This is a genomic window from Hymenobacter polaris (genome assembly GCF_012927305.1).
Classification (GTDB): Bacteria; Bacteroidota; Bacteroidia; order Cytophagales; family Hymenobacteraceae; genus Hymenobacter; species Hymenobacter polaris.
On sequence record NZ_JABBGH010000003.1, the window covers coordinates 679,370 to 735,243 of the forward strand.

The 55,874-nt window shown below is 62.8% G+C and carries 52 protein-coding genes and 2 pseudogenes (1 of these 54 cut by a window edge); 26 read left to right on the forward strand and 28 right to left on the reverse strand.

Translation table 11 applies throughout. The features are described from left to right. The 7 genes from HHL22_RS19435 to queG form a co-directional block, all read left to right on the forward strand. On the forward strand, positions 1–1,201 hold the 3' portion of the coding sequence (locus tag HHL22_RS19435) for an acyl-CoA dehydrogenase family protein (protein WP_169533050.1). It extends 35 nt beyond the left edge of the window; the window shows 1,201 of its 1,236 coding nt (coding positions 36–1,236); the start codon falls outside the window, past its left edge; the stop codon is at positions 1,199–1,201. A gap of 5 nt (positions 1,202–1,206) precedes the next feature. Then, the gene (locus tag HHL22_RS19440; RefSeq protein WP_169533051.1) at positions 1,207–1,560 is read left to right on the forward strand and encodes a hypothetical protein; all 354 of its coding nucleotides are present in this window, start codon (positions 1,207–1,209) and stop codon (positions 1,558–1,560) included. A gap of 124 nt (positions 1,561–1,684) precedes the next feature. Then, on the forward strand, positions 1,685–2,281 hold the full coding sequence (locus tag HHL22_RS19445; RefSeq protein WP_169533052.1) for an acyl carrier protein: 597 nt from the start codon (positions 1,685–1,687) through the stop codon (positions 2,279–2,281). A gap of 70 nt (positions 2,282–2,351) precedes the next feature. Beyond that, positions 2,352–2,675 carry a hypothetical protein gene (locus HHL22_RS19450; protein WP_169533053.1) on the forward strand — a complete coding sequence of 108 codons (324 nt, stop codon included), beginning with the start codon at positions 2,352–2,354 and terminating at the stop codon, positions 2,673–2,675. 173 nt (positions 2,676–2,848) lie between these two features. After that, entirely contained in the window at positions 2,849–3,190 is a 342-nt protein-coding gene (locus tag HHL22_RS19455; RefSeq protein WP_169533054.1) for an HIRAN domain-containing protein, read from the forward strand. Between the two features lie 100 nt (positions 3,191–3,290). After that, positions 3,291–4,343, forward strand: coding sequence for a Holliday junction branch migration DNA helicase RuvB (gene ruvB / locus HHL22_RS19460; protein WP_169533055.1), 1,053 nt, complete (start codon positions 3,291–3,293; stop codon positions 4,341–4,343). A gap of 101 nt (positions 4,344–4,444) precedes the next feature. Continuing rightward, positions 4,445–5,395 carry a tRNA epoxyqueuosine(34) reductase QueG gene (queG, locus tag HHL22_RS19465; protein ID WP_169533056.1) on the forward strand — a complete coding sequence of 317 codons (951 nt, stop codon included), beginning with the start codon at positions 4,445–4,447 and terminating at the stop codon, positions 5,393–5,395. Between the two features lie 5 nt (positions 5,396–5,400). Here the strand turns inward: queG and HHL22_RS19470 are convergent, their stop codons facing one another. From HHL22_RS19470 to HHL22_RS19490, 5 genes are all read right to left on the reverse strand, one after another. Next, positions 5,401–5,613: a hypothetical protein gene (locus tag HHL22_RS19470; RefSeq protein ID WP_169533057.1), complete on the reverse strand. Its 213-nt coding sequence runs from the start codon at positions 5,611–5,613 to the stop codon at positions 5,401–5,403. A 174-nt stretch (positions 5,614–5,787) separates the two neighbouring features. Further along, complete coding sequence (locus tag HHL22_RS19475) at positions 5,788–6,807, reverse strand: ferritin-like domain-containing protein (RefSeq protein ID WP_169533058.1); 1,020 nt, start codon at positions 6,805–6,807, stop codon at positions 5,788–5,790. A gap of 44 nt (positions 6,808–6,851) precedes the next feature. Next, positions 6,852–7,574, reverse strand: a complete 723-nt coding sequence (locus HHL22_RS19480) for a ferritin-like domain-containing protein (RefSeq protein ID WP_169533059.1) — start codon at positions 7,572–7,574, stop codon at positions 6,852–6,854. Between the two features lie 345 nt (positions 7,575–7,919). Beyond that, on the reverse strand, positions 7,920–8,915 hold the full coding sequence (locus HHL22_RS19485; RefSeq protein ID WP_169533060.1) for a ferritin-like domain-containing protein: 996 nt from the start codon (positions 8,913–8,915) through the stop codon (positions 7,920–7,922). Between the two features lie 44 nt (positions 8,916–8,959). After that, complete coding sequence (locus HHL22_RS19490) at positions 8,960–9,763, reverse strand: ferritin-like domain-containing protein (protein WP_169533061.1); 804 nt, start codon at positions 9,761–9,763, stop codon at positions 8,960–8,962. A gap of 304 nt (positions 9,764–10,067) precedes the next feature. On the opposite strand from HHL22_RS19490, the gene HHL22_RS19495 reads away from it, so the two are divergent. The 3 genes from HHL22_RS19495 (at position 10,068) to HHL22_RS19505 (ending at position 13,842) form a co-directional block, all read left to right on the forward strand. Then, complete coding sequence (locus tag HHL22_RS19495; RefSeq protein ID WP_169533062.1) at positions 10,068–11,621, forward strand: BatD family protein; 1,554 nt, start codon at positions 10,068–10,070, stop codon at positions 11,619–11,621. A gap of 169 nt (positions 11,622–11,790) precedes the next feature. Next, a complete protein-coding gene (aroC, locus tag HHL22_RS19500) occupies positions 11,791–12,870 on the forward strand; it encodes a chorismate synthase (RefSeq protein ID WP_169533063.1) in 1,080 nt (359 codons plus the stop codon). Positions 12,871–13,239: 369 nt separating this feature from the next. After that, positions 13,240–13,842 carry a NifU family protein gene (locus HHL22_RS19505; protein WP_169533064.1) on the forward strand — a complete coding sequence of 201 codons (603 nt, stop codon included), beginning with the start codon at positions 13,240–13,242 and terminating at the stop codon, positions 13,840–13,842. A gap of 82 nt (positions 13,843–13,924) precedes the next feature. On the opposite strand, the gene HHL22_RS19510 is transcribed toward HHL22_RS19505, so the two are convergent. From HHL22_RS19510 to HHL22_RS19530, 5 genes are all read right to left on the reverse strand, one after another. After that, positions 13,925–14,842 carry a DUF5777 family beta-barrel protein gene (locus HHL22_RS19510; RefSeq protein ID WP_169533065.1) on the reverse strand — a complete coding sequence of 306 codons (918 nt, stop codon included), beginning with the start codon at positions 14,840–14,842 and terminating at the stop codon, positions 13,925–13,927. A gap of 37 nt (positions 14,843–14,879) precedes the next feature. Further along, entirely contained in the window at positions 14,880–15,497 is a 618-nt protein-coding gene (locus HHL22_RS19515; protein ID WP_169533066.1) for a YceI family protein, read from the reverse strand. A 40-nt stretch (positions 15,498–15,537) separates the two neighbouring features. After that, positions 15,538–15,840: a hypothetical protein gene (locus HHL22_RS19520; RefSeq protein ID WP_169533067.1), complete on the reverse strand. Its 303-nt coding sequence runs from the start codon at positions 15,838–15,840 to the stop codon at positions 15,538–15,540. Between the two features lie 489 nt (positions 15,841–16,329). Then, entirely contained in the window at positions 16,330–19,320 is a 2,991-nt protein-coding gene (gene secDF, locus HHL22_RS19525; protein ID WP_169533068.1) for a protein translocase subunit SecDF, read from the reverse strand. Positions 19,321–19,456: 136 nt separating this feature from the next. Next, the gene (locus HHL22_RS19530) at positions 19,457–19,834 is read right to left on the reverse strand and encodes a hypothetical protein (RefSeq protein ID WP_169533069.1); all 378 of its coding nucleotides are present in this window, start codon (positions 19,832–19,834) and stop codon (positions 19,457–19,459) included. Positions 19,835–19,953: 119 nt separating this feature from the next. Between HHL22_RS19530 and HHL22_RS19535 the strand changes: the two genes are divergently transcribed. Continuing rightward, positions 19,954–21,372 carry a hypothetical protein gene (locus HHL22_RS19535; protein ID WP_169533070.1) on the forward strand — a complete coding sequence of 473 codons (1,419 nt, stop codon included), beginning with the start codon at positions 19,954–19,956 and terminating at the stop codon, positions 21,370–21,372. Positions 21,373–21,390: 18 nt separating this feature from the next. Here the strand turns inward: HHL22_RS19535 and HHL22_RS19540 are convergent, their stop codons facing one another. The 5 genes from HHL22_RS19540 to HHL22_RS19560 all read right to left on the reverse strand — a co-directional run bounded on the left by HHL22_RS19540 (position 21,391) and on the right by HHL22_RS19560 (position 24,319). After that, the gene (locus HHL22_RS19540) at positions 21,391–21,858 is read right to left on the reverse strand and encodes a DUF4268 domain-containing protein (protein WP_169533071.1); all 468 of its coding nucleotides are present in this window, start codon (positions 21,856–21,858) and stop codon (positions 21,391–21,393) included. Between the two features lie 2 nt (positions 21,859–21,860). Further along, on the reverse strand, positions 21,861–22,484 hold the full coding sequence (locus HHL22_RS19545; RefSeq protein WP_169533072.1) for a Uma2 family endonuclease: 624 nt from the start codon (positions 22,482–22,484) through the stop codon (positions 21,861–21,863). Between the two features lie 62 nt (positions 22,485–22,546). After that, entirely contained in the window at positions 22,547–23,173 is a 627-nt protein-coding gene (locus tag HHL22_RS19550) for a uridine kinase family protein (protein ID WP_169533073.1), read from the reverse strand. Positions 23,174–23,210: 37 nt separating this feature from the next. Continuing rightward, positions 23,211–23,795 (reverse strand): RdgB/HAM1 family non-canonical purine NTP pyrophosphatase, encoded by a 585-nt coding sequence (gene rdgB / locus HHL22_RS19555; RefSeq protein WP_169533074.1) that lies wholly within the window; start codon positions 23,793–23,795, stop codon positions 23,211–23,213. A gap of 107 nt (positions 23,796–23,902) precedes the next feature. Next, positions 23,903–24,319 carry a hypothetical protein gene (locus HHL22_RS19560; RefSeq protein WP_169533075.1) on the reverse strand — a complete coding sequence of 139 codons (417 nt, stop codon included), beginning with the start codon at positions 24,317–24,319 and terminating at the stop codon, positions 23,903–23,905. 216 nt (positions 24,320–24,535) lie between these two features. Between HHL22_RS19560 and HHL22_RS19565 the strand changes: the two genes are divergently transcribed. From HHL22_RS19565 to HHL22_RS19605, 9 genes are all read left to right on the forward strand, one after another. Beyond that, positions 24,536–24,805 carry a type B 50S ribosomal protein L31 gene (locus HHL22_RS19565; RefSeq protein ID WP_169533076.1) on the forward strand — a complete coding sequence of 90 codons (270 nt, stop codon included), beginning with the start codon at positions 24,536–24,538 and terminating at the stop codon, positions 24,803–24,805. A gap of 169 nt (positions 24,806–24,974) precedes the next feature. Then, complete coding sequence (locus tag HHL22_RS19570) at positions 24,975–26,195, forward strand: GlmU family protein (RefSeq protein ID WP_169533077.1); 1,221 nt, start codon at positions 24,975–24,977, stop codon at positions 26,193–26,195. Between the two features lie 37 nt (positions 26,196–26,232). Beyond that, on the forward strand, positions 26,233–26,466 hold the full coding sequence (locus HHL22_RS19575; protein ID WP_169533078.1) for a hypothetical protein: 234 nt from the start codon (positions 26,233–26,235) through the stop codon (positions 26,464–26,466). A gap of 137 nt (positions 26,467–26,603) precedes the next feature. Further along, a complete protein-coding gene (locus HHL22_RS19580; RefSeq protein ID WP_169533079.1) occupies positions 26,604–26,903 on the forward strand; it encodes a hypothetical protein in 300 nt (99 codons plus the stop codon). Between the two features lie 3 nt (positions 26,904–26,906). Further along, positions 26,907–28,040, forward strand: coding sequence for a DNA polymerase III subunit (locus HHL22_RS19585; protein ID WP_169533080.1), 1,134 nt, complete (start codon positions 26,907–26,909; stop codon positions 28,038–28,040). An 84-nt stretch (positions 28,041–28,124) separates the two neighbouring features. Further along, positions 28,125–29,051 carry a DUF2279 domain-containing protein gene (locus HHL22_RS19590; RefSeq protein WP_169533081.1) on the forward strand — a complete coding sequence of 309 codons (927 nt, stop codon included), beginning with the start codon at positions 28,125–28,127 and terminating at the stop codon, positions 29,049–29,051. Positions 29,052–29,141: 90 nt separating this feature from the next. Then, on the forward strand, positions 29,142–30,077 hold the full coding sequence (gene hemC, locus HHL22_RS19595) for a hydroxymethylbilane synthase (protein WP_169533082.1): 936 nt from the start codon (positions 29,142–29,144) through the stop codon (positions 30,075–30,077). Positions 30,078–30,134: 57 nt separating this feature from the next. Beyond that, entirely contained in the window at positions 30,135–30,776 is a 642-nt protein-coding gene (locus tag HHL22_RS19600; protein WP_169533083.1) for a peptidylprolyl isomerase, read from the forward strand. A gap of 14 nt (positions 30,777–30,790) precedes the next feature. Then, positions 30,791–31,696 carry an SDR family oxidoreductase gene (locus HHL22_RS19605; protein WP_169533084.1) on the forward strand — a complete coding sequence of 302 codons (906 nt, stop codon included), beginning with the start codon at positions 30,791–30,793 and terminating at the stop codon, positions 31,694–31,696. A gap of 154 nt (positions 31,697–31,850) precedes the next feature. Here HHL22_RS19605 and HHL22_RS19610 read toward each other — a convergent pair whose 3' ends face one another. The 5 genes from HHL22_RS19610 to HHL22_RS19630 all read right to left on the reverse strand — a co-directional run bounded on the left by HHL22_RS19610 (position 31,851) and on the right by HHL22_RS19630 (position 36,451). Next, entirely contained in the window at positions 31,851–32,054 is a 204-nt protein-coding gene (locus HHL22_RS19610; protein ID WP_169533085.1) for a hypothetical protein, read from the reverse strand. Positions 32,055–32,389: 335 nt separating this feature from the next. Continuing rightward, the gene (locus HHL22_RS19615) at positions 32,390–33,355 is read right to left on the reverse strand and encodes an ABC transporter permease (RefSeq protein WP_169533086.1); all 966 of its coding nucleotides are present in this window, start codon (positions 33,353–33,355) and stop codon (positions 32,390–32,392) included. Next, positions 33,352–34,416, reverse strand: a complete 1,065-nt coding sequence (locus tag HHL22_RS19620; protein ID WP_169533087.1) for an ABC transporter permease — start codon at positions 34,414–34,416, stop codon at positions 33,352–33,354. Before HHL22_RS19620 ends, HHL22_RS19615 begins: the two co-directional genes overlap by 4 nt. A gap of 1 nt (position 34,417) precedes the next feature. Continuing rightward, positions 34,418–35,926: an ABC transporter substrate-binding protein gene (locus tag HHL22_RS19625; protein WP_169533088.1), complete on the reverse strand. Its 1,509-nt coding sequence runs from the start codon at positions 35,924–35,926 to the stop codon at positions 34,418–34,420. A 288-nt stretch (positions 35,927–36,214) separates the two neighbouring features. Further along, positions 36,215–36,451 (reverse strand): hypothetical protein, encoded by a 237-nt coding sequence (locus HHL22_RS19630; RefSeq protein ID WP_169533089.1) that lies wholly within the window; start codon positions 36,449–36,451, stop codon positions 36,215–36,217. Positions 36,452–37,312: 861 nt separating this feature from the next. On the opposite strand from HHL22_RS19630, the gene HHL22_RS19635 reads away from it, so the two are divergent. Next, positions 37,313–38,329 (forward strand): hypothetical protein, encoded by a 1,017-nt coding sequence (locus HHL22_RS19635; protein WP_169533090.1) that lies wholly within the window; start codon positions 37,313–37,315, stop codon positions 38,327–38,329. Between the two features lie 15 nt (positions 38,330–38,344). Here HHL22_RS19635 and HHL22_RS19640 read toward each other — a convergent pair whose 3' ends face one another. The 4 genes from HHL22_RS19640 to HHL22_RS19655 form a co-directional block, all read right to left on the reverse strand. Further along, positions 38,345–38,959 (reverse strand): PKD domain-containing protein, encoded by a 615-nt coding sequence (locus tag HHL22_RS19640; RefSeq protein WP_169533091.1) that lies wholly within the window; start codon positions 38,957–38,959, stop codon positions 38,345–38,347. A gap of 53 nt (positions 38,960–39,012) precedes the next feature. Further along, positions 39,013–39,771: a LytR/AlgR family response regulator transcription factor gene (locus tag HHL22_RS19645; protein ID WP_169533092.1), complete on the reverse strand. Its 759-nt coding sequence runs from the start codon at positions 39,769–39,771 to the stop codon at positions 39,013–39,015. 133 nt (positions 39,772–39,904) lie between these two features. Continuing rightward, positions 39,905–43,477 carry a hybrid sensor histidine kinase/response regulator gene (locus HHL22_RS19650; protein ID WP_169533093.1) on the reverse strand — a complete coding sequence of 1,191 codons (3,573 nt, stop codon included), beginning with the start codon at positions 43,475–43,477 and terminating at the stop codon, positions 39,905–39,907. A 294-nt stretch (positions 43,478–43,771) separates the two neighbouring features. Further along, a complete protein-coding gene (locus HHL22_RS19655; protein WP_169533094.1) occupies positions 43,772–47,578 on the reverse strand; it encodes a PKD domain-containing protein in 3,807 nt (1,268 codons plus the stop codon). A gap of 321 nt (positions 47,579–47,899) precedes the next feature. Here HHL22_RS19655 and HHL22_RS19660 point away from each other — a divergent pair, with 321 nt between their 5' ends. After that, on the forward strand, positions 47,900–48,322 hold the full coding sequence (locus HHL22_RS19660; RefSeq protein ID WP_169533095.1) for a BrxA/BrxB family bacilliredoxin: 423 nt from the start codon (positions 47,900–47,902) through the stop codon (positions 48,320–48,322). Between the two features lie 110 nt (positions 48,323–48,432). Here the strand turns inward: HHL22_RS19660 and HHL22_RS19665 are convergent. Further along, positions 48,433–48,705: pseudogene (locus HHL22_RS19665) on the reverse strand (GxxExxY protein); the annotation flags it as partial. Positions 48,706–48,741: 36 nt separating this feature from the next. Between HHL22_RS19665 and HHL22_RS24515 the strand changes: the two are divergent. Beyond that, positions 48,742–49,134, forward strand: coding sequence for an IS5 family transposase (locus tag HHL22_RS24515; protein WP_394354465.1), 393 nt, complete (start codon positions 48,742–48,744; stop codon positions 49,132–49,134). 14 nt (positions 49,135–49,148) lie between these two features. Further along, positions 49,149–49,574, forward strand: a pseudogene (locus HHL22_RS24520) (IS5 family transposase). On the opposite strand, the gene HHL22_RS24285 reads toward HHL22_RS24520, so the two are convergent. Then, complete coding sequence (locus tag HHL22_RS24285) at positions 49,560–49,685, reverse strand: GxxExxY protein (RefSeq protein ID WP_169533096.1); 126 nt, start codon at positions 49,683–49,685, stop codon at positions 49,560–49,562. The pseudogene HHL22_RS24520 and the gene HHL22_RS24285 overlap by 15 nt on opposite strands. A gap of 89 nt (positions 49,686–49,774) precedes the next feature. Then, a complete protein-coding gene (gene recQ / locus HHL22_RS19680; protein WP_169533097.1) occupies positions 49,775–51,985 on the reverse strand; it encodes a DNA helicase RecQ in 2,211 nt (736 codons plus the stop codon). A 228-nt stretch (positions 51,986–52,213) separates the two neighbouring features. On the opposite strand from recQ, the gene HHL22_RS19685 reads away from it, so the two are divergent. Beyond that, complete coding sequence (locus tag HHL22_RS19685; RefSeq protein WP_317172707.1) at positions 52,214–53,206, forward strand: KpsF/GutQ family sugar-phosphate isomerase; 993 nt, start codon at positions 52,214–52,216, stop codon at positions 53,204–53,206. An 11-nt stretch (positions 53,207–53,217) separates the two neighbouring features. Here the strand turns inward: HHL22_RS19685 and HHL22_RS19690 are convergent, their stop codons facing one another. Further along, positions 53,218–54,858, reverse strand: coding sequence for a hypothetical protein (locus HHL22_RS19690; RefSeq protein WP_169533098.1), 1,641 nt, complete (start codon positions 54,856–54,858; stop codon positions 53,218–53,220). Positions 54,859–55,060: 202 nt separating this feature from the next. On the opposite strand from HHL22_RS19690, the gene HHL22_RS19695 reads away from it, so the two are divergent. Continuing rightward, the gene (locus HHL22_RS19695) at positions 55,061–55,855 is read left to right on the forward strand and encodes a dolichyl-phosphate beta-glucosyltransferase (RefSeq protein ID WP_169533099.1); all 795 of its coding nucleotides are present in this window, start codon (positions 55,061–55,063) and stop codon (positions 55,853–55,855) included. The last annotated feature ends 19 nt before the right edge of the window (positions 55,856–55,874 follow it).

Below are 55,874 nucleotides of genomic sequence, written 5' to 3' on the forward strand. Positions count from 1 at the left end.
CAAAGCCCACACGCCCCAAAAAGGCAGCACTAACGCCAACGGCTTCACTGATTATTTCGACCTCGATGGGCTGCTGACCGAGGAGCACCTGCTCATCCGGCAGACCATGCGCGACTTCGTGAAGCGCGAGATTTCGCCCTACGTGGAGCAGTGGGCGCAGGCGGCGCACTTCCCAAGCGAAATCGTGCGCAAGTTTGGCGAGGTCGGCGCCTTCGGGCCCACCATCCCCACCGAGTATGGCGGGGGCGGACTCGACTACCTCAGTTACGGGCTGATAATGCAGGAGATTGAGCGCGGCGACTCGGGCATGCGCTCCACGGCCTCGGTGCAGGGCTCGCTGGTGATGTTTCCCATCTACCAGTACGGCTCGGAGGCGCAGCGCCGCAAGTTTCTGCCCAGGCTGGCTAGCGGCGAATGGCTGGGCTGCTTCGGCCTCACCGAGCCCGACCACGGCAGCAACCCCGGCGGCATGACGACGCGGCTGACCGACGCCGGCGACCACTACGTGCTCGACGGCGCTAAACTCTGGATAAGCAACTCGCCCGAGGCCCAGGTGGCCGTGGTGTGGGCCAAAAACGAAGCCGGCCGCATCAAGGGCGTCATCGTGGAGCGCGGTATGGATGGCTTTACCACCCCCGAAATCCACAACAAATGGAGCCTGCGCGCCAGCACCACCGGCGAGCTGGTATTCGACGGTGTGAAGATTCCGAAGGAGAACGTGCTGCCCAACATCGACGGGCTAAAGGGCCCCCTGTCCTGCCTCGACTCGGCCCGCTACGGCATCGCCTGGGGTGCCATCGGCGCGGCCATCGACTGCTACGAGTCGGCCCTAAAGTACTCGTTGCAGCGCGAGCAGTTCGGCAAGCCCATCGCCAGCTTCCAGCTGCAGCAGCGCAAGCTGGCCGAGATGATTACTGAGATTACCAAAGCCCAGCTCATGGCCTGGCGCCTAGGGGTGCTCAAGAACGAGGGCCGCGCCACTAGCGCCCAAATCAGCATGGCCAAGCGCAACTCGGTGCACATGGCCCTAGGGGTAGCCCGCGAGGCCCGCCAGATTCACGGCGGCATGGGCATCACCGGCGAGTACCCCATCATGCGCCACATGATGAACCTGGAGTCGGTAATTACCTACGAGGGTACCCACGACATCCACCTGCTGATAACGGGCGCGGATATTACGGGTATCCAGGCATTTAAGTAGATAGAATGGATGCCGAATTAGTTAGTTATCTGCTAAAAGAGCACGTCCACCGATTATCGCGTCTTGATAAGTTTGGCTTTCATATTGCGCTGGGTGATATAGAGCCGGATAGCAATCAGTTGCAAGAGTGGAGTAATCGGATGTGGCCAAAATTGGTGGCCCACGGATGGCAGCTAGACGATGAGGCTAAGCAATATTTTCTGGCAGGTAATAGAGAGGCATTTCGGGAGTGGCTTGCTGAAAAGTTATATCAAGAACACGGCGGTGGAGCGCTGCTTAACAACTGCCCCAATTGCCATCGCCTAGCCCGTACTTTCCGCGCCCGGCAATGTAGGTACTGCGGCCACGACTGGCATTAATTCCACACAGTTTAGAGCGGGAGTAGGGGCGAGGCTCGCCCCCGCTCGTCGTTGAACAAGTACTGGCAGGCGGCGGGGGCGAGCCCCGCCCCTACTCCCGCTCTAAATTTATAGCCCCCTATCTATGGGCCTCGACACGGTAGAGTTAGTCTACAGCTTTGAGCAGTATTTCAACCTCGACGTACCCGACCCAGTAGCTGAAACTCTCTACATCGTAGGCGATGTAGCCGCCTATTTCAGCCAGCGCCTAGGGGTGGCCGGGCAGCGCCACTCGGCCGCCCGCGAGGCGGTGCAGCAGCAGTTGAGCGAGCTGCTAGCGCTACCGCTTGCTGCCTTCGACGAGGGCAATACCACCACGCTAGGGCAGTTGCTGCCCGATGCGGCGGCGGTAGCCAGCTTCCGGCGCCGCGCCAGTAGCTGCGGCCTGGCGGTGCCCGACCTGGCCGACGACCGCCGAACAGGGTCGGCGGGCCCGTCGTTCTTTGAGAAGCTACTGGGCCTTACGCCGCTCCCGCCGCCCGTGCCCTGGCCCGCTCTTCCCCTGGCGGCGCTGGCCGACTGGACGGTGGTGGCCAACTACGAAGCGCTGCTGCCTAGGCCCCCCACCAGCGAATATGAGGTAGAGCGCGCCGTAGTGGGCCTGACGAGTGATAAGTCGGGCGTGCCGGTAGAGGACATCGCGTTGAGTAGCAGTTTTACCAATGAGTTGGGAATGGATTAAAACGGGAGAGCCATAAACGCCCGACGCCCTAGGGCCGTATAGTCTGCCATACCATTTCCTTTTCCCACACATGGCAACCGACCACGAAAACGCCGAAAGCCGCCGCCAAGAGCGCCGCGACGAAGCTAACAAAGACTATCGCGAGCAAGGCGACGACATGCGTCAGGGCGGCCCCGACCCCGACCTGCCCCACCGCATGCGCTCGCGCCCCGGCGACGGTAACTACGACCCCAACGTGCAAGCCGAAGATGGTACCAGCGATGGCGTAGCCGCCAAAGTGGGTAGCAGCGGCCAGAACGCCACCAAGCGCGCCGGTGAGCACATCGACGACGGCAATAAGGCCCCCGACCGCCTCGACGAGCGCAATGTGGCCGGCGGCGACATCAAAGACTAAGCAGCAGGTTATATAAAGGACGTCCTGCTGAGCTTGCCGAAGTATCGCTGCCGAAAATCCTAGGGGGGCGGTAGCGATGCTTCGGCAAGCTCAGCAGGACGTCCTTTTACAAAGCGGCTAACCATTAAAAAGCCTTACTTTTAGCCCCCGAACGACCCTCAAAACCCGCTCTCATGGCCGATTCCTCGCCCCTCGTGCTGCTCGAATGCCTCGTGGCCGGTACCTCGCACCGCCCCGAGCTACCCGCCTTTGAAAAAAAGCTCAAAGTAGGCCAGACCCTACGCCTCGTGCGCGAGCCCGACAGCAAGTACGATGACTGGGCCGTGCAGGTGCACGCCGGTGCCGCCGACGATAAGAATAGCTACTGGCTGGGCTACCTGCCCGAAACCCGCAACGAAACTGTGGCTCGCCTGCTCGACGCCGGCTACCCCCTCGGCGCCCGCCTGGCCCACAAAGCCTGGGAAGACGAGTGGCTGCACCTAGAGATTGAGGTGCTGTGGGCCGATAAAAAGTAGCTTTGCTATCCCTATCGGGGAGCTTTTTGCTAACTAATGTGGTTAGCTTACTGGCCCGCCCGGCGGTGGGCGCTACTTTTTCATTTCAATAGCTACTCCGATGCGTGAAGCCTATCTAAGCGGCGGCAACGAACACTTCGATGCCACCGACAAGGACATCGACAAGGCCCTGCGCCCGCTGAGCTTCAGCGACTTTACCGGCCAGGATAAGATACTTGAGAACCTCAAGGTGTTCGTGGCCGCCGCTAAGCAGCGCGGCGATGCTCTCGACCACGTGTTGCTGCACGGCCCCCCCGGCCTAGGCAAAACCACACTCTCGCACATCATCGCCAACGAGCTGGGCGCGGGCATCAAAATGACCAGCGGCCCGGTGCTCGATAAGCCCAGCGACCTCGCCGGTCTGCTCACCAACCTGGAGCCGCACGACGTGCTCTTCATCGACGAGATTCACCGCCTCAACCCGGTGGTGGAGGAGTACCTGTACTCGGCCATGGAGGACTACCGTATCGACATCATGCTCGATTCGGGCCCCAATGCCCGCTCGGTGCAGATTTCGCTCTCGCCCTTCACCCTCATCGGCGCCACTACGCGCTCGGGCATGCTCACGGCGCCGTTGCGCGCTCGCTTCGGCATCTCGGCCCGCCTGGAGTACTACGACTCGAAGCTGCTGACGACCATTGTAGAGCGCTCGGCCGATATCTTGGGCACGCCCATCCACGAAGACGCGGCTTTCGAGATTGCCCGGCGCTCGCGCGGCACGCCCCGCATTGCCAATAACCTGCTGCGCCGCACCCGCGACTTTGCGCAGATAAAGGGTACTGGCACTATTACGCAGGAGATTGCGCAGTTTGCCCTGAATGCGCTCGACGTGGATGCCCGCGGCCTCGACGACATGGATAAGCGCATCCTCACCACCATCATCGACAAGTTTAAGGGTGGCCCGGTGGGCATCAGCACCATCGCCACGGCGGTGGGCGAGGAGGGCGAAACCATCGAGGAAGTATACGAGCCCTTCCTCATCCAGGAAGGCTACATCAAGCGCACAGCGCGCGGCCGCGAGGCTACCGAAGCTGCCTACCAGCACCTGGGCCGCCTGCTGCCCAACCACTTGCGCGGCAACTCGGGCGACTTGTTTGGGGAAATCACGAAGTAGCCCGGCCCTAGGGCTTTCAGCTCATCAAACCCTTATGCTGAACGCGCTGCCCCCAGCGGCGCGTTCTTTGTGTTTTCAAGTTACATTCTACTTAGCCTCTCATGCTGCTGCACGCCGAATGGACGCCCTACGTGAAGCGCCGCGCCGCCGAGCTGGGCTTTATGGCTTGTGGTATTTCCAAAGCTGAGTTTTTGGAAGAGGAGGCCCCTAGGCTCGAAAACTGGCTGAAGCGCGGCATGCACGGGAAAATGGCCTGGATGGAAAACCACTTCGACAAGCGCCTCGACCCGCGCCTGCTCGTGGATGGGGCCAAGTCGGTTATCTCGTTGCTGCTCAATTACTACCCGCCGCAGGAGGCGCAGCAGCCCGACGATACCCTGAAAATCAGCAAATACGCCTACGGGCGCGACTACCACTTCGTCATCAAGGACAAGCTCAAAACCCTGCTGGCCGATATGCAAGCCAACATCGGCGAGGTGGGTGGGCGGTGCTTCGTGGACTCGGCGCCGGTGCTCGACAAGGCGTGGGCGCGCAAAAGCGGCCTGGGGTGGGTGGGCAAGAACAGCAATCTGATTACGCCCGGCGCAGGCTCGTTCTACTTCATCGCCGAGCTGATTGTGGACGTGGAGCTGGAGCCCGATGGCGCCATCCGCGACTACTGCGGCACCTGCACCAAGTGCCTCGACGCCTGCCCCACCCAGGCCATTACCGAGCCCTACGTGGTGGATGGCAGCAAGTGCATCAGCTACTTCACCATCGAGCTGAAAGACCAGCTCATTCCACAAGATGTGGCCGGTAAGTTCGGCAATTGGGTGTTTGGCTGCGACATCTGCCAGGATGTGTGCCCCTGGAACCGCTTCAGCCAGCCCACGCAGGAATCGCAATTCCAGGCGCATCCGCAACTAAAGAACTTGACTGCCAGCGACTGGAAGGATATTACCCACGAAGTTTTCCAAGCCTTGTTCAAGCAATCGGCCCTCAAGCGCACCGGCTACGAGGGGCTGAAGCGCAACATCCAGTTTGTGACTGGGCAGAGCCAACTGGAGGCCTAGGGCCGCTAGGCAGCCCCTAGGCGCGGCAGCCGGCTAAAGCGGGCAAACGCCACCTTGAGCACCCGGCGGTAGATGCGCCCGAACTGAGCATAGCACCAGACCTTAAGCTCGGCAAACTCAGAAGGCTGAATCTGCCGCAAGGCTTTGCGAAGCTCCTTCTCGAATAGACTTTTGCTGAAGCTGACCTTGAGCAAAATAAGTTTGATATACTCTAACATAGCCGGGTGGGAAGAGATAAGGGCAGGCGGGCAAACGTATACGTGAAGCAGCTGCTAAAGGCTGCCGTTTAGATTGGGCGCCAAGCTTAGGGTTTCATTGTCACGAAGATAAAATAAAAAAGGGCAGCCTTGGAGGGCTGCCCTTTTATCATTATGCTAAATCGCGAAGCCGGCTTAGCCGAACATCGTGTTGCCAGTTACCACGAACGTTCTGGCGATGGCCGAAACCGTACCTACGTCCAGACCTTCGTCGAAGGCTTCCGAGAAAGAAGCCGTGGGAAAGTTGGCAAAATTGGCGCTGGTCGAAGTTGAGAGCGGTACGCCACCCTGGGTTACGTTGTCCTCGGCCGGGAAGGTGACACCTACACCCGTGGCGGTACCTACGCCCGAACCGGTGCCATTGCCGTAAACGGCCGTGCCCGTGTTGTTGCCCGCCCCGTAGATGGGGGCAGTGTAAGTTGGCGCGGCGCCGCCGTTGTCGGTACCCGAAATCCAGCTTTTTGGCTGCGCACCGTAGGGCGCTACCGGTACGCCCTGCGAAGGCGTGCTGCTGTTGACGCCGGCGCGGCGCATAGAGCGGATGTGCGAAGCGTGGCGCGCTTCTACCGAGTGGATGTTAAGCGCGGCCGTGAGCACGGTCTTGTTGGCCATTACCGAGGCTAGGGGGGCAGCGCCCTTGTAAGCGCGCACACCCGTGTCCTCAAATGATTGGGCTAGGGCCAGGTACGTGGCGGGGTTGGTGCGCCAGTCAGCGAAGGGGCCGGTGCCGGTGCCTTTGCCACCCGAGAAGTCGTAAGCTGCAACGGTTGGGTCGGCGAAAACCACAGCCCCTGAAATAGCTCCGATGGCCGACTTCAAGAAAGTAACGTGGTTAGCCTCATCGGTAGCGATGGTTTGCAGCGCCGTCATGTTGGTGGCGCTGATGCCAGTGAGGGCCGTGCGCTGCTGGTAGAAGTACATTTCCAGGTACTCTAGCTTGAGGGCGAAGTTGAGCACGTCCTGCACAGCTAGACCCGCGTTGGTTTGGGCGTAAGCTTTGTTGAACACCGCGCCCACAAATAGGGGGAGGGCGGCGGCAGTCAGCTTCTGGCCCACGCCGCTCATGTGCTTGAACACTTGGCGGCGCGAATCGAGACGCTCGTAAACCTCGGGGTCTACTTTTTCGATGTCGGAGAGAATTTGAAAGAAATTCATGGCTAATTGCGATATAAGAATGTTAGGAACAGCGAAAAGCCGAATTACATGATGCTCGAAACATCGATTTTCGAGCCGTCAGCTAGGTACATGTTGGCCGTGGCGGCTACCGTGCTTGGCGTTTTCGAGGCTTCCATGCTGTTGCTGCTGAATATATCGCTACCTACGAAGGAGTTTTCGGCCGTCAAGTCGCGAATGATGGCGGCGTGGCGAGCTTCTACCGATACGATTTTGCCGGCGATGAACAGGTAGCCGGGGTTGGTGATGTACTGGCCAGCACCGTTATAGGCGGCCACGCCGAGGTCCTCAAATGCCTTGGCCGTGTTCAGCACCGAGAGGCGGTCGCCAAAGTTGATGCTCGAAAAGTTGGGCGTCAGGGCCTGAATGGGCGTAGCGCCGGCAGCCGTGATGGCAGCTTTCAGGAAGTCGCGGTGAATTACCTCGTGGTAGTAGAGGTCATCCAAAATCAGCTTTTCGGCCGAGCCTGAGCCTAGGCCGGTGTAGTACGCGCCCGAGCGCACCATGGTGTAGAAGCCAGCTTCGAGCTGCTCGAGGGCGTAGGCGTAGTTGAGCACGCCGGCATCACCGGTACCTACGTTCACCATGCCGGGGGTAGAATCATTCTTGCTGCAACCAGCCAGCACCAGGGCGGTAGCGCCGGCCGTAGCACCAGCATACATGAAGAAAGAGCGGCGCTTGATGGGCGCGTATAACGGCCGGTCGAGGTCGGCGACGGGCTGCGAGCCGGGGATAAGGTTGGTTGACATGTAAAGAAAAAAAGTGATTTTTTAAATTCGCCGATTAATCGTAACCAATGGTCGAGCTTGTACGCCGACACCTAGGGTTAAGGTTGTGCTTAATTGTTTTTTCTTAAAAATTTCGCCTCGACCCTTGGAGTAGCTTTAGACTGGTATTGCTTTCGGCTGATAAGCAAAAGAGCCACCTTTCTATACGAAAGGCGGCTCTTAGCCGGATTTATACCCGAATGACATTTGCGCAAATAAGGCCGTAGCCCCAGTTGCTAACTGACTATCAATAGCACTTCCCGCTTAAAAAGCAGCGTGACTGCTAACTACATAGCTAATCTATTGCAGACCTAGGGCCCGCGTCCATTAAAAAGTCTGCTGAAACAGGCCTTTAGCTTTACCAGCCGTAGAAGTGAAGTTCAGAGCAATGGTTTGCACCGTATTTGGGTCGAGTGGCTCGTCGAAAGCTTCCGATACGGCTGAGGCAGTGTAAGTGCTATTGATAGTCGTTAGGTCTACGCCGGCTTGCGTGGTATTGCTGTCAGCTGGGTAGCTAGCAGCTGGGCTGCCTGCGTTGTAGGCTGCGCTGGCGGGCTTGCTGCCATTGGGGGCAGTTGGGCCGCCGTTGTCCACCAAATTAATCCAGCTCTTGGGGGCGGCATCGTAAGGCGATACGGCCGGGGCCATAGCCGAGCCCAGGCTGTTGGCCACGATGGCGCGCCGCACGGTGCGGAAGTGCGAATTGTGGCGCGCCTCTACCGAGTGAATGTTGAGGGCGGCTTCCAGAATGTCTTTGGTAGACGAGGTATTCAGCGTGGGAGCCCCGCCTTTATAGGCGCGCTGGCCCACATCGGAGAAGGCTTGGCCTGCCGCGAAGAACAACGCGCCATTGGTGTTGCCAGCGCCGTTGGGAACGAGGGCCGAGGCTGTGGGGCCGGTACCCGTGCCGCCGCCACCCGAGTAGTCGTAGTCGGTAACGAGGTAAGCGGCAGGGGCGGCCGAGCCCAGCACGCCCCGCAGGGCGCTGATGTGGCCCGCTTCATCGTTGCGAATGGTGGTGACGCCCGTGGTTTCCGACGAGGGAATCAAGCCGCTGATGCCTAGCGCCGTGTTGTAAAAATGGTACTCCAGGTACTCGAGTTGCAGCGCCAGCGTCAATACTTTTTGCACGGCAGTGGGCAGGGTGCTCGACTGGCCATAGGCGCGGTTGAAGAATGAGGCTAGCACGGCTGGCACAGCAGCGGCGGTAATTTTCTGACCAGCGTGGCCCAGGTATTGAAACGCCCGGCGACGCGGGTTGATGCGGTCCAGAAATTCCGGGTCGGCCTGCTCCAGGTCGGAGATTAGTTTAAAGAGATTCATGATGCTAGTAAAGACAAATTGAGGGGAAAAGGAAGCCGCTGGACCTAGCTGTAGCTATTGGCCGACAGCTTGGAGCCATCCGCCAGGTAGTTATTGACGGCCGATAGTACGTCCTGCGGTTTCCGCGACCGCTCGCCGCCAGCTACCGGGTTGCCATTGCCGGGGGTTAGGCTAGGGGTGCCCGTGCCGGGGTCGCCGGAGGCCGGCGTGAAGGTGTTTACCACATCGCTGCTAACGAAGCTGTTGTAGGTAATCATGTCGCGGATGAGGGCCGCGTGGCGAGCTTCTACCGACACAATCTTACCAGCCAGGCCGAGGAAAGTATTATTAGTCAGGTAGCGACCGGCACCGTTGTAGGCCGCCACGCCAGTGTCCTCAAACGTGCGGGCCGCCGACAGAATACCGTTGAGAGTGGTGAAGTCGATGGATGAGAAATTAGGGGTCAAATCCTTGAGCGGCGTGATGCTGTTAGCCGTCAGGGCCGCCTTCAAAAAATCGCGGTGAATGGCCTCGTGCAGGGCCAAGTCATCAAACACCTGCTTCACGGCGGCGGGTGTGCCCGAAGCCATGTAGTAGCTGCTCGTTCTGACTTGCGCGTAGAAGGCTGCCTCAAGCTGCTCGAGGGCGTAGGCGTAGTTAAGGATGCCACCATCGCCGGTGCCCACATCGAGCATGCCGGGGGTGGTGTTGTTGTCGTCTTTGCTGCAGCCAGCCAGCACCAGGGCCGTAGCGCCGGCCGTAGCGCCAGCATACATAAAGAAAGAGCGACGCTTGATGGGCGCGTACAGCGGCCGGTCGAGGTCGGCTTTAGCTGGCTGCTGCTCGTGAAGCAAGTGTTGGTTAGCCATAAAGGGTAGAAAAGGAGAAATAGAAAAAGAGGGTTGGCTACTGCCCATTGGCAGGTGGCTAGGCTGCTCTACGGTAAGCCCACAAGATGTGGCTCATCTAAGCGATGGTTACGCACGAGCTTATAAACAAATGAGCTTTAATAACTTATTGAATGTTAATTATTATGTTGCTGTAGAATAAAATTTCAAAAAATTAGTGCTGCTATCTACGAGACTTAGCTGACCTAGAGTCACCTGGGTCTTAAGCCCTAATTGGCAGGCCAGTGCGACCTTTGCCGGCCGGCTTCTGGTGGCGGGCAGTACTATGGCGCACTCTGGCATTGGCAGACACTACGGCACCGCTGGCAGGCTCAGCTGGCTGCTGGTGGCCGGGTTGCTGGCAGGTCCTAGGGCCACTTGCTGGGCCCAGGCGGCCCAGCCCGCCGCGCCCGCCTCAGAGGCGGCGCCGGCCGCGGCTGGCCCAGCGGCCCAGCCCGGCGCTGGCGCACCGATGCTGCTGCCGCTGCCCGCCACGGTGCCGCTGGCCGGGCCGCTGGTGTTGGGTTTCCGCTTGCCAAATGCCGGGCCGGCCAAGCACTCCGACTTTCCGGAGATAGAGGGGTTTCGCAAAGAGAAAGTGGTGCTGACTACCACCACGCGCCTGCTGCCCAGCGGCCAGCGCCGCACCGAGCTGGCCGTGGGTCAGCGCTACTATCCCTATACCGAGGGCGACTACGTAGTGCCCGCCTTCGACCTGACCGTGAACGGGCGGCTGCTGCACAGCCCCGCCGGGCAGGTGCACGTGGGGGCTGCGCCGGCCGCCTCCGCCAGCCGCGGCCCGGTGGCCACGGGCTCGCTCGACCAGCTGCTGGGCCGGCCCAAGCCGCAGTACTTCTACGAGCCGCCCGACCACGCCTACCTCACCCTGGAGGCCGACCAGCCGGCCGTATTTGTAGGCCAGGGCGTGCGCGTGGCGCTCTACCTCTACCTGCAGCCCGCCGACCAGGCTCTGCTCAACTTCGTTGACTTTACCACCCAGCTAGCGGCCCTGCGCCAGCAGCTGCGCCAGCCCACCACCTGGCAAACTACGCCCACCGACCCCGCCGTGCTGCCCGACACCGTGCGCCGGGCGGGCCAGCCCTTGCAGCTGCGTTTCCGGTTGGCCGATTATACCTACTATCCGCTTACGCCCCAGGCGCTTAGCTTTCCAGGTCTGGTTCTCTCGCTCACCAAGTTTAAGCTGCTGAAAAAGCCCGAGCCGGGCGACAACGAGCGCCTGGCTATTTACAAAACCTACCGCTCGGCTCCGCTGCGCGTGGCGGTGCGCCCGCTGCCGGGCAACCCCGCCAGCCCCCCGGCCGTGGGCGAGCTGGCACTGCGCGAAAGCCTGAGCAACCCGAGCCCGCGCACCAATACGGCCTTCACTTACACTTTTGGGGTGGAGGGCGAGGGCAACCCGGCTGCCGTGGTGCTGCCGCCCCTGCGCCCGGTGGCGGGCCTGGCCGTGTACGGCCCCGAGGTACAGCAGGAAGCCCTAGGCCCCGGCCGCTGGCGCAAAAACTTTCGCTACCGGCTGGTGGCCAGCCGCCCCGGCCCGCTGCCCCTAGGGCGCTTGGTGCAGCTGCCGTTCTTCAACCCCCGCACCGCCCGCTACGATACTCTGCGGCCCACCCTGCGGGCGGTGGTGCGCGGCGGGGCTGCCCCGCCCGCCGCCCGCCCCGCCGACGATGCCTTTTACGGCCCGGCTTTGGCCCGCGCCGACGCCCGCCTGCAGCCGCTCGACGTGTATCAGCAGGTAACGCGCTACGCCACCTGGCTGCTGGGCGGCCTGCTGGTAGTGGCCGCCGTCGGCGCTTGGCGAGCCAGCCGCCCCAGCTAGAAGGGCTTAACTGGGCTTCGTCGTCAGGGTAGGCGCTGCCCTAAGGGGCCGGGAGTGGGGCAAGCCTCCTTTAAGGCGAGTCATGTAAGTAACTCGCGCAACCGCGCTAGTAAGCACCTTTGCAGTGGCTAGGGCTTTTTCAGGCTTACTCCCCGGCTTTTTACTTGGTATGGCTAATTCTTTCGGGACGATTTTTCGCATCACCACCTTCGGCGAGTCGCACGGCGTGGGCATTGGGGTTATTCTGGACGGCTGCCCGGCGGGCGTGCCCCTGGAAGCCAGCGCCATTCAGGCGGCGCTGGATAGGCGGCGGCCGGGCCAGTCGGCCCTCACCACGCCGCGCCAGGAGGCCGACCGCGTGCAGGTGCAGTCGGGCGTGTTTGAGGGCCTGACCACCGGCACGCCCATCAGCTTATTTATCGCCAACGCCGACCAGCGCTCCGACGACTACGCGCACATTGCCGGCGCCTACCGCCCTAGCCACGCCGACTACACCTACGACGCCAAGTACGGCCGCCGCGACCACCGGGGCGGGGGCCGTAGCTCGGCCCGCGAAACGGCCGCCCGCGTGGCCGCCGGCGCCGTGGCCGCCGCGTTGCTGGCCCACTTCGGCATCGAGGTAAAGGCCTACGTATCAGCGGTGGGCGAAGTGGAAGTGGGCAAGAGCTACGAGGAGCTGGACTTGAGCCTCATCGACAGCAACCCCGTGCGCTGCCCCGACCCCGAAGCGGCTGCCCGCATGGAAGCCCGCATCCGGGCGGCGCAGGCCGCGCACGATACCGTGGGCGGCGTGGTAACGGGCGTGGCCACCGGCCTGCCGCCGGGCCTCGGCGAGCCCGTATTCGACAAGCTGCCGGCCGTGCTGGGCCACGCGCTGCTCAGCATCAACGCCGTAAAGGGCTTCGAGTTCGGCTCGGGCTTTGAAGGCACCAAACTGCCCGGCTCGCGGCACAACGACGAGTTTTACACCGACGAAACCGGCCGCGTGCGCACCCGCACCAACCACAGCGGCGGCAGCCAGGGCGGCATCTCCAACGGACAGGACGTGTACTTCCGCGTGGCTTTCAAGCCCGTGGCCACGCTCTTGCAGCCGCAGCAAACCATCAACCAGGCTGGCGAAGCCGTGACCCTGGCCGGCCGCGGCCGCCACGATGCCTGCGTGCTGCCCCGCGCCGTGCCCATCGTGGAGGCCATGACCCAGCTCGTGCTAGCCGACCTGCTGCTGCGCGCCCGCGCCAACCGGCTGTAGCCGTTGCGAATTTGCGAGTACCGTGGACTCTGCGAGTCCGCGCGTAGGCCGACTTGCGTCACCACGCGCGGACTCGCAGAGTCCACGGTACCTAGCACCAACGCCACGCTAGCCACTTTTCGCCGCACCTGGCTGGTGCTGGAACCGGCGGGAAGTAGGTGGCTATTTATACCAATTCCACTTAAATTAACCTGAGAAAACACGCCTAGGGTTATCTTTGGCTTGAAAGCCAGTGGGCTATCCTTGGCCCGGCCAGGTGGCTACTGCAACCTCTGGCGCCAGCTCGCTGTTACTAGGGCAAGTATCGAAACAAAACGCTTTGCTGCCTTCCGCCACTGGGCGCTGGCCAATCATAACTATCTAGCTACCATGTCTGCTATCTCCATCTACGCCGAGGCGTCGCCCAATCCCGAGAGCATGAAATTCGTGCTCAACTCCACCCTGCTGCCCGACGGCGTGAGCGTGGACTACCCCAACGTGGAGGCCGCCCTTAACTCGCCCATCGCCCAAGAGCTGTTCGCGTTCGACTACGTGGGCCGCGTGTTCATCGCCCAGAACTTCATCACCGTCACTAAAACGCAGCCTGACCTGGGTTGGACTAGCATCATTCCCGAGCTGCGTCAGTTCATCAAGAGCTACGTGGAGGCCGGCGGCACGCTCTTTACCGTGGACCCCGCCGCCGAGCAAAAGGCCGCCCAGGCCGCCAGCGCCGGCGACCCCACGCAGCAGGACGGCTTCACGAGCCAAAAAATCATTGACCTGCTCGACAACTACGTGCGCCCCGCCGTGGAGCAGGATGGTGGCAACATCACCTTCAAGAGCTACCACGACGGCATCGTAACCGTGAACCTCCAAGGCTCGTGCTCGGGCTGCCCCTCGGCCACCGTCACCCTCAAGTCGGGCATCGAAAACCTGCTCAAGCGCATGGTGCCCGAAGTGAAAGAGGTAGTAGCCGAAGGCGTATTGGTATAGCCTAGGGCAACGGCACTAAAAAAGGCCAGCTACGCGTGTAGCTGGCCTTTTTTAGTGCCGTTGCCCTAGGGCGGGCCGCGCGCTACTTGCGGTGGCGCTGCTTCACGGTGAAGTTACGGCTCATGTTGAAGCCAAAGAAAATGTCACCCTTGAAGAAATTGCCCGTCGTTTCGCTCACGAATTGCTTTTCAATCATGCCCTGCGAGTTGGTGACGTGTAGCTGAAAGATGTGCCCGCCCGTCTCGATATCCACCCCGAGGGCCAGCGAGTTGCGAAAATGGTCGGCGGTGTAGCCGGGCATGAGGTAATAGTACTCGGCATTCAGCGAGAAGCGCCGCGTCAGCTTGTAGCGCCCGCCGGCCCCTAGAGCATAGACGTCGTTCTTTTCCCCCTCGTTCACCACCATGTTGCGGTGTATCATGGTGGGCATAAGCTGCAGCGAGAAGTCGGTGCTGAACTTGCGGGCAATCAGCGCCTGGTAGGTGTAGGCGGTACGGTCGAGGGCGTTGCGGGTGTAGCCGTCGGAGTAACGGATGGTGCTCAGGGCGGCCGTGCCCAGCAGCGTTACCGTCACGGGCACGGCGCGGGCCCCGGTGCTCTGCTGAATAGCCTTGTATTTCACGAAGCCATCAAACGTCTTATCGAGCGACGAGCGCCCGACGCCTACCTCCAGGCGGTCAGTTACGCCGTATTCGAACCCCAGGCGCAGGGTGGCCGCATCGAGCCCAAAGAACTGGTAGGCCCCGCTATTGAGCGCCCCGAAGCGGTGCGAAATCAAAAAAACCATGGTGCCCTCGCCGGGCGTTTGCACGGTGTGGCCGTTGATGAGGCGCGTAGCTTTAAAAGTGGCTTCGACCAGCTGGGTGGGCTCGTCTTTTTGGGTGGCCTGCTCTAGCTGGCCCAGCAGGTCGGCCTGGGCGTGGGCCATGGGGGCCGCCAGGGCTAGTAGGAGGGTGGCCAGGGCGCCCCGCTGCCCTAACGTGATAAAGGGTGATTTCATAAAAAATAAACAGCGTAAAAATCAGCTAATAAATAAGTTAGGGCTGTTGGGTTAAGGCTGGGCTCACTAGGTCGCAGGTTACGTTAAGGCGCACGCTCACCGATTTGGCAATGTGCTCGCGCACCAGCAGCGGCACGTCGATGGCGTAGTCGGCCGGGGCCAGGTTGAAGTAGGCCACCAGTATCACCTGCGCATCGCGCTGCTGGATAGTGCCTGCCACTACTATCTTGCGCGTGACGCCGTGCATGGTCAGGTTGCCCTCTACCTCCACGTTTTGGGTGCCCGTGGGCAGCAGCTTCAGCACTTGCGCGGCATCGAGTACCTGCCCCGTAAATGTGGCCCTAGGGTACTTTTCCGACTCCAGGTAGTTTTCGTTGAAGTGCTCCTGCATGAGGGTGCGCTTAAACTGAAATTCCCGAATGGGTACCGCAAAGGCCACCTGGCCCCCGCTCAGGTCAAACACGGCCGCCACCTTGTCGTTGCGCGCCTCAATATCTTCCATAATGGAGGCCGAGAAGAAGGTAAGATGCCCGGCCTTGGTCATAAACTTGCTCTGCGCCAGCCCCGCGTGGGGCAACGCCAGGCCCCCTAGCCACGCTAGCAGCCCGCGCAGCAGCGGCCCCCAGCGGCGACCCGCGCGTAAAGAACTAACCATGCGGAATAGCTATAAGTAGAGAGTAGGAATAGCCTAGGGGCTAATTATTGAGCGCGCCGGCCTTTATCCAGGCCTCAATGGTGGCGATGTCGCAGTCGCTCAGCTTGGCGGCGCCCACGGGCATATTCACGTAGCCTGCCTCGTGCTTGATGTTGCCCAGCAAGTAGGGCATCGTCAGGCCGCCGAAATTGGGGGGCGTGGTGGAATAGTGCTGCACTTGGCTGAAATCGTCCATGTTGAAGTTGGCGTAGGCGCTGGCCGACTGCGGATTGTGGCAGGCATCGCGGCAGTTGTTCTTCAAGATGGGCCACACGTTGGTTTGGTAACTTACCGTGGTAGGCACCGAGCAGGTAGGCTGCGGAATATCACCCGAACTCTTCTTATAGGTGCAGGCGGCGGGTAGCGCAAGTACGCTTAAAGCTAGTAAGGTTCCCTGCCAAAAATGGGGAATAGATAATAATTTCACAAAAAAGGATTATTTTAATTGTCTATATACTTTCAGGATGCGAAATCTAGGCTATAAAAATTATATTTTCATGCTGGTGGTAATCATTTTTTAGCAGCCCTATAAACGAAGTTAGCCAGCTTATTGGATTGAGCCTATTCGCCATGAACGAGTTTAAATTTAAAAATCTCATAAATATAATTTTATAAAGAATTAACTAAGAATCGCTGTAGGAATTGGCCTTAGGATTCGGGCAGGCGCTCTTTGCTGGAGAAGCTGGTTGTCGCGTCCGCCTTACCTGCCAGCCCCCAACCTCTAGGTTAGGGCGCAAAAAAAAGCCCGGCCGCTAGGGCCGGGCTTTTTGGTAGCTAAGGGGCTAGGCTGGGCCTAGGCAGTGGCCGTGTCGAGGCGCGGGGCGGCGCCCGATACCGGCGTAACATCCTCACCGGCGGCGCGGCGCGCGGCTTCCTCTTTCTTCCCGTAGGTGTCAAGAATGATGGGCGTGGCGATAAACAGCGACGAGTACGTGCCGAAGATGATACCCACAATCATGGCAAACGAGAACGAGCGCAGCGTTTCGCCGCCGAAGATGTAGAGCACCAGCACCACCAGGAACACCGTGGTGAACGTAATCATGGTGCGCGAGAACGTCGAGTTCAGGGCCGGGTTCACTACCTGCGCGAAGGTAAGCTTGGGGTTGTTGCGCAGGTACTCGCGGATGCGGTCGTAGATAACCACTGTATCGTTCATTGAGAAACCGATGATGGCGAGTACGGCGGCCACGAAAATCTGGTCCATCTCGTAGTTCAGGCCGAAGGCGCGCGCGATGGGGTAGGAGGCAATTACCAGCAGCGCATCGTGGAAGAGGGCGATAACGGCGGCCATCGAGTACTGCCACTTCTCGAAGCGGAACAGCACGTAGACGAAGATACCTAGCAGCGCCAGCGAGAGGCTCAGCACCGACGTGCGCTTGATGTCGTCGGCGATGGTGGCGCCCACCTTGGAGGTTGATTGGATAACGGGCGCGTCGGCGGCGTAGCGGCGCAGGCCACCGTCGAGGGCGGTGCGCACCTGCTTATCGGCATCCTGGCTTTCGTCGTTGGCCAGGTAGCCGGTGGTGATGGCGAGGCGGTCGGGCTGGCCGTACTGCTTCACTTCGAGGCCGGCGCCCTTAAAGTCGGGCAGCAGCGAAGTGCGCACGGCCGAGGCGTCCATGGGCTTGTTGAAGTCCACGATGTAGGAGCGGCCGCCGCGGAAATCGACCCCTAGGTTGGGGCCGCCCTGCACGTACATCAGCACGAAACCAGTCACAATTACGATGGTCGAGAAGGCGTAAGCGATTTTGCGCTTGCCCACGATGTCGAAGTTCACGTTCTTGAACAGGTTGCGCGAGAGGAAGGTCGAGAAGGTGATAGCGCTCGTGTCCTTGCCTTTGATGAGTGCCTCGATGATGAGGCGCGACACGTACACCGCCGACAAAAACGAGGTGAAGATGCCGATGAGTAGCGTGACGGCGAAGTTCTGCACCGGGCCCGTGCCGAAGAAAAACAGCAGCAAGCCAATGATAAACGTGGTCACGTTGGAGTCGAAGATGGCCGAGAAGGCGCGGCTGTAGCCGGCATTTACGGCGTCGTGCAGCGGCACGCCGTGGTCGAGTTCTTCCCGTATCCGCTCGAAGATGAGCACGTTGGCATCAACTGAGGAAGCAATAACCAGAATCAGGCCGGCGATGCCGGGCAGCGTGAGGGCCGTGCCAAACTGCGCTAGTACCCCTAGGACAAGGAACATGTTGAAGAGTAGCGCGGCATCGGCCACCAGGCCGGCGCGGCCGTAGTACACGGCCATGAAAAGCATGATAATCACCAGGCCGGCTACCGACGAGTAGAGGCCCTGGTTGATGGCTTCCTGGCCGAGCGAGGGACCTACCACGGCTTCTTCCACAATGCGGGTGGGGGCGGGCAGCTTACCGGCTTTCAGCACCTGGGCTAGGTCCTGGGCTTCTTCGATGGTGAAGTTGCCTGAAATCTGGGTGCTGCCGCCGGTAATCTCGCTCTGCACCACCGGGGCCGAGTACACCACGTCGTCGAGCACCACGGCCACTTGCTTGCCAATGTTGGCGCCCGTCATTTTGGCCCACTTGCGCGCGCCGTTGGTGTTCATGGTCATGCTCACCTCGGGGCGGCCGTTCTGGTCGTAGTCCTGGCGGGCATCGCTCACTACCTCGCCGCTTACGGGGGCGGCAATGGCGCCGGTGCGGTCCTTTTTCACCGCGATAAGGGGCAGGTATTGCTGCTTGTTCAGCTCCTGGGGCTTGTTTTCGTAGAGCAGCGCCATGGTGGGCGGCAGGGTGGCCAGGGCCTCGGGCGTGCGCATGAGGCGGTTGAACTGGGCCGTGTCGCGCAGGCTAACGCTCAGCCCACCGGGGCCGGCCACCAGCAGGCGCGAGAGCGGGCCGCCTTGCTGCGCTTTGGTCGAGTCGGTTTTGGCGGTGGCTACGGGCTTCTTGGCCAGCTTGGCGGCCAGCGAGGTCGTGTCGCCGGTGGCGGCAGCTTTGGCCGCTACGGCGGCGTCGGCCTGGGCGGCGGGGCTAGCGGCCTTCTCCTTGGCGGCCAAAGTCTGGTCGAGTTGGCCCAGGTAGGGCGCTACTTCCTGCTGGGGCCATACTTCGTAGAATTCCAGCTTGGCCTGGCCCTGCAGCAGCTTGCGCACGCGGTCGGGGTTGTCCACGCCCGGCAGCTCCACCTGGATGCGGCCGGTGCCCTTCACCCGCTGAATGTTGGGCTGGTTCACGCCAAACTTGTCCACGCGCTTGCGCAGGATGTCGAACGAGCGCCCGATAGCGTCTTCCTCTTCCTTATCAATGGCGCTGATAACCTTGCTGTCGGGGCTGTTGAGGTCGATGCCGCGGTCCTTGTTCACCGAGTTGGCGAACAGGCGAGCCAGCTTCTGGCCGGGCGCCACCTCCTGGTAAGCCTGGTAAAACAAAGTGGTGAAGGCCGTGCCCGAATTGGTTTTCTGGCGCTCCTGGGCTAGGGCCAGGGCTTTGTTAAAGGCGGGGTCTTTGGAGTTGTTGGCCATGGCCCGCACGATTTCCACCGGCGATACTTCCAGTGTCACGTGCATGCCGCCCTTCAGGTCGAGGCCCAGGCCCAACTCGCTCTGCTTCACATCGCGGTAGGTGTAGGAGCCAAACACCGGGGCGCGCCACACCGAGTCGAGGTAGTGCTGGCGCAGGCTTTCGTTGAGCTGGCCGTTTTTGGTGGCGTAGACCACCGCCTTGTCCTGCACCTGCCGCGAGATGTAGGTGAAGAATAAAAAGTACGCGCACAGCACCGATACGACGGCGGTAAGCGCGATAATAAGACCCTTGTTACGCATTATGTTGAATGTAATAAATATGCAAGATGTAGAAATGTGAAAATGGTTAATGTGGAAAAGAACGAGGATGCTATAAGGCTAGCTTTACTAACGAGCATCAGCACATTCTTACATCTCCCACATTTTCACATCCTCCCTAGGGGGCCTGGGCTTGCAAAGCCGTGCCCAGCAGGCGCTGGCGGCACAGCTGGGCCACGAAGGCGGCCGCGGCGCCCCGCGGCGCGGCGGCCACGGCGCGGTGCGCCAGGCGTGGCCGCCAGGCGGCGGGCAGCGCAATCGGCAGCCAGCCCAGGGCCGCCGGCGCCACGTAGTGGGCTAGGGGCGAGGCGGCTTCTAATAGCACCCGCTGCTTGATGACGGTGGCGCGCGGCGCGGCGCTGGCGCTGCTGCCCACCGGCGGGGCCGGGCGCAGCAGCGTGACCGTGCGGCCATTGAGGCCGAGCAGCAGCAGCAGCGGCAAGGCCAGCAGGGCCACGCGCACCAAGTGCTTAAACTGACTCACGGAATTGGACATAAAACGGACAGGGCTACAAATATAGCTAGCTGCCGTGACTAGCGGCAAGCTCAACGGTAAGCGGAGCGGCAGCGCGTACTTTTGGGCTTATGCGAAATGTCCTGTTGATACTTGGTTGGGTGCTAATACAGTCTTGGCCGGCCCTAGGGCAAGCGCCCGGCCCCGCCGTGCGCGTCGAAGTGAGCCGGATGCATTGCCTGGTGCGGTTTGTGGCCACCGTGGCGGGCGGCCGCGATGGCTACCGGGGCACCCGCCGGGTATTTGAGCAAAGCCGCTTCAACACGCCCGCCGCCCGCCGCTGGCTGCGCCGCTACCGCCAGCTCGACCACGACCCCACCTACCAGCGCGAGGACTACCCCGCTGGCCGCCTAGGGGCGCAGGCCAGCTTCGAGCCCGCTTACCTGGCCGCGGCCGCCGACGCCGCTGACCTGCCCGACTTGCAGCGCCGCACGGTGGGCCTGCTGCCCAACGAGGTGCTGGTGAGCCTCGACAGCGTGTACCGCTACTTCGCGCCTGCCTTCGATACGCTGGCCTGGCAGCCCCACGCCGCCGAGCTGGCCCGCCTGCGCGAGGCGTATAGCAAGTACTTAGCTGATAATAAGTTGATGCAGCAGTTTGGCCAGCTGCGCGCCTTTTATGGCAGCGTGTGGCCCGATGCGCTGCCCTACCGCGTGCTGCTCAATCCGCAGCTGGATGCCGGGGCCAGCTTCACCAACAAAGCCCACGCCCTGGGCAACTTGGTGCTGCTCGACTGCCACCCCACCTCGCGCGAGTTTGTGGGCGGCTCGGCCGTGGTGTTTCACGAAATGAGCCATACCCTCTCCACGCAGCAGCGCCGCGCCCTGCAAGTGAGCCTCGAAAGCTGGTACCAGCACAACCCTTCGCCCAGCCGGCGCTACGCTTACCACTTGCTGGAAGAAGCCCTGGCTACGGTGGCCGGCGAGTGGCTCTACGCCCAGCAAGCGGGCCAGCCCGAAGCTGGCGAGTGGTATGCCGACGACTACATCGACCGCTATGCCAAGGCGCTTTACCCGCTGATGACCAACTATGTGCAGCGCGGCCAGGAAATCGACAGCGCCTTCGTAGCCCAGTCCATTGCCGCCTTCGACCGCACCTTCCCGCAGGCAGCTACCGACTACGTAAACCTCTTTCGCTACGTGCTATACTGGACCGATACCGACGATGCGCAGGCAACGTACTTGCCCTTTCAGGAGCGCTTCCGCAGCACGTTTACCTACAGCGTTACCCCCATTTTAAACCAAGCCAGCGGCTTGGCAAAAGCGCAGGGCGGTGACTACCTGCCGGTTATTCTCGTCACGCGGCAGCACGCGGCCACCCTGCGCTACCTGCGCCAGCACCTGCCCGCCCTGCGCCGCCACCGCCTACCTGCCAAGCGCAGCTTTGTGCTGAGCACCACCGGGCCTGCCGGCCCGCTCGTGCTAGTGTGCGCCCACACCGACGCCCAGCTAGCCCGCGCCGCCGAGCTGCTGGCTAAGCAAGGCCGTCTCGACCCCGCCCGGCTCTTTACCGAGCTATAGACCCTATGGCCTAGGCTCTTACAGCTCGCGCAATTCCTCGAAGGCGTATTGCGCGCCGCTCCAAAAGGCATCGAGCGCAATGAGCCGGGGCTTAAAAAACGAAATCAGCGCCGGCCAGTCGTCGCGGCTGAATACGTTGGCGGGCGCCAGCTCCTGGTAGATGCGGGCTACCGGCTGGCCGTGCTCGTTCTGCGCGTGCAGCTCCCAGCGCCAGGTTTCGCCCAGCTCCTCGTGCAGCATACCTTGCAGCTCCCGAAACTGCTCGAAGAATAATTCGCGCACGCTGGCGTCGGCCTGCGTTAGCTCGATGGCGATGCTGGCGCGGCGGTTGTCGGCCTGCAGCGCGAAGCGCACGCCCTTGAGGCCCGTTTTGTAATTTATCCAGTTGGTGGGCAGGCCCTCGGCCGAAAGCACCGGGGCCATATACTGCCCAAATGCCGTCCAGAAGGCCTGGCGCAACTGGCTGGCTTCGGCTTTGCTATACACGCTTACTGCTCAGTGTTAGGCCCTAGGCGGCGCAGCGGCCGCAAGTCGAGCTGGAAGCCGGGTAGCACGGGTTCCCCGCTCAGCGCCTGGTCGTAGCCCTGCACGGTTGCGGCCGGCTGGCCGGGCCGGTACACGTAGGCCGTTTCGTTGGCCACGTCCAGTAAAAAGCCCAGCTGCACCCCGTTGGCTAGGTAGTCGGCCATCTTGGTTTGTAAATCGGCCAGGCTATCCGAGGGCGACTTCACCTCCACCACAAACTCGGGGCACACCGGCGGAAACTTGCGGCGCTGCTCGGGCGTGAGCTGGGCCCAGCCGACCTCGCTCAGCCAGGCCGCATCGGGCGAGCGCACCGCGCCATCGGGCAGCTTGAAGCCGGCCGACGACTCGTAGGTGTGGCCTAGGCGGCGTTGGCGGTTCCAGAGCCAAAGCTGGCCGTGTACTTCACCACTTGATTCGCTTGATTCGGAGCCGGCGGGGGGCATAATAATGATTTCCTGGTGGGCATTGCGCTCGAAGCTGAGCGCGGGATTGGCCTGGCACAGCTCAAAAAAATCGTCGTCGCTCAGCCGCGTTAGCGCCGTGCCGTGCAGCACGGGCAGCTCCGGAAACTCGTAGGAAGGCCGCATAGTCGCTAAAAACAAAGTAGTTGCTTACCTCACTAAGATACGCCTAGCCGCCGCGCCGGGCCCTAGGCCGAGGTGCTCACCCGCCCGCGCAGGTAGCCAATCAGCACGTCGAGGCCGTTTTCGAAGTGCTTGTTGTTCGGAATGATAATGTCGGCCTCGCCCCGGAAAGGCTTGATGTACTTGTCGTAGGTAGGCGACACGTGGTTGCTGTACTGATACAGAATAGTATCCAGCGTGAGGCCCCGCTCAATCTGGTCGCGCACGATGCGGCGGTGCAGCTTCACGTGCTCCTGGGCATCGATGAACACCTTGAGGTCGAGCAGCTTGGCAATTTCCTCGAAGTAAAAGACGAAGATGCCTTCTACCACCACAATGGGCGCCGGGCGCAGCACCAGCTCGCGGGGTACGGCGCCGGGCGTATTAAAAGTGTACTCGGGCCGGCGCACTTCGTGGCCTTCGCGCAGGCGCTGCACGTCGTGGGCGTAGGCATCCGAATCGATGCTGCCCGGCAAGTCGAAGTTGGTAACTCCTTGCTCATCCGAGACTTGCAGGTGAAAGGGGTGGTAGTAGTTGTCCTGCGAAATCAAACAGATGTCGCTTTCGGGAAAAGCCGCCAGCAGGCGCTTCAGGAAGGTGGTTTTGCCCGAGGCGCTGCCACCCGTGATGCCGACGAGATAGGGATGCTGCATAACGGGGGGCAAAGGTAGGGCCGGGGCCGGTGGCGCGTTAGGGGTTGGCGCGCAAAAATGCCGCCAGCGCCGCCACGGCCCGCGCCCGGTGGCTGAGCAGGTTTTTCTCGTCTAGGCTCATCTCGGCGAAGGTGCGGCCATCGCCCTCGCTGGGAATAAAGAGGGGGTCGTAGCCAAAGTTGCCGCGGCCAATGGGCGCGGCCGCAATGCTGCCCCGCACCTCGCCGCTAAACTCGTGCACGTCGTCGGCGCCAAGCACCAGCGCGATGACGGTGCGGAAGCAGGCGGCGCGGTGGGGCTCGGTGGCCAGCTCGCGCAGAAGCTTGGCCATATTGTCGGCGGCCGAGCGCTGGGGGCCGGCGTAGCGGGCCGAGTACACGCCCGGCGCACCCCCTAGGGCCGGCACCTCCAGGCCCGTATCGTCGGCAAAGCAGGCCACGCCATAGTAGTCCCACACGTACTGGGCCTTCTGGCGGGCGTTGCCGGCCAGGGTTTCCTGGGTTTCGGGTAGCTCTTCGTGGCAGCCCAGGTCGGCCAGCGTCAGCAGCTGCACCTGGGGCGGCAGCAGCGGGCGAATCTCAGCGAGCTTGTGGGCATTGTTGGAGGCAAAGCAAAGGCGCATGGCAGGGCGAAATGACCGAAGAAAATTTTTGGTAAAATTCGATATTTTTTTGTCCTGCGCCGAGTTGGCCCGTTCGCAGCGGCCCACGCGGCGCCTAGGGGCCTGCCCTACCGAAACATCGCTTTGATGGTGCGCCACGAGCGTGCTACTAGCCCGGTAGTGGCCGGCCCGGCGGGGGGGGAGGCGTGGCTGGGGCCGGGCCCGCGCAGGGTGAGGCGATAGCGCCCCGGCCTCGGCCGCCGCCCCGCGCGGCCCTGGTAGAGGCTGGTAGGGGCGTAGAGATAAGAGCGCGGCCCGCTGGGCGGCACGGTGGTAAAGCTGCTAAAGTCAGCCTGGTGGGTCAGCTTACGGCTGAGGCCAGAACCCAACAGATTGGTTTCAGGGCTCACCCCCTGCCCCGCGCGCCCTGCCGGGCTCGTGTGGCGGGCCGCGAAAAGCAGGGGCAGGGCAGCCAGTAGCCCAGCCAGCCCTAGGCCCAGGCGCGGCCCAAAGCGCGGAAGCAGGTAAGAAAAGCGGGGGCGCATAAGCAAGGACGAGTCGCGGAAGACCTGGCTGCTAAAAGTAGGCCGGCGGGTAGCAAGTGTACGCTGCGGGCGGCGGCTAGTGGGCGCCGCGGGCTTCGATGTCGCTCAGGCCCTAGGGTTTAGCGAGGGGCGGCTTGTTTTTGTGGGGGGCAATGCGTAATTTTGCAGCCCCTTCCGCAAAATCGGCAGGGTTAACAGGCAAAACGGCCCTCCGATATGAAAAAGGACACGCACCCCGAATACCGCCAGGTAGTTTTCCAGGACACCTCGTCGGACTTTAAATTCCTGACCCGCTCCACGATGTCGTCGGGCGAGACCATCCAGTGGGAAGACGGTAACACCTACCCGGTTATCAAGATTGAAGTGAGCAGCGCCTCGCACCCCTTCTACACCGGCAAAAACATGTTTATCGACACGGCCGGCCGCGTGGAGAAATTCCGCAGCCGCTACGCCAAGAAAGAGCAGAACAGCGCGGGTAAAGAATAGCTTTTTAAGCTGTTAGCTCGTAGCTGCTGGCTGTTGGCTGTTTTGCAGGAAGCTCCTTTTGGCTTAGCTAAAAGGAGCTTCTTCGCGTTTGGCCCCGCCGGCCGGTTGTACTTTCGGCCCCCTAGCAAAAAGCTAACAGCCAATAGCTGCTGGCTACTAGCCTAAAAAAATGCACCTACTGCTGTTCGACGACCCGGCCATTTGGCCGCACCTGCTGCCGCTTACCTACACGCGGCCGGTGGCGGCGCTGCGCTGCGGCATCCTCACGGTGGCCGAGAAGTGGCAGCGCCGGCTGGGCAGCCCCTCGGTGGGCTACCTCACCCAGCCTTACCTGCAAGCGAAGTTTGCGGCCGGCGACGTGGCCGGGCCTACGCTGGTAGTGAACGGCGCCGCCTGCCCCGACGACCTGCTGGTGCGCCAGGTGCAGGCCCTATTCCCCGGCCAAGCCCTGTACTGCAACGATACGCTTATTGCCGCGCACCTCGCCGACGGCAGCCAAGTGGCCGAGCTGGTGCAGGATGGCCTCGACGTGACCCAGGCCTGCGAGGACGTGTCGTTGCTGACGCGGCCCTGGCACCTGTTTCTGCGCAATGGGGCCGAAATCCGCCGCGATTTTGCGCTGCTCACCGCCGGGCGCACCTCGCAGCCGGTAAACGACGCGCCCACCATCGTGTATGCCCCGGAGAATATTTTTATTGAGGAGGGCGTCAAGATTCGGGCCGCCATTCTCAACGCCGAGAAAGGGCCCATCTACCTGGGGCGCAACTCGGAGGTGCAGGAAGGCGGCATTTTGAAGGGGCCACTGGCCCTAGGGGAGGGCGCGGTGGTGAACGCCGGCGCCCGCCTGCGCGGCGACAATACCATCGGGCCTTACTGCAAAGTGGGCGGCGAAATTGGCAATAGCATCTTGATGGGCCACAGCAACAAGGGCCACGACGGCTACCTCGGCAACTCGGTGGTGGGCGAGTGGTGCAACCTGGGGGCCGACACCAATACCTCAAACCTCAAGAACAACTATGCCCCGGTGAGGGTATGGAGCCACGCGGCCAAGCGCTTCGTGAACACCGGCCAGACCTTCTGCGGCCTGCTGATGGGCGACCACGCCAAGGCCGGCATCAACACCATGTTCAACACCGGGACGGTAGTGGGCGTAGGGGCCAACGTATTTGGCGCGGGCTTCCCCCGACAGTTCGTGCCCAGCTTCAGCTGGGGCGGTCCGGCTGGCTTCGAGACCTTTAAGCTCGACAAATTTGCGGAGGTGGCCGAGCGCGTGCTGGCCCGCCGCGGCCTAGGGTACGATGCGGCCGACCAAGCCATTATGGCCGAAGTGTTTCGGCTGACGGCCGAGGATAGGGCTTGGGAGAAAACCAAGGGCGATGCAAGCATATAAAAAAGGGCTATTTGCTTTCGGTGCGTTTAGCTTGTTAGTGAATCTGCTGCTAAGCGTGGGGCACCTGCTCATCGCCAAATCACCCGAGGCGCTGGCCCACAGCGCCGCCTACCTGCTGCTGAGCGGTGGTGGACTGTTGGGGCTGCGCTGGTTTTTGCGCAAAGACCTGCCTTGGGTCAGCACCACCCTAGGGGCCCTGGGCCTGGTGGTCCTAACGGTTATCCTGATTACGGCAACGGACTTCGTGTTTCCCTACCAACCCGCCAAGTAGCCCAGCCCGGCGCAGTGCTTGCGTATTCCGCAGCGCGGTTTCGGGGTCGGGGTACAGCCAGCCCGGCGCGGCCTAGGGGCACGAATAAGCATCAGGTGTTATTTTTCAATCCTCATCCACCTTTCCACGCGCTACCCATGCAGCCTGCCGAAATCAACGTGCCCAAAACGGATGCCCTCGCCTACTTGCTAGGGGGCATAGGATTGCTCGCCATCTCGGCGCTGCCCATTATGAGCCTGGCGCTGTCGGCAGTGCAGCCCGTGGCTAAGCTGGTTCTTGGCCTTTACTGGCTACTGGGCGCCGGGCTGCTGTGGTGGGCCGTGCGCCGCTTCACGGGCCTAGGCGAGCGCCTGGCGGCCGTGGTAGGCATCGTTATCGGCTGGTACATCGTGCTCCAGCTACTGATGGTGCTGGAAACAATGGTTTTTAGATTTTAAGCGTTGCAGTTTCAAGATATTCCCAATCAACTGGTCCTCAAAGACGTGCTGCGCCAATCGGTGCAGCGCGGCCACGTGGCGCACGCTCAGCTGTTTCGCGGGGCCGAGGGCTCGGCGGCGCTGGCCCTGGCGCTGGCCTACGCCCAGTACCTCAACTGCGAGGAGCGGCCCCTAGGCGCGCTTGATAGCTGCGGCCACTGCCCGGCCTGCCTAAAAACCAGCAAGCTGGCGCACCCCGACCTCAATTTCATCCTGCCCACTACCACGACCAAGGCCGTGCCTAAGGATGCCACCAGCGCCAAGTTCATGGGCGAGTGGCGCACCTTTTTGGCCGAGGGGCCCTACCAGGGCTTCAACGACTGGATGCAGCACATCGGGGCCGAGAACAAGCAGGGAAGCATCTCGAAGGAAGAAGCTGGGCAGCTGCTGAAGCTGGTGAGTCTCAAAGCGTTTGAGGCGCGCTTTAAAATCGTGCTGCTCTGGCTGCCCGAGCTGATGCACCCGGCCGCCGCCAACGCCGTGCTCAAGCTGCTGGAAGAGCCGCCGCCCGCCACCGTGTTTCTGCTGGTTAGCCACGAGCCCGAGCGCCTGCTGCCCACCATTCTGAGCCGGGTGCAGCCGGTGGTGGTGCGTCCCTTTTCGGAAGACGACCTGACCACCTACCTGACCACGCACTACCACGTGCCCGAGGTGAAGGCGCGCCAGGTGGCCCAGCTGGCCGAAGGCAACCTAGGGGCCGCCATTGCTGGCCGCGACCAAAGCGCCGACCACGACTACGCCGAGTTCTTTATTAAGTGGATGCGCAAGTGCTTCTCGGCCAAGATGGTGGACTTGCTAAGCCTGGCCGACGAGTTTCAGAAGATGGGCCGCGAAAACCAGAAAGAGCAGCTTAGCTTTTCCCTAGGGCTGCTGCGCAAGGTGCTGCTCTTCGGCCTCGACCCGGCGCTGGTGCCCCACCTGCCAGCCCAGGAGCAGCAGTTCGTGCAGGGCTTCAGCCGGTTTGTGACGCTCCGCAACGCCGACCAGCTCAGCGAGGAGCTGAACACGGCCCACTACCACATCGAACGCAACGCCAACCCGCGCATGGTGTTCGTCGATGCCTCGCTGCGCCTAGGCCAGCAGCTGCGCCGGGCGTAACGTACCGTGGACTCTGCGAGTCCGCGCGTTTGAACGGCCAGTGCTACACGCGCGGACTCGCAGAGTCCACGGTACTTTTGCCCTATGCGCCGCCTGCTAGCCCTCGTCTTACTTGCCAGCTTGCCCCTAGGGCCGGCCCGGGCGCAGGCCGTGCCCGACCCGGCCGCCGATGCCGGCCTGCACCAGGGGCGCTTTATTGGCGTAGTAGCGGGCACAGTGGTGGTGTACGCGCTCACCAGCTACTTCCTGGGCAAAACCTGGTACACCAAGCGCGTGCCTTTCCACTCGTTCAACGACAATGGCGAATGGCTGCAAATGGACAAGGTGGGCCACGCCACCACGGCCTACGCCATCGGCCAGGGCGAGTACCAGCTCTTTCGGTGGAGCGGGGTCAACGAACGGGCCAGCATCCTCACCGGCGGGCTCATCTCGCTGCTCTACCAAACCACCATCGAGCTGTTCGATGGGCGCTCGGAGGGCTGGGGCTTCTCGAAGGGCGACATGGCCGCCAACCTCGCCGGCATTGGCTTGTTTATGGGCCAGCAATACGGCTTTGGCGAGCAGAAGGTGAGTTTGCGCTACGGCTGGCGGCGCAGCCTCTACCCCCAATACCGCCCCAATTTGCTGGGCAAAAACATTGGTAACCAGATGCTCAAGGACTACAACGGCCAGCAGTACTGGCTGTCGGTGAACGTGGCGTCGGTGCTGCCGGTGGGCCCTTCGTTTCCGCGCTGGCTGAATTTGGCCGTGGGCTACAGCGGCAGCGGCCTGACGGGCGGCCACGCCAACCCACCCTACTTCGACCCCAGCACCGGCCAGGAAGTGAAACTTACCCGCTACCGCCAGTTTTACCTCGCGCCCGACGTGAGCCTAGGGCGCCTGCCGGGCCTCAACTACACCGGCCAGCAGCTGCTCAGTGCCGGCCAGTTTTTCAAGATTCCCGCGCCATCCGTCGAGTATAGCGGACTGCACGGCGTGCGGTTTCACCCCTTGTTTGTTTCTAAAGACTAAGCGCGAGGTTAAAATAGGTTTCGCAAGGTTGAATACTCAGGTTGCGAAACCTGTTTTACCCTCGCGAAACTTCGCGCTTTAACTAGTTATATGCCCGATACTCCTATCCGCCTCGCCACCCGCGCCTCGCGCCTCGCGCTGTGGCAAGCCGAGCACGTAGCCGCCCTGCTCAAGCAAGCTGGCCTGCCCACCGAAATAGTGCCCATGCAAACCGTGGGCGACAAAGTGCTCGACCGCTCGCTGGCCAAAATCGGGGCCAAGGGCGTATTCACCGAAGAGTTGGAAGAAAGCCTGCGCCTGGGCGATACGCACCTAGCCATTCATTCGGCCAAGGACGTGCAAAGCACCCTGCCGCCCGACCTGGAGCTGCTGGCTTTTCTGGAGCGCGAGAAGACTAACGATGTGGTAGTCAGTTTCCAAGAGAATTTCGAGCTAACGCGGCCCGGTATTGTGCTGGGCACCAGCAGCACGCGCCGCCGGGCGCTGCTGCGCCGCTTCTACCCGCAGGCCAACCTGGTGGAGATGCGCGGCAATTTGCAAACCCGCCTCCGCAAACTCGAAGAAGGCCAGGCCGACGCCCTGGTGCTGGCCTACGCCGGCGTGCACCGCATGGGCTACAACGCCCTCATCCGCCACGAGCTGCCTACCGCCCGCTTTGTGCCGCCCGTGGGCCAGGGCAGCATCGCGGTAGAGTGCTCGCGCTTTCTGGATGACGAGCTGAAAAATAAGATAAAGCTGGCCCTCGACCACCCCGACACGCACCGCTGCCTGCTGGCCGAGCGGGCCTTTTTGCGCACCATGGAGGGCGGGTGCAGCATCCCCTCGTTTGCCTTGGCTACCCTCACCGACGCGGGCCACATTAGCCTGCACGGCGGCCTGGTGAGCCTAGGGGGCGAGGAGTACGTCGATACCGTGCAAACGGCCCCCGCCGCGCAGGCCGAGGGCCTGGGTATGGCCGTGGCCGAGCGGGTGCTGGGCAGCGGGGGCGCCGCCATTATGGCCAGCATCCGGGAGGCGCGCGGCTAGCGCGGGCAATGCCCCCGGCCTACTTTTGCCTTGTCCCCCGTCGTTTTACCGTTTGCTATGCAGTGGAAATTCCGTTGGCTTGCCGTAGTGGCCCTAGGGCTGGCTGCCCTGAGCGAGCCGGCCCTAGGGGCTAAAAAGCCCCGGCCCGGCAAGAAGGATGAGGTTGTGACCATCAGCACCAGTCTGGGCGACATTCAACTTATCTTGTTTAGCGACACGCCGTTGCACCGGGCTAATTTTTTGAAGAAGGCCCGCGACGGCTACTACAATGGCACTACCTTCCACCGCGTGGTGCCCAACTTTATGGTGCAGGGCGGCGACCCCTACTCGAAGGATGCTGACCCGACCAACGACGGCCAGGGCCCGAGCGGCGAGCCTACCATTCCGGCCGAGCTAAGCGCCGGCCACCGCCACGACTACGGCGCCGTGGCCGCCGCCCGCCAGGCCGATTTCGTGAACCCCAGCCGCGCCAGCAACGCCAGCCAGTTCTACATCGTGGAGAAGCACCAGGGCACGCACTTCCTGGATGGGCAGTACACCGTATTTGGGCAAGTAATTAAGGGGCAAGACGTTATTGATAAGATAGCGGCCCTGCCCCGCGACGCCCGCGACCGCCCCCTGACCGACGTGAAGATGACGATGACGGTAGAGAAGCTGAAAAAAAAGAAGATTGCCGCGCGCTTCGGCTATACCTATTAACGGCGGCCTAGGGTATGAAACTACTGGTAACGGGTGCCAACGGCCTGCTGGGCCAGAAGCTGGCGGCCCTGCTTCTGGCCCAGCCCGCGGTGGAGCTGCTGGCCACCGGGCGCGGCCCCAACCGCCTGGCGCCCTACTTCCCGGCCCTGCGCTACCGCCCGCTCGACGTGACGGATGCTGCCCAGGTGCGCCAGGTGCTGGCCGAGGAGCAGCCCGACTGCCTCATTCACGCCGCGGCCATGACGCAGGTAGACGACTGCGAACTGAACCCCGACGCCTGCTGGCGTCAGAACGTGACGGCCGTGGAGTATTTGGCTGCTGCCTGCGCCGCGCAGGATGTTTACCTGCTCTATCTCAGCACCGATTTTATTTTCAATGGCGAGCACGGCCCGCTGGCCGAAGACGCAGAGCCCGACCCCCTCAGCCACTACGGCCGCAGCAAGCTGGCGGCCGAGCGCGTGGTGCAGGCCACGCCCGGCCTGCGTTGGGGCATTGCCCGCACCGTGCTCGTGTATGGCACGCTGCTCGGCGGCGGCCGCTCCAACCTGGTGCAGTGGGTGCGCGACTCGCTGCGCAATAACCAGACGATTAAAGTAGTAGACGACCAGTACCGCACGCCCACCCTGGCCGAGGACCTGGCCCTAGGGTGCTGGCTGCTGGCCCAGCGGCAGGCGCCGGGCATTTACCACCTCAGCGGCCGCGAAACGCTGACGCCCTACCAAATGGCCCAGCAGGTAGCCGCGTATTTTAATCTAGATGGCACTCTGCTACAGCGCGTCGATGCCAGCACGTTCAGCCAGCCCGGCCGGCGGCCCGCCCGCACCGGCTTCCTCATCGACAAGGCCGCGCGCGAGCTAGGCTACGCGCCCCGCTCGTTTGCCGAGGGCATTGCCCTGCTGGCCCGGCAGCTGCCGGGCTAGGGGCATTAAAAAACCCACCGGTAGTACCAGTGGGTTTTTCAGCTATAAGCCTTCCGCTTCTATGATACTTCGAATTCGATAAGTGGACTCGTATACTGGACCCTAATGGCCGGCTATAGTAGCCAGCGTTGGTATTGGTTGGTACTGAATTGATTTACAGATGCTCGGGCCAGTTGCCGATGAGCATGCCGCCTATCAGCATGGCCGTGCGCTGGCGCAGGCCGGCCTCACCCAGGGCCCGGGGCACTAGGCGGCCGTCGGGCGTTGAAAAGTCGCGACCAGCAGCCAAAGCAGCGTATTCAGCCGCTGCCGAAGCATGTTGGGTAAAAACTGCGGGGTCGCTGTAGGTCGTCTTCATGGGGCTGATATAAATAGCTAGTGAGGTGCTGGGCTGGAATAAGTAATAGGCGTTTTCCCGATACAATTTTACCACGGCTATTGAGCCCCTAAAAGGACATAAGCGCATTTTTTGTGACATTTGCCTTGCCCGAAAATCGCTTCGAAAAGCCCTATTTATTAGATTAATAATCTAAAATTCAGATTTTGAGGTATTAGTTTTATTAGTTCATATAATATTGACTAGTAAATAGTTAAAGTCAAAAATAAAGGCCCTTTCAGAGAGGTATTTTGCTAGCAAGCAAAAGCCCACTAAGTGACTTAGAGATTTAGGGGTGTCCGAAAAAAAGCTGGACCTTATACCTCGGAGCGCCGGGCTAACGACTGCAAAGCCACCAGCGTAGCCAGCAGCAGGGTGCCGGGGCCCGCCACCAGCCACCAGGCACCGGGCGCCTGCCGCAGCTCGCCCAGCAGCTGGCCCCAGCTAACGGTCGCTTCCGAGTAGCCAATTCCTAGAAAAGCGAGCGTGCTTTCGAGGCCAATGAGCGCCGCCAGCGTGAGTGGGGCGAACGCGCGCAGTGGCTGGCTGGCGGCCGGCAAGGCGTGGTGCCACCACACGCGGCCGGTGGGCAGGCCGGCCGCGCGGGCGGCTTCTACGTAGGGCAGGGTACGCACCTGGCGCATTTGGGTGCGCACCAGGCGGGCCATATCGGGCCAGGCCAGCAGCACCAGCAGCACCAGCAGCCAGCCAGTGCCTAGGGGCGGGCCGGCGGCAAAGGCCAGTACTAGCAGCAGGCGCGGCACCGTGCCCAGCAGTGTGCTAGCCCCCAGCACTAGTCCATCGAGCGGCACGGCCCAGCCGCGCCGCCAGTAGCGCACCAGCAGCACTGCCAGTGGCAGCGCCACCCCCAGGCCCACAAGCAGCGGCGGCCGCAGCCCCCACCAGGCGGCGGCCAGCCCCAGCAGCCCTGCCCACCCAGGCAGGCGCAGGCCGTGGTTGCCCCAGTAGCCAGCGGCGCCGCCCGATAGCGCCCCCAGGGCCGTTGCCAGCGCCGTGGCGGGCAGGCTAAGCAGCAGTAGCTGCCGGCTGCCGGCCACCAGGCCCGCCAGCACGTCGCGCCCTAGGGGGTCGGTACCAGCGTAGTGTGGCGCGGGGCCGTGCCAGGTGGGGGGCGCGGCTATATTAGCTAGGTCGGGGGCGGTGGCGGAGTAGGGTAGGGGTAGCCATGGGGCCAGCAGGCCCACGGCCGCTACCAGCGCCAGCCATCCCAGCGCCCAGTACGCGGCGCCTCCGCTAGATGGGTGTAGCCGGGGCGCTTTCATGCCAGGGTAGCGCGCAAGCGCGGGTCTAGCCAGTAGTGGAGGAGGTCGGCAGCCACTAGCGCCAGCAGGCGTACGCCGGCCGTGAGCAGCACACCGGCAATTAGCACGGGGTAGTCTTGGGTGGCCGCGGCTTCGGCCAGCAGGCGGCCCATGCCGGGTAGCGCAAACAAAACTTCTACCACCACGGCCCCCGCCACTAGCGCCGGTAGCAGGCCCGTGAGCGTAACCAGCAGCGGCAGCACCGCATTGGGCAGGGCGTGGTGCCACACCAGCCGGCGGGCGGGCACCCCCTTGGCGCGGGCGGCTACGGCGTAGGGACTGGCCAGCTCGTGGCGCAGGGCGGCGGCTAGCGGCAAGGTTAGCTCGGGCAAGGCGGCCAGCACCAAGCTCAGCAGCGGCAGCGCCAGGCGAATGAAATAAGCAGCCAGCCAGCGCCCGCTGCTAGGGTCAGCGTCGTAGTTGCCTAGGTCGGCAGCGGGCAGGATGTCAAGCATTTCCGGATTGGCCAGCAGCAGCAGCAGCAGCAGCGCCAGCACAAACAGCGGCAGCGCCTGCAAGCCCGTGAGGACCAGACGCAGCGCCACCCGGCCAGGGGTAGCTAAGGGGCCGCTGGCCAGGTAGGCGCCTAGGCCTAGGGCCAGCGCCGTGCTCAAGGCCAGGGCCAGGCTCATGAGCGGCAGGGTATAAGCAAGGGCGGGTGCCAGCTTTTCCAGCACGGGCTGGTCGTCGCGCAGCGAGCGACCCCACTGCCCGCGCAGTACCCCGCGCAGCCAATGGTGGTACTGGTTGTGCAAGCCGTGCCACTGCCAGCGCACCGGCGGCCCGGCCGCGCGGGTGACGTAAAAAGCGGGCTGGTCGAGTACCAGCCGCTGGCGCAGCGCCTGTTGGCTAGCCGCTACCTGGCCAGGCGAGCTAAAGGCCGCTGCTGGCTCGTCGGTGCGCGCCAGGGCCTGCTGCTCGGCAAAGGAGGGCCGGAGCTGGCCGAGCAAAAAAACAGCCGAGGCCAGCAGCCAGGCGGCCAGCACCACCCCTACCAGCCGGGTAAGTAGCCAGCCCAGCATATCAGCGCCCGGCGGCAGTATTGGCCGCCCAGGTCATGGCTGCCGCTACGTAGCCTGGCTTCAGTCCCGAGGGGGTAATGTGGCGCAGGCGACGGTCGGCCACCAGGCGGTTGGGCAGCATAAATAGCGGCACCAGCGGCGCTTCATCGCGCAGCAGCCGCTGAAACTGGCGCAGCAGCTGGCGCTTGCGCGCCGGGCGGCCTTCAACGCCGATGGCATCCAGGAGCCGGTCGCTGGCCGGGTTGCTGAAGCGCGTCAGGTTGCCGGCGCCAATGGCTTGCGAGTGTAGCAGTGGCGAGAAATTTAGCACGAACGGACTGCCCTTCGTCATCTTCACGTAGGCATCAAAATTGCCTGCTTGCAGCGTTTGGGCTAGCAGCGTGCCCTCGGTGGGCCACAGGGTTACCGCAATGCCCAGCTGCGCTGCCGCTTGCTGCAGCTGTAGCCCCACGGTGCTTAGCATGGCATCATCGCTGCGGTAGCGGAGGTCTAACGCCAGGGGCGTGGGTTGGGCGGCCCGGTACCAGTGCCCATCGGCCTGCCGCTGCCAGCCGGCGCGGCGCAGCAAAGCCGCCGCTTGGCCAGGGTTGTAGGCGGGCAGCGGCAGGCTATCGTTATAATAGGGACTGGTGGGGGGCAGGATGCTGGCCGTGCGTAGGCCTGGCACTTGCTGCGTGGCTTGCGCCAGCGCGGCCGGGTCCAGCAGCTGCCCTAGGGCCCGGCGCGTGTATTTATCTCGCAGGGTAGGGCGCTCCGTATTAAAGCCCACCGTTACCACATTGTAGGAAGTAGTGGTGTAGAAGGCCAATTCCTGGCGGGTTTCCGACTGCTGCAGTTGCTTAAAGAGCGGGGCGGGCACTTGCGGCAGCACATCTAGTTCGTGCCGCCGCAGGGCCAGGGCTGCCGCAGTAGCATCGGGGATGATGAGAAACTGGAGCTGCCGAGGGTGCGCCTGCAACACGAAAGGCGGGGCGCTCAGCTTGTCGGCCCACCACTCACTTTTGCGCTCAAAACGCAGCACGCGGTTGGTTTGCCAGTCGGCTAGGCGGTAGGGCCCGCAGCCCGGCAAGTGCGCTGGGTAGCGCCCCACGTTGGCTTGCCGGTAGCGCGCCACGAAAGCTGCCACGGCTGGACTAGCCGCCGCGCCACGCCGCAGCTCGGGCAATGATACCGCACGCAAGGTGTGTGCCGAGTCTAGCGCTGACTCGGGCAGCACCGGAAAATCGCTCGCGGCCCACTGGTATTCGGGTGCCTGCCCCTGGCAGATGAGCGTCAGATGGCGCGGGTCGGCCGGGTCGGTGCGGCAATCCTTGATGAACCCCATTTCCGTGCGGGCCCGCTCGTTGGGTAGGCCAGGGCAATAGAGGAGCTTCAGCGTGAACACAATGTCGGCTGCCAGTACAGGCTGGCCATTGTCCCACTTTGCCTGGGGGCGCAACTGGTAGTCTAGCTCCAGCAGCGAATCGCTTACTAAGCGCAGCCTAGGGAGTTGCTCAGCCAAGGCGGGCATAAAAGAGCCCGTTTGATAATCTATCTGTAATAGCCCCTCGTGCAGTAAGTTAACCGCATCAACAGCGTATTGGTTGGACAACGCCAACGGGTCTAGCGTCTCCGGGTCACGTTCCCAACGGATACGAACCAGCGCATCTGCCGGATGATGAGTAGTTGGTGCCGCGCAGCTGCCTAGAAAAACAAATAGAAATCCTACTAACCAGCGAGAATGCATTAGACGGTGTTTTAGCTAAACAACCGTCAGCAAGGTAAGTAGAGGAAGGTACTATTTGCTACATCTTCGTGATTATGCCACGTCGCCGCTGCCCCAGCCGCCCGAGCCGCCGATAACGGCCACGTCGCCGCTGCCCCAGCCGCCCGAGCCGCCGATAACGGCCACGTCGCCGCTGCCCCAGCCGCCCGAGCCGCCGATAACGGCCACGTCGCCGCTGCCCCAGCCGCCCGAGCCACCGATAGTGGCTACGTTAGCCGAACTGAATAAAGTAGCTATTTGAAAAAGAGCGGCGGCAGCAAGAGTAAACATGTTGTTCGATAGGTGATGCAGTGAAAAGGTGATACAAAACTCTTGCTACTGTTACGCTTTAAAAAGGACAAAACCAAATTTGGCGTGACAATAACTAAAGCAAGATAAAGTTTTACTTTTCCTGTTTTATGGCTGCTAGTTACAAATGAAAATTGGATTAGTCCTTAAAATAAGAACTAGCCGCTTGCAAAAACCCATCGAATTGTGACATGGTCACGAGTGAATATATCCACTTAGCCACGATGCAAAGATTACGGCTTACGTTAGCTACTGAAAGGACAATTCGCCTATTTTTGGCAGCTCGTCAGCTGAGGAGGACTGAAGGCTAAAAGTGGCTTCTGGTGCTTAAAACCCACTTTTTAAATGAAGGAAATTGCAAATCTGGCTCGAATTGTGACATTGCGCCGGTCAACTAATCGACCGTTATTAGACCTAGATGCCGCCCAGCCAGGTAAAGAGGAGCGGTTGATGCAAGCCATTGTAGCTAAGCCTGGGGTATCTGTGGCCCAGCTCACTAAAACCCTTTACAGCAACAACTCGGCCGCTAGCCAAACAGCGATGCGCAAACTGCGAACTCGCGTTCAGGATAAGCTGCTAAACCACCTTTTTTTCCTTGACCATACGGACGCCCGTTTGCTGGTATCGCGCCGCTATGAGCTGGAATGCCTTGATTTACTGCATAAAGCCACTATCCTATTCCTGGAAGGCGAATACCAGCTTTGTGAGCGTCTATTGCGGCGCTGCCTGCGGTTGGCGTTGGAGAGTGACTTCACAAACTATGCTGAGCTAGCGGTGCAGCGCCTGCGCACACTCTATGTCGACCGCAGCGATAGTCACCAATACAAAGCGGTCGATAAGGAATTGCAACAGCTACGCCAGCTATTGAAGTGGGAGCGCGAGGCCGAACAGCTGATGCTCGACGTGCGCTTGGCTATGTCAGATACTGTAGCCCGCCGCCAGGTAGTGGTTCCTCAGCTGCCTTCTTACATAATTCGCCTGGAAGAACTACACGCCAAGGCTAATACATTCAATACTTTCTTTGCCCTCTATCGTCTGCAGATTATTTACGCCGAAATGGTGGGGCGCTACGACGAGCTAATTCGTTATACCAATGAGGCTAATCAGCTCCTGGCGGAAGGCAAGCTCAACGCGCATCGCTTTGACAAGCGCTTCAACAATTTCATAAGCATCCTGGCGCACTTGCGGGACCGCCAGGCCTCCCTAGGCCTGCGGCTGGCCGAAGAGTATGTGCATGATATTCACCCTACTTCCAGCAACTGGTTCTATTTCTACGAGTACTTTGTGCTGCTGGCGCTGCACGCCGCCGATTACGAGAAGGCGTTGCGCCTGGTGCAGGTAGCGCACAAAAACCCATCGTACCAAAAGCAGCGGCCAGCCGCTTTGGCCCAGTGGGAACTGCTGGAAGCTTATACCGAGCTGGTGCAGCCGCACGAGCGTCTGCCCCTAGGCCGCCGTAGCCAGCTGACGGTGTTTGCTTCGCTTGCCGTGCCCGAGTACACCCGCGATAAGCGGGGCTACAACGTGGCCATCTTGATATTTCAGTTGCTGCACTACCTGCAGCAGCGGATGCTAGAGCCCGTGCTTTCGCGCCTGGAGCGCCTGCGCAAGTACCAACAGCGCCACCTGCGCGACAAGGCTGCCCTGCGCAGCCGCACTTTTCTGCGCCTGCTGCTGCTGATGCCCGAAGCCAACTTCGACCCCAAGGAACTGGAGGTGGAGCCGCGCAGCCAAAAACTGCTGGTGCAGCTGCGCGAGGCCCCGCTGGTAGGTGAGGCCGAAGCCCAAATCGAAATTATTCCTTACGAAGACCTCTGGGAATTTACGCTCTCTACGCTGCGCAAGGGCACGCCGGAGTAGGCCCTAGGGTTCTCGCTAGGGCGCTACTACCACCTCCTGGCTGACGCAGTTGCTTTCGCCGCAGGTGCCGCCGCCGTAGCCGCGCAGGCTCATGCGCACCTGGAAGCGGCCGGCCTTGCGGAAGGTGTGCTCGACGCGGCGGCCCTGCTGCGTGAAGCCGTCGCGGAAGTCCCACACCGTCGTGACCGACTGGCACTGGCTGGTCAGGGCCGAGTCGAGGGCATCGAACACCACGGGCTGCCCAACGCGGGCTGTGGTGGTGGGCCCCACGCTGAAATTGAGCACCGGGCGCGTCAGCAAGTCTACTTCGAAGGTGCGCTCGGCGCGGCGCACCTCGCCGGTGGCGGGCACCAGCACGTCGAGCGTGACTTGGTAGCGGGCGCGGGTGGCGTAGCAATGTGTGATTTGCAGGCCGGTTTCGGTGCGGCCGTCGCCCATGTTCCAGCGGTACATTAGCTCACCGGCATTGGCATCAGCCGAGCGACTGGCGTCGAAATCGACGCAAAGCTGGGCGGGCTGCATGGGGCCGCAGGCAATGGCACCCGGCGCGGTAGCCGTGCTGTCGGCCTGGGCCCAGGCGGGGCTGGCCGCTGCTCCCAGCAAGCCCGCGAGTAAGAGGATGGAACGCATGCAAAAGGCTTGAAAACACGGTTTATGAGTAAGGCCCTAGGCCAGGCTACAGGCTACAGCTTATTGAGCCGCTGCAGCAGGCCCCGCAGGTAGGTTTGCCCCACCGGAATATACTTGTCTTTGATTAGCAAGGAGCTGTCTTCCAGGGCTTGCACAAAGTTGATGTTGATAATGAACGACCGGTGCACCCGCACGAAGCGGTGGGCGGGAAACTTCTCCTCAATGGCGCGCATCGTGCTGTACACGATATACTTGTGGCCAGTCGTGACGATGTGCACATAGTCGCCCAGCGCCTCCACGTAGTATACCTCCGCGAAATTGACGCGCACCAGCCGGCTATCGACTTTCACGAAGGTGAACTCGGCCGCCTGGTCGGCGGGCGCGGCGGGGCCGGCGGCTTCGGCCTCGGCCTGGCGGCTGGCCACTACGGCTTCGGCCACCTTCTGGGCGGCCTGCAAAAAGCGGGGATACGAGATGGGCTTGAGCAGGTAGTCGGCCACGGAAAACTCGAACGCCTGGATGGCATACGACTCGCTGCTGGTGACGAGCACCACCTGGGGCGGGTCGGGCAGGGTGCGCAGCAGGTCGAGGCCCGACATCTGGGGCATTTCCACGTCCAGAAACAGCACGTCAAACGCCTGGCTGCGCAACACGTCGGCCGCCTCTAGCGCGCTGCTGCACGTAGCGGCCAGCTCCAAAAAGGGCGTGTTTTTCACGCAGTTAGACACAATTTGCACCGCAATGGGGTCGTCGTCCACTACCAGGCAGCGGAGTGGGGCGGTGGTAGTAGGCTCAAGGTCGGTGGCTGGCATAAAGTAGCAGGTATAAGCAAGGGGCAATACGGACGAGCAGGGCTGCAAATATGGGCATGAGCCAGAGCAGACGCGGTGAGTGTTCTGCGCCTGGCGGGCGGCAAAGGGCCGGGCGACCCCACAGGCGTTGACCCTAGGCCCGCTCGGCCAGCAAAGGGTACAGGTGCGCCAGCTGCTGCCGCACCGACTGGATGAGGGCCGCGCCGTAGGGGCAGCCGGGCTGCCGCGCCGCCCGCTCCAGCTCATCGAGCTGGGCGTGCAGGCCTGGTACGCCAAAATAAGCCACTTGGCCCTTGAGCTTGTGGGCCAGCTGGGCCAGGGTGGCGGGGTCGTGGGGGTACGCCTCGGGCAGCAGCAGCTCTAGGGCGGGGGCCTGCTCCAGAAAGGTGCGCACAATCTGCTGCACGAACTGCTCGTTACCGCCGGCCAGCTCTTCTAGCTGCTGCCAGCTGGGGCGCGGCAGCGCGGCGGGCGCGGGGCTTTGCGGGGGCGGCAGGGGGCTAGGGGCAGTGCCCGCCGGCCCCGTGGCGCGGCCCGTGAAATAAGCCAGCCGAGCGTGCAGGGTGGCGGGCTCGAAGGGCTTGGCCAGGATGTCGTTCATGCCCACGGCCAGGGCCAGGGTGCGGTCTTCGGGCAGCACCGAAGCGGTGAGGCCGATAATGGGCAGCGCAGCCGCATCGGGAAAGCGCTCGCGCAGCAGGCGGGTGGCCGCGTAGCCGTCCAGCTCGGGCATCTGCACGTCCATCAGCACGGCGTCGAAGGGCACGGTGGCGGCCAGGGCCTGCTCCACGGCCAGGCGACCGTTGTCGGCCATGGTGACGTGTACGTGCCAGTTTTCCAGCGTTTTGCGGGCTACCAGCTGGTTGAGGGCGTTGTCTTCGGCCACCAGCACCCGCAGGCCGGGCGCGAAGGGCGGCAGCGGGCCGGTGGCTACGGTGGTGGCGTGCAGCAGGGCCTCGTCGGCCAGGGCGTAGGGTAGCTCGAAGCTGAACACCGAGCCCACGCCCACCTCGCTCTGCACCGTGAGCTGGCCGCCGTGCAATTGCACCAGGTTGCGGGCGATGCTGAGGCCCAGGCCGGTGCCGCCAAACTCGCGGGTGGTGCTGGTATTGGCCTGCGAAAAATCCTCAAAAATGGTTGTCAGCTTATCGGCCGGAATGCCAATGCCCGTGTCCTGCACCGCAAAGCGCAGCACCGCGTGCCCGGCGTCTAGGGCCGCGCCGGGCGCCGGGGCCACGCTCACCCGCACGCCGCCCTGGCGCGTGAATTTGAGCGCGTTGCTGACCAGGTTAACCAGTACTTGCTGCAGGCGCACCGAATCGCCGAGCACGGCCGCGGGCACGGCGGGGTCTACCACTACGCTCAGCGCCAGACCTTTGCTGGCGGCAGTGTGCCGAAACATGGTGCCTAGGCCCTGCACCAGCGCGGGCAGGGCAAAGGGCGCCTGCTCGAGCGTGAGCTTGCCGGCTTCCATCTTCGACGAGTCGAGGATGTCGTTGAGAATGACCAGCAGGTTGTGCGACGACGAGCCGATGGCCCCCAGGTACTCCTGCTGCTCGGGCGTGGGGTTGGTTTCGCGCAGCAGGTTGGTGAGGCCAATCACCGCGTTCATGGGCGTGCGAATCTCGTGGCTCATGTTGGCCAGAAACTGGGCCTTGGCCCGGCGCGACGCCTCGGCCGCGTCGCGGGCCACCAGCAGCTCGGCGTTGATGCGCTCGATGTGGTGCTGGCGCTGGCGCAGCTCGGCGGTGCGCTCGCGCACGGTGTGCTCCAGCTGGTATTTCTGGCGCCGCAGGGTGGCCTCGCGGGCCCGCACCAGCAGTGCCAGCAGCCCTAGGGCCAGCAGCGCGCCCAAGGCCGCCACCCAGCCCTGGCGCCACCAGGGCGTGGCAATGCGGAATGCGCTGGCCAGGGGCGGGCTCCACGCCGCGCCGGGCGCCGGGCGGCGCACCTGCACCTGCAGCTCGTAGCGCCCCGGCCCCAGGCCCGCAAACTGCGCCTCGTCGGCCAGGCTGGGGCGGCTCCACTCGTCGGCCAGCCCGCGCAGGCGGTAGCGGTACTGCAGCGCGCCGCCGCCGCCCGCCGCCAGGCTAATGCCTTGGAAGGCAAAGCTAACCCGGTGCTGGCGCGGGCTGAGCGACCCCAAGGCCTGCGCCGGGTGGGCTTCCCCATCTACCTCGGCCCCGGTGAAGGCCAGGCCGGGTGGCGCCAGCGCGACCGGCTGGCGGGGTAGCGCCGTCAGGTCGAGGCGCAGCAGGCCCGCGCGGGTAGCCAGCCACGCCAGCGCCGGGTGGGTGGCCAGCGCCGGGCCGGGCAGGCCGCCCTGCCCTAGGGGGTCGGTGGCGGCCGTAAGGGGCTGGGCGGTGGCGCGGCGCGTATCAAGCAGGCTCAGGCCCTGCGGGTGCACCAGCAGCAGCTGGCTTGCCAGCGGGGCTGGCAGGGCCTGCAGCGCCACCACGTAGTCGCTGGGTAGGGCGCCGGGGGCTTGCAGGTGCTGCCAGCGCCCGCGGCCGGCCCGCTGGTAAAAGAGCCCTTGCCCCTCGGTGCCCACCCAGATGGTGCCGTCGGCATCTTCGGCCAGGGTGGTGGCATTGAGCCCACCGGCGGCCAGGCGATAGTAGGTGAAGTGCGGCTGGCCGGGCTGCCAGTTGGCCAGTCCCGTGCCGGGCGCCGCCAGCCAGATGCGCCCGCGGCGGTCGGCCAGCAGGGCGGTGGTGCTGTTGTGCAGCAGGCCCGAGGCGGTAGTGAAGTGGCGCACGCCCGGCGCTGGCCGGCCGGCCTTAGGCGTAGGCAGGTAGTACACCCCATCGGCCTGGGTGCCCACCCACAAGCCCGAGCTGGGCGCGTAGGCCAGGGCCGTCACGGCCGAGCCCAGCCCCTGGCCGCCGCCCAGGCCCGGCACCAACTCGGCGGGCTGGCCGGGCGCGGCCACCGCCCATACGCTTCCCGCCCGAGTGCCTAGCCAGAAGCCGCCGCCTAGGGCCGCCGGGCGGGCCAGTAGCACCCTGGCCGGGCCGCCCGGCACGGGTGGAATGCACGGGTTGGTAGCGGTGAGCTGGCCGGCCGGCGCGGTGGGCAGGTGGTAGAAGAACGAATTATCGAACGTGGCCCAGGCCTGTGCGCCGCCCGCCGTGGGCAGGCTGCCCAGCACCAGTGGCGCCTGCCGTGGCAGGGTGGGCCACAAACTCAGAAATCGGTCGGCGTGGCGCCACAGGCCCTGGCCGGCGGTGCCCAGCCAGGCGTTGCCCTCCCGGTCTTCGAGCAGGCAGGAGGGCGCTACCTCGGCGGGCAGCCCTAGGCGGTAGCGCCGCTGGTAACGCCCCAGGCGGGCAGTGTCGATGGGCGGGGGGCCGGTGGGCGGGTGCCACGCGCCGCCTTCGCCGGGCCGAGCGGCCCGAAAACGCCCGCCCGCCGCTCGCCGCACCGAGCGGGCGCCGTGGTAGTGCGCCACCCACAGCTGGCCGGTGGCCGGGTCTTCGCGCAGGCTGGTTACGAAGTTATCGGCCAGGCCATCGCGGGTGGTGAAGGTGACGAAGCGGGTGCCGTCGTAGCGCACCAGGCCCTCGGAAGTGCCCAGCCAGAGGTAGCCCTGCCGGTCTTGCAGCAGGCAGTAGATAAACAGCTGGCTGAGCCCCTCGGCCGGCCCAAACTGCTGCAGAAAGGCCTGGGGCGACGCAGCTTGGGCGGGCAGCAGCCTCGGCGCCAAACTTAGCAGGGCAAGCAGCCAGCCACTGAGTAATTTTAGATAAATACGACGCACCTATTAATCCCCCTATGATAATTAATCTATAATTCTATAATGGTCAGCTAAATTACCAGCTTACGGCCAAGGTAAACTAGCTTTTAGGCAGTCGGGGCGGTTTTCTCAGCCAACCCCCGCCTTAGGCAGTCGAACAGCGTTCGCGTTGCCCAGCGCCCTAGGCCCTAAAAAAAGCAACCGGGCGGTGGGGCCCGGTTGCTTACTAATATAGCTCAATCATGTAGCCCTCGCCGGCGGCGCTTACTGCACCAGCAGCTTGCGGGCGGCGCTGGTGCCAGTGGCGGGCTGGTAGAGCAGTGTGTAGGCCCCGGCGGCCGCTGGCAGCGGCAGGGTGCGCTCCAGGGTGCCGCCGCTCTGGCTTAGCTGCTCGCGCCACACCACGCGGCCTAGGGCATCGAGCAGGCGCAGCTCGACTTGGCCGCTGTAGGCGGGCAGGCGCACATTGAGGGCCGAGCCGCCGGGGGCGGGCACGGGCCAGGCCTCCAGGCCCACGGTCGCGGCGGCGCTAGTGGTGGCCAGTAGCGTGCCGCTCACCAGCAAGTTGTCCAAATACAAGCCGTTGCCGTAGTCGTTGTAGCCCACGAAGCGCAGCACCACGCTGCGGCCCGCGTAGGCGCTCAGGTTCACGGTTTCGCGCCGCCAGTCGGCCCCCGAGCGGGGCACGAACAGCGCGGCGCGGGTGGCAGCCGTGGCCAGCGTGGCGCCGCCCTTGTTGTAGGCGCGGCCCAGTATGGCGCCCGAGCAGGCATCGGCTACTTGTATCTGCAAGGAATCCGAATACGTGGTGCCGCCACTCGTAGCAGTGGTGTAGGCCAGGTCAAACTGCAGGCTCGGGCTGCTCACGTTGGTGAGGTCGATGGCGGGCGTGTACACGGCGTCGCGCTCGCCCGTATTGGGGTCGAACGCAAACGGGGCCCGCAGCACCCGGCTGCGCGTGCCGTCGCGCCCGATGGTGGTGTCGCGTACTGCCCACGTAAACTTGCCGTCGGGGTTCACCACCGTCCAGCCGGCCGGCAAGCTCAGCGAAGCGTTGAAATTCTCGGTGTAGGGCAGGCTGCGGCCCTTGGTCACCTCAATGGTTTGGGTGGTCGTGCTGCTGCCGTAGCTATTGCTCACGGTCAGCGTAGCCGCGTAGGTGCCCGCCGCAGCGTAGGTGATGGCGCCAGGGTTTTGAGTGGTGGCGGTGCTGGGCGAGCCCCCCGGAAAGCTCCAGGCGAAGGTGCTGGGGCAGTAGCTGGCCGTGCTGCTAAACGTGACCTGGCTGCCGGGGCACACGCTGGTGGCGCTGGCGCCCACTACCGCCAGCGGCGCCCGGCCGTAGATGTACACCACGCCCGTATCGGCGCGGGTGGCCGTACCGCTGGCGTTGCTCACGCTCAGCGTCACGCCGAAGTGGCCGGGGGTGTTGTAGGTTACCAGCGGGTTGCGGGCCGTGGAGGTGCTCGGCGTGCCGCCCGGAAACGTCCAGGCCCAGCCAGTGGGCCGCAGGGCCGAGGTATCGGTGTACTGCACCTGCAGGCCGGGGCAGCCTGCGGTAGGCTGGCTAGCGGTGTAGAACGGTATCGGCGCGGCGCTCGCGCCCGTCAGGGCAATGTCGTCGAAGAGCCGGCCGCGCTGGTTGGCCAGGGCCACCGACGTGATGCCGGTGCCGCCATACTGCTGAAACTTGAGGCGCACGTCGCTCCCTAGGGTCAGCCCATTGGCGCTGGCAATCTGGCTGAGGTTGACGGTCTTGGTTTGGTAGGTGGTCGTGGCGTTGGTGCCCGTCAGGTCAAATACGCGGTACCAGGTGGTGCCCCCATCCACGCTCAGGGCCACGCCGTCGCTGTTGCTGCTGCCCGTAAACTGGGCCGGCATCTGCTCATCGGTTTCGCCCGGCTGCTTGCGCTCCCGGAAGGTGAGCTGCACGTTGCTGCCCAAGTTCGTCAGGTACCAAGTAGCTTCGTTGAGGCTGCGCGTGGTAGCCCCAGTATACGTGAGGCCATAGGGTGCATCCAGTACCAGGTGGTAGTTGCCCGAAGCCGGCCCCAGGAGGGACGTCACCCGTACTCGCCCGGCGCCGGTGCTGTTCACGGTCCAGCTCATGGGGATGGCCCCCAGCTCAAAGTCCTGCAAGGCCGGGGGGCCGGCCGCCAGCCCATAAATAGCCGTGTAGGCATCAAGGAGGCCGGCGCCGGTTTGGGGGTCGCTGGCACTGGTGCCCAGCCGGCGGGCCGTGCTGGCCAGGCGGCTATACACCTGAGCGGGCGTCAGGCCAGGCTCCGACTGCAACAATAGGGCCGCCACGGCCGCCGCGTGCGGGGCCGCCGCCGAGGTGCCAAAGAAGTTGGGGTAGCCATTCTTGTCGATGTCCGCCCCGCTGTACTGCGGAAAGAAGCTGGTGTCCGTGCCGTCAATGGAGGTAATGTCCGGCTTCTGGCGCGTTTGCACGCTGCCTAGGGAGGTGCCAGTAGGGCCAAACAAGAAGGGTAGCGCCCCACCGAGCGAGGTAAAGCTTTCGGCCACGCGCTGGTTGGCGTAGCCAGCGGCCGCCACGGCCTGGGCGCCAGCCGCGGCCGGGTGCCCTACAATGGTCGAGCTAAAAGTGAAGGTAGGGTCGCCCGTCGCGCCGCTGCCCTGGCCGGCATCTATATATTTCAGCCGGCTCGGGTTGGCCGTGCCGTTGCGGCGCACTATCACGAAGTTGAAGGTGGTGGTGCCCGAGGTGGCAGTGCTGTTACTGTAAGACAGGATTTCCAGGGGCGTGCGCGACAGGAGGTTGTTGTCGTCCGAGCGGGCTACGGTGTCGCCCGGCACCCCATTCTTCACCGCAATCAGGTACATGTCGAGGTCGGTTTTTACCCCGTTCGCGGTGTAAAAAGGGTCGGACCACTGCAGAATGGGCTCGAAAGACTGCCCATTACTCAACGTCACGGTTTGCGTGGGCGCCGCCGTGGCCCCAGTCACGTCGAAGTTGAGGCGGTAGGCCGTCTGGGTGCCAACCGTGCTCTGCGTGAAAACGGGCGCGTTATTCTCGTAGCTTTTATTGCCGAAGTTGCCCGCCGCCGAGAAGTAGGCCACGCCTTGGCCCACCACCTGGTTGACGGCCTGCGCAATGACGCCATCCTGGTAGAAAGGCTCATCGAACTGGTAAATATCATCTACCAGCACCCGGCAGTTGCCCAGGCTTGGGTTGGCCAGGTTGAGAATCTGCTGGGCAAAATTGAAGTACACGCTGCTGAATGCCATAGGTGAGCCCGGCGCCAGGTCGTTGATGAGCTGACACATCGCTCGGCCCTCGTCGGTGCCAAACTGATACTCCTGGTCTAAATCGCTCAGCACCTGCACTCCGGCCGCTGGCAAGTCGCCCGAAGCTACATCGGCCGCCGCTCCCCCTAGGGCATTGTACGAGTCGCTGAGCACGCCAATGCGCACGCCCGCTCCGGTTAGGTTTTTGGGGCGGGTAGCGCGGGTGCGAGCCGCTTCCAAGGCGTAGTCGGCCTGGCTGGTGACCAGCCCGCCGCGCACGCGGGGCTTTAGCGCGGGCAGCACCCCTAGGAGGCCCCGGCTGGCTAGCCCCTCGATGCCCGCGCTGCCCGGCGCCAGCTCGCTCACCGGCAGCAGCCCCTCCACAAAGTGCAGCTCGGGATACGAGGCAGTTGTTTGAAAGCCGCGGCTCAGCAAGCTGGGCAGCAAGGCGTTCACATCCTGCGCCGTAATGTGCACAGCTACTTTCGACGCGTCCTTGTTAAACTTCAGATTTGGAAAATCGCTGCGTAAAAGCTGCGGATTGATGGGCCCTAGGCGGCTACTGGAGCCGCCGACCTGGCTATACAGCCGCTGCAAATGCCCGCCAATGCGCGAGTTGCGCCGGGTGGGCTGCGCCGCAATGGCGGCCTGGCGGCTGGCTTCGGCCGCCGTGCGCGCTTGTAGCTGGCTCGACGGCAGGTGCAGGCCGGCGCTGGCTGGCTGGGCAGGCAGGGTTTGGGCCAGAGTGGCGTGGGCTAGCCCGAGCAGCGCGGCCGCCGCAGCCCCCTGCCGCAGTACAGAACGGAAAAAGTGTGACATAAAATGGGAAATGAAGGCAAGAAGAAGAGGCGCGGCCTGGGATACCGAGGGCCGCCGGTGAGCCCTAGGGCCCAAACTCGGCAATAACTTATTCACCAAGCTAGTTCCTACTTCGGATAAACTGCGTGAAGTATCGACCAACCGGGGTTTCCGCTCGACTTGGGAAGGGCGAAATTGGCGCTGGCAAAACTCGCACCCCAGCGCCGTAGCGCAAACTTTTTGGCGGGCTGCGGGCTTATAGCCAGCAGTTGCGCCGACTCGTAACTTTGTGCTGACGTAACGGCGTTTTCCCGTTTTTTAGTGAGTATTTCCCTTATTGCTATGGCAGTTTATCCCGAATACATGGTTGCCCCCATTCGCCAGGACCTGACGGAGGCTGGCTTTGAGCAGCTAATGACCCCCGAGGCCGTCGACCAGGCCCTCGACACCACCGAAGGTACCGTGCTCGTAGCCGTCAATTCGGTGTGCGGCTGCGCGGCCGCCAAGGCTCGCCCCGCCCTCAAGCTGGCCCTGGCCAGCGCCGACAAAAAGCCCACCAAGCTGGTAACCGTTTTTGCCGGCATGGAAACCGACGCCGTGGCCAAGATGCGCGAGCACTTGCTGCCTTACCCGCCCTCGTCGCCCTGCATCGGCCTATTTAAGGATGGCGAGCTGGTGCACATGATTGAGCGCTACCATATTGAAGGCTCCGACCTCATGCGCATCGTCAACAACCTGCAAGGCGCCTTCGAGGAGTACTGCTAGGACCACTGATTAGCGCGGATTTTAGCGAATTTCACGGATTTTGTGGACGGCTTCAACCTGGGTTGGGGCCGTTCTTTTTTTGCTTGCACCTAACTTATTATTGTTGGGCATTAACGAGATGGATTATGCAAGAAGCGCTTAAACTTTAGGCTGGCTTCGCCAAAATTTATCAACAATGCCACTTCCAAGCGATAAGCTTTTAAATAGTTTATTGTCTGAGCACAATGAGCGTCGGTTAGCTCATTAACTGCTTTCAACTCAATCAGCACTTGATTTTCAACCAAAAAGTCTGCCCGTCGGGCTCCAATAGTGGTTTCTTTGTAGAAGACTGGTAAATGAATTTCTCCTTGGAAGACAATTCCGGCTTCTTTAAATTCTACTGCTAGGGTGTGTCTGAAAAGTCAGGTAACTTAGGCGCTATGGCACAGCGCTATGAATTAAGCGAGGCACAATGGGCAGTTATCAGTCCCCTGCTGCCGCAGCAAACCTTGGGTCGGCCGGGCCGTGACCCACGCCAGCTCTGGAACGGGCTGTTCTGGGTGTTACACAGCGGCGCGCCCTGGCGGGACCTGCCCACGCGCTATGGCCCGTGGCAAACCGTGTACGAGCGCTTTCGCCGGTACCGTCGTGACGGCATCTTAGCCCAGGTGCTACGGGCATTGCAGTTACAGCTTAACGCGGCCCAGCGGCTGGACGCAGGTACGTGGCTCGTTGATGCTACGCACGTGCGGGCGGGGCGAGCCGCTGCCGGTGCCCGAAAAAAAACGGTGGTCAAGCTGGCCAAGCGCTGGGTCGCAGCCGGGGCGGGTTAACTACCAAATTGCACGTGGTCACGGATGGGCAAGGGCTGCCGCTGGGCTTGCACCTGACGCCCGGCCCCCAACACGAGGCTACGCACTTAGCCATGGTCTGCGCGCAGGTCGTACTGCCCAAGCGGCCCCGCCAGCTAGTTGCTGACCGCGGCTACGACAGTCGGCGGGTACGGGCCTGACTGCGTCAACGCCGTATCCGAGCGGTGATTCCGCGGCGGCGCCTAGCCGCGGGCCGGCGTAATCGGCGTCGGGGCCGTCCCCCACAGGTACCCGCCGGCCTGTATGCCCAGCGCAACGCCGTCGAGCGTTTCTTTGGCTGGCTCAAGGAACATCGGCGGATTGCTACCCGCTTCGAGAAACTGGCCGACGCCTACCTCGACATGGTACGCCTGGCTTGTATCAAGCGATTACTCAGCTACTTATTTTCAGACACACCCTAGTCCGCGTTGGTATATCAATTCAGGGAAACCGCTACCTAATTCTTGGTGCACTCGCATAGCGCAGCCAATACTTTTCTTTGTCAAATCATTAAATTGAGTATCTAACAACATAAGGATAGATAAAAAAGAACGGCTCCAACCCAGGTTGAAGCCGTCCACAAAATCCGTGAAATTCGCTAAAATCCGCGCTAATCAGTGGTCTAGTTAGCCACTTCGCTCAAGAACTTGATGCGCACTAACCGCACCTCCTCCTCGCTGAAATCGTCGGGGCCTAGTTCCTGCATGGCGGTGGCAATATTGTCAGTGGTGGCCGTCATGAAGTAGTCATATATCTCGTCCAGCTTGTCCTCGTCCACCACGTCCTGGATGTAGTAGTCGAGGTTGAGGCGGGTGCCCGCGTAGCAGATGTGCTCGACTTCCTCCATCAGCTCGGCCATCGAGATGCCCTGGCTGCGGGCAATGCCCGCCAGGTCCATCTTCTTGTCAATCTGCTGAATAATGTAGATTTTCTGCTTCGAGCGGTTCACCGTGGACTTAATAACCACGTCGGCGGCCGTCTCGATATCGTTGTCCTCCACGTACTTCTTGATGGCGGCCACGAAAGGCGCGCCAAACTTGCTGGCCTTGCCCTGGCCCACGCCCGCAATGTGCGTCAGCTCGTTGAGGCTCTGCGGGTAGGTGGTAGCCATTTCCTTCAGGCTGGGGTCCTGAAAAAGCACGTAGGGCGGCAGGTTTTTCTGCTTGGCCACTTGCTTGCGCAGCTCCTTCAGCAGGGTGAACAGCGCCTCGTCGTGCCCAGCGGCTTGGTGCGACTTCTCCTCGTCTTCCTCTACCTGCTTCTCGGCTTCAAAGTCGTGGTCTTTGGTGAGGGTGAGGGGGCTAGGGTTCTCAATAAAGTCGATGCCCTTTTCGGTGATGCGCACCATGCCAATCGAGTCGATGTCCTTCTCCAGCAGCCCCAGCAGCATGCACTGGCGCAGCACCGACTGCCAGTGCTGCACGTCGCCGCTCAGGGCCTTGCCCTGGCCATACACCGGCAGCCCGGTGTGGCCGTAGCTCTCAATGTGCGGGTTGGAGAGGCCTAGGAGCACCTGGGCCACGTGCTCAAGCCCGAAGCGGGCCTCCGTTTGCACCACTGCGCGCAGGGCCAGGCCCACATGCTCGGTGCCGTCGTAGCGCTCCTTGGGGTGGCGGCAGTTGTCGCAAAAGCCACAGTCCGTATCCAGGTGCTCGCCGAAATAGTGCAACAGCTGCCGGCGGCGGCACACGGCGCTTTCCGAGTAATTCGTCATTTCCAGCAGCAGCTGGCGGGCGTTGTCGCGCTCCATCACCGGCTTATCCTTGCTGAACTTTTCGAGCTTTAGAATATCATCGTAGCTGTAGAACATCAGGCAGTTACCCTCCAGCCCGTCGCGGCCACCGCGGCCGGTTTCCTGGTAGTAGCCCTCAATGCTCTTGGGCGCGTCGAAGTGAATGACAAAGCGCACATCGGGCTTGTCGATGCCCATGCCGAAGGCAATAGTGGCCACAATTACGTCGCATTCCTCGTTCAGGAAGGCGTCCTGATTGTGCATGCGCGTTTGGGGGTCCAGGCCGGCGTGGTAGGGCAGGGCGCGCACGTCGTTCACGCGCAGCAGTTCGGCCACTTCCTCCACCTTCTTGCGGCTGAGGCAGTAAATAATACCGGCCTTGCCCTTGTGCTGCTGCACGTATTGAATGAGTTGCTTCTTGGTGTTGCGCTTGGCCCGTACCTCGTAGTACAGGTTGGTGCGGTTGAAGCTGGTTTTGAACACGCTCGCATCATCCATGTGCAGGTTCTTCTGGATGTCGAGCTGCACCTTAGGCGTGGCAGTGGCCGTGAGGGCAATCAGCGGAATGCGCCCCCCTAGGTTATCAATAATGCCGCGAATCTTGCGGTATTCTGGCCGGAAGTCGTGGCCCCACTCCGAAATGCAGTGCGCCTCGTCGATGGCCACAAACGAGATGCTGGCTTTCTGCAAAAAGGCGATGGTATCGTCCTTGGTGAGGCTTTCGGGGGCCACGTATAGCAGCCGCACCTCGCCGGCAATCACATCTTTGCGCACCCGGTTTTGCTCGGTCTTGGTCAGCGTCGAGTTGTACACCTGCGCGTTAATGCCGAAGGCAGCCATTTGGTCCACCTGGTTTTTCATCAGCGCGATGAGGGGCGAAATCACAATGGCCGTGCCGGGCAGCACCAGGGCCGGCAGCTGGTAGCACAGGCTTTTGCCCGCTCCCGTGGGCATTATCACAAAGGTATTATTTCCTGAAATAATATTTTGAATAACAGCCTCTTGCGTGCCCCTAAACTGACCAAAGCCGAATACTTCCTTGAGCTTGGTTTTTAACTCCGCCTGAATGGTGAGCGGCTCTGCAACGGCAGTCAGCGACATAAACTAGCTTAAAAAGGCGAAAAAAGAGAGGGAGCAACTTCAACGAAGTTAAGCACAAGCTGCCTTTTTTTCGTGAAAACAGCCAATTACACGTAATAATTTAGAAAAGTTCCGCGCCGCGCGCGGGGCTGGCTCAGCCTAAGGCTGGCCGCTGCAGAGGGCCGCCTTAGCGCAGCGGTGAAAAGCAACCCTAGGCCCACCTACCCGGCAGCACCCGTACTTTTGGGGGTGCCTTCTTCTGCCGCCCCCACCCTCGACGTGCTGGCCGTGGCCCGCCAAGTGCTGCTAACCGAAGCTGACGCGCTGCGCGACGTAGCCCAGGCCGTGGCCGCCACCCCCGATTTTGGCCGCTGCGTGGCCGCGCTGCTGGCTTTGCCGGGCCGCGTGGTGGTAACGGGCGTGGGCAAGAGCGCCCACATTGCGGGCAAGCTGGTAGCTACCCTCAACGGCACCGGCACGCCCGCCCTGTTTATGCACGCCGCCGACGCCATCCATGGCGACCTAGGCATGATTCAGGCGCAGGATTTTGTCATTGCCATCAGCAAAAGCGGCGACACGCCCGAGATAAAGGTGCTGGTGCCGCTGCTGCGCCGCCGGGGCGTGCCGCTGGCCGCGCTGGTCGCCAACGCCGACTCGTACCTGGCCCGGCAGGCCGACTACGTGCTGCACACCCCCGTGCGGCGCGAGGCCTGCCCCCACGACCTAGCCCCCACCACCAGCACCACCGCCGCCCTGGCGCTGGGCGACGCCCTAGCCGTGTGCCTGCTCGAAAGCCGCCAGTTTTCGGCCCAGGACTTTGCCCGGCTGCACCCCGGCGGCACCCTGGGCAAGCGCCTCTACCTAACGGTGGGCGACCTGAGCCGCCAAAACCAGCGCCCCCAAGTAGGCCTAGGGGCGCCGCTACGCGAAGTGCTGCTCGAAATATCGGGCAAGCGCCTAGGGGCCACCGCCGTGCTAACCGAGGCAGGCGCGCTGGCCGGCATCATCACCGACGGCGACCTGCGCCGGATGCTGGGTCGCGCCCACCTGGCCGAGCTGGAAACCCTGGCGGCCCAGGAAATTATGACGCCCCAGCCAGCTACCATCGACATCACGGAGTTTGCGGCCGAGGCCCTGGCCCGCATGCAGGCCCGCAACATTACGCAGCTGGTGGTGCTGGAGAGTGGGCAGTTCGCGGGCTTCATTCACCTGCACGACCTACTGCGCGAGGGGCTGGTGTAGTGGGCGCGGCCCTAGGGGTGCTTATAGATATCCAGTACCCGCACGTTGTCGGCCCAGAGGGTGTGTATGCGCTGCCGGTACGGAACGGGGAGGGGAAAAGCGTAGGCGGCCGCGTTGAAATAATAATCAGCCTGCGCAGCCGAATCGGCTAGCACCAGGCGGGCCTGGCCGGCGGGCGGTAGCAGCTGCCGGCCCAACACCACCGGGTAGCCAGTATTAGAGGCCACTCGGATGAGGGGGCGGCTGTCGTGCGCCAACACCCACTCTAGCCCGCCGCGCAGGCCCAGGCTCCAGTAGTCCGTTTCGTAGTAGCGCTCAACCGGGGTTGGCGCTAAGGTATTGAAATAAAGCGTTTCGAGCGGGTGCAAACGCGCCATGCGGCCCGCCACCACCGCCAGCGAGGTAGCTACACCCAGCGCCAGCGCCGGTTGCCAGTAGCGCCGCCCTAGGCCCTGCGGGGGCTGCCAGTGCCAGGCGGCCACCAGCCCGCGCAGGGCTACTAGCAGCAGCATGGGATACAGAAAATAGAGCTGCCGCCAGCCATTGTAGAGCACCGAGTGCAGCACAATGACGGTCGCCAGCGGCGCCAGGGCCAGCCCCAGAAAGAGCAGGTCCTGCCACGCGGCAGCGTGGGCGCAGGGTGCCCGCCGGCGCACTAGCGAGCCCGCGACACCTAGGGTCCCTATCCCAAAAAAAAGGAGGTACACCAGGGGTACGGTAATGCCAATCCAAACCAGCGCGTAGTGCCACGGCAGCTGGTCGGCCCGCACCAGGTGCCCCTGGTAAAGCAATGCGCCGCTAGCGCGGAAGTGACTCATATTGCGCCAGGCTACCATAAAGTTGGCTAGGGGGGCCTCCCACAAAAAAGGCCAACCCAGCACCACCAACCCCATCAGTGCTACCAAGTAGGCGCCTAGTAGCAGAGGCAGGCGCAGCTGCCCACGGTAGTGGCCCCCTAGGGTCCGCCAGGCGATAAAGGCGAGGGTAGCGGCGGGCACGAGCATCCCCATCAAACGCACGTCGATGGCCAGCGCGCCGGCCAGGGCCGCCCCCAGGGCCCGGCGCCCGGTGGGGCGCTCGATAAAGGGCACGGCCGCGGCCACGGCTAGGGTGAACAGGGCCAGGAACACGGCGTCCTTGCTGTTGTAGAAGTTGTCGCCGAACAGGCGCGGGCTCAGCACCAGCAGCAGCGTGCCCAGCAGGCCAAGGCGCCAGCTGGCAAAGCGCCGCGCCGCCAGGGTATAAAACGCGACGAAACCTGCGAAGCACACCAAGAAATTGAGCACATGCCGCATCAGAAAGATGGCTCGCAGCTCGCGCAAGCGCAGCAACTGCTCTAGGGCGGCAGCGGGTAGCTCGAAGGCCACGCCGTAGTCGCGGTCGCGCCAGTGGCGCAATTGAACACTCTTTCCTTTCTGGGCAATGAGAGAGGCGGCGTGAGGCGGCAGCAGGCGCTGTTGCAGCCCCGTTGGTAGTTTCTGAAAGATGTAGAGTAAAGACACCTCGCCCGTCACACGCTGAATCTCCTCGTCACCGGGCATGCTGAAGTCGCGCAAGACGCCGAAGCCCAGGGCCAGCACAACGGCAAAAAAAACGGTAATACTCAGGCAGCGGTAGCGGTCGGGCAGCAGGCGTTGGGCTAGGGTTGGCAAGGGGAGAAGGTTGGGGTCTTGAATGACGATGCATAGTTACTGCCTCAGTGCCTTGCGCGCGGCCGGGTGCCCTAGGGGCCACCCTCTAGGCCAGGTATGGTCGCGCCGCCGTTATTTTTGTGGGCTCGCTAGGACAGCGGGGCTGGCTTGGCCTCGGCAGCTTACCTCGTGGCTACCGCCCGTCCGTCTTTAGCCGCCAACCTTGCTCGTCTCCTTCATCATTCCGGCCTACAATGAGGCGACGCGGCTCAGCACCACGCTGCCAACGGTGCTAGCTTACCTGAACGCGCAGCCTTACGCGAGCGAGGTGCTGCTGGTGGATGACGGCTCGGATGATGCGACGGCGCGCTTGGCGCAGCAGTTTTTTGAGGCACATGGCTGCCCGCACGTGCGCACGCGGGTGCTCAGCTACCAGCCCAACCGAGGCAAGGGCTACGCCGTGCGCCAGGGCTTATTGGCGGCCCAGGGCGAGCTGGCTGTTTTTTCGGATGCCGACCTCTCAACCCCCATCACGGAGCTACCCCGGCTGCTAGACCCGCTGCTGGCAGGCCAGTACGACGTGGTATTTGGCTCGCGCGCCCTCGACCGGCGCGTGGTAGGCGTGCCCCAGCCGTGGTGGCGCGACCAAGGTGGGCGCTTCTTCAACGTAGTGATGCGCTGGCTAACGGGCCTGCCCTACGGCGATACGCAGTGCGGCTTTAAGGCCTACCGACTGGCCCCGCTGCGCCCGCTGGCCCATGCCGCCCGCCTCGCGGGCTTTGGCTTCGACGTGGAGTTGCTGCTGCTGGCTCACCACGCGGGCCTGCGCTTGCTAGAGCTGCCCGTGCGCTGGAACAACGCCGCCGGCAGCAAGGTGAGCCTGGGCGCGGGGCTGCGCAGCTGCTCCGACGTATGGCAGCTGCGGCGCTGGCTGCGGCGCGGCTACTATAGCGCGGCCTTGCGGCAGGCCCGTGCCGCAGGGCTAGCTTTGGTGCTGCCTAGGCCTGCGCAGTACTGATAAGCAGAACAGTTCTATC

Excerpts from the sequence above, each read along its gene's own strand:
- HHL22_RS19440 (WP_169533051.1), top strand. The coding sequence starts at position 1,207 with ATGGATGCCGAATTAGTTAGTTATCTGCTAAAAGAGCACGTCCACCGA.
- HHL22_RS19445 (WP_169533052.1), top strand. The coding sequence starts at position 1,685 with ATGGGCCTCGACACGGTAGAGTTAGTCTACAGCTTTGAGCAGTATTTC.
- HHL22_RS19450 (WP_169533053.1), top strand. The coding sequence starts at position 2,352 with ATGGCAACCGACCACGAAAACGCCGAAAGCCGCCGCCAAGAGCGCCGC.
- HHL22_RS19455 (WP_169533054.1), top strand. The coding sequence starts at position 2,849 with ATGGCCGATTCCTCGCCCCTCGTGCTGCTCGAATGCCTCGTGGCCGGT.
- ruvB (WP_169533055.1), top strand. The coding sequence starts at position 3,291 with ATGCGTGAAGCCTATCTAAGCGGCGGCAACGAACACTTCGATGCCACC.
- queG (WP_169533056.1), top strand. The coding sequence starts at position 4,445 with ATGCTGCTGCACGCCGAATGGACGCCCTACGTGAAGCGCCGCGCCGCC.
- HHL22_RS19470 (WP_169533057.1), bottom strand. The coding sequence starts at position 5,613 with ATGTTAGAGTATATCAAACTTATTTTGCTCAAGGTCAGCTTCAGCAAA.
- HHL22_RS19475 (WP_169533058.1), bottom strand. The coding sequence starts at position 6,807 with ATGAATTTCTTTCAAATTCTCTCCGACATCGAAAAAGTAGACCCCGAG.
- HHL22_RS19480 (WP_169533059.1), bottom strand. The coding sequence starts at position 7,574 with ATGTCAACCAACCTTATCCCCGGCTCGCAGCCCGTCGCCGACCTCGAC.
- HHL22_RS19485 (WP_169533060.1), bottom strand. The coding sequence starts at position 8,915 with ATGAATCTCTTTAAACTAATCTCCGACCTGGAGCAGGCCGACCCGGAA.
- HHL22_RS19490 (WP_169533061.1), bottom strand. The coding sequence starts at position 9,763 with ATGGCTAACCAACACTTGCTTCACGAGCAGCAGCCAGCTAAAGCCGAC.
- HHL22_RS19495 (WP_169533062.1), top strand. The coding sequence starts at position 10,068 with ATGGCGCACTCTGGCATTGGCAGACACTACGGCACCGCTGGCAGGCTC.
- aroC (WP_169533063.1), top strand. The coding sequence starts at position 11,791 with ATGGCTAATTCTTTCGGGACGATTTTTCGCATCACCACCTTCGGCGAG.
- HHL22_RS19505 (WP_169533064.1), top strand. The coding sequence starts at position 13,240 with ATGTCTGCTATCTCCATCTACGCCGAGGCGTCGCCCAATCCCGAGAGC.
- HHL22_RS19510 (WP_169533065.1), bottom strand. The coding sequence starts at position 14,842 with ATGAAATCACCCTTTATCACGTTAGGGCAGCGGGGCGCCCTGGCCACC.
- HHL22_RS19515 (WP_169533066.1), bottom strand. The coding sequence starts at position 15,497 with ATGGTTAGTTCTTTACGCGCGGGTCGCCGCTGGGGGCCGCTGCTGCGC.
- secDF (WP_169533068.1), bottom strand. The coding sequence starts at position 19,320 with ATGCGTAACAAGGGTCTTATTATCGCGCTTACCGCCGTCGTATCGGTG.
- HHL22_RS19530 (WP_169533069.1), bottom strand. The coding sequence starts at position 19,834 with ATGTCCAATTCCGTGAGTCAGTTTAAGCACTTGGTGCGCGTGGCCCTG.
- HHL22_RS19545 (WP_169533072.1), bottom strand. The coding sequence starts at position 22,484 with ATGCGGCCTTCCTACGAGTTTCCGGAGCTGCCCGTGCTGCACGGCACG.
- HHL22_RS19550 (WP_169533073.1), bottom strand. The coding sequence starts at position 23,173 with ATGCAGCATCCCTATCTCGTCGGCATCACGGGTGGCAGCGCCTCGGGC.
- rdgB (WP_169533074.1), bottom strand. The coding sequence starts at position 23,795 with ATGCGCCTTTGCTTTGCCTCCAACAATGCCCACAAGCTCGCTGAGATT.
- HHL22_RS19560 (WP_169533075.1), bottom strand. The coding sequence starts at position 24,319 with ATGCGCCCCCGCTTTTCTTACCTGCTTCCGCGCTTTGGGCCGCGCCTG.
- HHL22_RS19565 (WP_169533076.1), top strand. The coding sequence starts at position 24,536 with ATGAAAAAGGACACGCACCCCGAATACCGCCAGGTAGTTTTCCAGGAC.
- HHL22_RS19570 (WP_169533077.1), top strand. The coding sequence starts at position 24,975 with ATGCACCTACTGCTGTTCGACGACCCGGCCATTTGGCCGCACCTGCTG.
- HHL22_RS19580 (WP_169533079.1), top strand. The coding sequence starts at position 26,604 with ATGCAGCCTGCCGAAATCAACGTGCCCAAAACGGATGCCCTCGCCTAC.
- HHL22_RS19590 (WP_169533081.1), top strand. The coding sequence starts at position 28,125 with ATGCGCCGCCTGCTAGCCCTCGTCTTACTTGCCAGCTTGCCCCTAGGG.
- hemC (WP_169533082.1), top strand. The coding sequence starts at position 29,142 with ATGCCCGATACTCCTATCCGCCTCGCCACCCGCGCCTCGCGCCTCGCG.
- HHL22_RS19600 (WP_169533083.1), top strand. The coding sequence starts at position 30,135 with ATGCAGTGGAAATTCCGTTGGCTTGCCGTAGTGGCCCTAGGGCTGGCT.
- HHL22_RS19605 (WP_169533084.1), top strand. The coding sequence starts at position 30,791 with ATGAAACTACTGGTAACGGGTGCCAACGGCCTGCTGGGCCAGAAGCTG.
- HHL22_RS19610 (WP_169533085.1), bottom strand. The coding sequence starts at position 32,054 with ATGAAGACGACCTACAGCGACCCCGCAGTTTTTACCCAACATGCTTCG.
- HHL22_RS19615 (WP_169533086.1), bottom strand. The coding sequence starts at position 33,355 with ATGAAAGCGCCCCGGCTACACCCATCTAGCGGAGGCGCCGCGTACTGG.
- HHL22_RS19620 (WP_169533087.1), bottom strand. The coding sequence starts at position 34,416 with ATGCTGGGCTGGCTACTTACCCGGCTGGTAGGGGTGGTGCTGGCCGCC.
- HHL22_RS19625 (WP_169533088.1), bottom strand. The coding sequence starts at position 35,926 with ATGCCCGCCTTGGCTGAGCAACTCCCTAGGCTGCGCTTAGTAAGCGAT.
- HHL22_RS19630 (WP_169533089.1), bottom strand. The coding sequence starts at position 36,451 with ATGTTTACTCTTGCTGCCGCCGCTCTTTTTCAAATAGCTACTTTATTC.
- HHL22_RS19640 (WP_169533091.1), bottom strand. The coding sequence starts at position 38,959 with ATGCGTTCCATCCTCTTACTCGCGGGCTTGCTGGGAGCAGCGGCCAGC.
- HHL22_RS19645 (WP_169533092.1), bottom strand. The coding sequence starts at position 39,771 with ATGCCAGCCACCGACCTTGAGCCTACTACCACCGCCCCACTCCGCTGC.
- HHL22_RS19655 (WP_169533094.1), bottom strand. The coding sequence starts at position 47,578 with ATGTCACACTTTTTCCGTTCTGTACTGCGGCAGGGGGCTGCGGCGGCC.
- HHL22_RS19660 (WP_169533095.1), top strand. The coding sequence starts at position 47,900 with ATGGCAGTTTATCCCGAATACATGGTTGCCCCCATTCGCCAGGACCTG.
- HHL22_RS24515 (WP_394354465.1), top strand. The coding sequence starts at position 48,742 with ATGGCACAGCGCTATGAATTAAGCGAGGCACAATGGGCAGTTATCAGT.
- HHL22_RS24285 (WP_169533096.1), bottom strand. The coding sequence starts at position 49,685 with ATGTTGTTAGATACTCAATTTAATGATTTGACAAAGAAAAGTATTGGC.
- recQ (WP_169533097.1), bottom strand. The coding sequence starts at position 51,985 with ATGTCGCTGACTGCCGTTGCAGAGCCGCTCACCATTCAGGCGGAGTTA.